The sequence below is a fragment of the Mesorhizobium tianshanense genome, from assembly GCF_007830515.1.
Lineage (GTDB): Bacteria > Pseudomonadota > Alphaproteobacteria > Rhizobiales > Rhizobiaceae > Mesorhizobium > Mesorhizobium tianshanense.
The window spans coordinates 1-56709 of record NZ_VLKT01000044.1 but is presented as its reverse complement, the minus strand read 5'-3'; the positions used below and the strand labels follow the sequence as shown (position 1 = coordinate 56709).

53 protein-coding genes and 5 pseudogenes (1 of these 58 only partly in view) are annotated in these 56709 nt (G+C 60.1%); 41 read left to right on the top strand and 17 right to left on the bottom strand.

Going from position 1 to position 56709, the window contains the following annotated elements; genetic code table 11:
- Positions 1–41, bottom strand: the 5' portion of a protein-coding gene (locus tag IQ26_RS28440; RefSeq protein WP_145721676.1) for a hypothetical protein. The gene continues 349 nt to the left of window position 1, outside the view; 41 of the gene's 390 nt are visible here — the first part of the coding sequence; its start codon is at positions 39–41; the stop codon falls past the left edge of the window.
- Positions 42–593: 552 nt separating this feature from the next.
- Here IQ26_RS28440 and queC point away from each other — a divergent pair.
- The 11 genes and pseudogenes from queC (at position 594) to ccoP (ending at position 9694) form a co-directional block, all read left to right on the top strand.
- Positions 594–1292, top strand: a complete 699-nt coding sequence (gene queC, locus IQ26_RS28435; RefSeq protein ID WP_145721675.1) for a 7-cyano-7-deazaguanine synthase QueC — start codon at positions 594–596, stop codon at positions 1290–1292.
- A complete protein-coding gene (gene queD, locus IQ26_RS28430; RefSeq protein ID WP_145721674.1) occupies positions 1292–1648 on the top strand; it encodes a 6-carboxytetrahydropterin synthase QueD in 357 nt (118 codons plus the stop codon). Before queC ends, queD begins: the two co-directional genes overlap by 1 nt.
- Entirely contained in the window at positions 1645–2379 is a 735-nt protein-coding gene (gene queE / locus IQ26_RS28425; RefSeq protein ID WP_145721673.1) for a 7-carboxy-7-deazaguanine synthase QueE, read from the top strand. Before queD ends, queE begins: the two co-directional genes overlap by 4 nt.
- 440 nt (positions 2380–2819) lie before the next feature.
- Positions 2820–3935: a glycosyltransferase family 9 protein gene (locus IQ26_RS28420; RefSeq protein ID WP_145721672.1), complete on the top strand. Its 1116-nt coding sequence runs from the start codon at positions 2820–2822 to the stop codon at positions 3933–3935.
- Positions 3936–4396: 461 nt separating this feature from the next.
- Positions 4397–4618, top strand: a pseudogene (locus IQ26_RS28415) (cation:dicarboxylate symporter family transporter); the annotation flags it as partial.
- Positions 4619–4930: 312 nt separating this feature from the next.
- Positions 4931–5677, top strand: coding sequence for a Crp/Fnr family transcriptional regulator (locus tag IQ26_RS28410; protein WP_145721671.1), 747 nt, complete (start codon positions 4931–4933; stop codon positions 5675–5677).
- A gap of 325 nt (positions 5678–6002) precedes the next feature.
- Positions 6003–6326 (top strand): hypothetical protein, encoded by a 324-nt coding sequence (locus IQ26_RS40625; protein ID WP_240547277.1) that lies wholly within the window; start codon positions 6003–6005, stop codon positions 6324–6326.
- Positions 6323–7954 carry a cytochrome-c oxidase, cbb3-type subunit I gene (gene ccoN / locus IQ26_RS28400; RefSeq protein WP_145721670.1) on the top strand — a complete coding sequence of 544 codons (1632 nt, stop codon included), beginning with the start codon at positions 6323–6325 and terminating at the stop codon, positions 7952–7954. The genes IQ26_RS40625 and ccoN overlap by 4 nt, the downstream gene beginning before the upstream one ends.
- The gene (ccoO, locus tag IQ26_RS28395; protein ID WP_145721669.1) at positions 7945–8676 is read left to right on the top strand and encodes a cytochrome-c oxidase, cbb3-type subunit II; all 732 of its coding nucleotides are present in this window, start codon (positions 7945–7947) and stop codon (positions 8674–8676) included. The genes ccoN and ccoO overlap by 10 nt, the downstream gene beginning before the upstream one ends.
- Before the next feature lie 11 nt (positions 8677–8687).
- Positions 8688–8828 (top strand): cbb3-type cytochrome c oxidase subunit 3, encoded by a 141-nt coding sequence (locus IQ26_RS28390; protein WP_145721668.1) that lies wholly within the window; start codon positions 8688–8690, stop codon positions 8826–8828.
- A gap of 2 nt (positions 8829–8830) precedes the next feature.
- Positions 8831–9694 (top strand): cytochrome-c oxidase, cbb3-type subunit III, encoded by an 864-nt coding sequence (gene ccoP, locus IQ26_RS28385; protein WP_145721667.1) that lies wholly within the window; start codon positions 8831–8833, stop codon positions 9692–9694.
- Between the two features lie 131 nt (positions 9695–9825).
- On the opposite strand, the pseudogene IQ26_RS40620 reads toward ccoP, so the two are convergent.
- Positions 9826–10004 (bottom strand): annotated as a pseudogene (locus tag IQ26_RS40620) (cytochrome c oxidase accessory protein CcoG); the annotation flags it as partial.
- A 21-nt stretch (positions 10005–10025) separates the two neighbouring features.
- Here IQ26_RS40620 and ccoS point away from each other — a divergent pair.
- The 4 genes from ccoS (at position 10026) to ubiM (ending at position 14463) form a co-directional block, all read left to right on the top strand.
- Complete coding sequence (ccoS, locus tag IQ26_RS28375) at positions 10026–10181, top strand: cbb3-type cytochrome oxidase assembly protein CcoS (protein WP_145721666.1); 156 nt, start codon at positions 10026–10028, stop codon at positions 10179–10181.
- A gap of 279 nt (positions 10182–10460) precedes the next feature.
- The gene (locus IQ26_RS28370) at positions 10461–10898 is read left to right on the top strand and encodes a substrate-binding domain-containing protein (RefSeq protein ID WP_276316446.1); all 438 of its coding nucleotides are present in this window, start codon (positions 10461–10463) and stop codon (positions 10896–10898) included.
- 40 nt (positions 10899–10938) lie between these two features.
- A complete protein-coding gene (locus tag IQ26_RS28365) occupies positions 10939–12837 on the top strand; it encodes a glycoside hydrolase family 127 protein (RefSeq protein ID WP_145721665.1) in 1899 nt (632 codons plus the stop codon).
- Between the two features lie 444 nt (positions 12838–13281).
- Positions 13282–14463, top strand: coding sequence for a 5-demethoxyubiquinol-8 5-hydroxylase UbiM (ubiM, locus tag IQ26_RS28360; RefSeq protein ID WP_145721664.1), 1182 nt, complete (start codon positions 13282–13284; stop codon positions 14461–14463).
- Between the two features lie 122 nt (positions 14464–14585).
- Here ubiM and IQ26_RS28355 read toward each other — a convergent pair.
- Positions 14586–15048 (bottom strand): annotated as a pseudogene (locus IQ26_RS28355) (transposase); the annotation flags it as partial.
- A gap of 205 nt (positions 15049–15253) precedes the next feature.
- Here IQ26_RS28355 and IQ26_RS28350 point away from each other — a divergent pair.
- The 3 genes from IQ26_RS28350 to IQ26_RS28340 all read left to right on the top strand — a co-directional run bounded on the left by IQ26_RS28350 (position 15254) and on the right by IQ26_RS28340 (position 20391).
- Entirely contained in the window at positions 15254–17128 is a 1875-nt protein-coding gene (locus IQ26_RS28350) for an acyltransferase family protein (protein ID WP_162458097.1), read from the top strand.
- A gap of 383 nt (positions 17129–17511) precedes the next feature.
- Entirely contained in the window at positions 17512–19425 is a 1914-nt protein-coding gene (locus IQ26_RS28345; RefSeq protein ID WP_167522711.1) for a putative bifunctional diguanylate cyclase/phosphodiesterase, read from the top strand.
- A gap of 498 nt (positions 19426–19923) precedes the next feature.
- Positions 19924–20391 (top strand): hypothetical protein, encoded by a 468-nt coding sequence (locus IQ26_RS28340; protein ID WP_145721662.1) that lies wholly within the window; start codon positions 19924–19926, stop codon positions 20389–20391.
- A gap of 167 nt (positions 20392–20558) precedes the next feature.
- Here IQ26_RS28340 and IQ26_RS28335 read toward each other — a convergent pair whose 3' ends face one another.
- Positions 20559–21020 (bottom strand): sulfotransferase family 2 domain-containing protein, encoded by a 462-nt coding sequence (locus IQ26_RS28335; RefSeq protein ID WP_240547275.1) that lies wholly within the window; start codon positions 21018–21020, stop codon positions 20559–20561.
- Positions 21021–21097: 77 nt separating this feature from the next.
- Positions 21098–21379 carry a DNA -binding domain-containing protein gene (locus IQ26_RS28330; protein WP_145721660.1) on the bottom strand — a complete coding sequence of 94 codons (282 nt, stop codon included), beginning with the start codon at positions 21377–21379 and terminating at the stop codon, positions 21098–21100.
- Between the two features lie 115 nt (positions 21380–21494).
- On the opposite strand from IQ26_RS28330, the gene IQ26_RS28325 reads away from it, so the two are divergent.
- The 10 genes from IQ26_RS28325 to rlxS all read left to right on the top strand — a co-directional run bounded on the left by IQ26_RS28325 (position 21495) and on the right by rlxS (position 30185).
- Entirely contained in the window at positions 21495–21728 is a 234-nt protein-coding gene (locus tag IQ26_RS28325) for a helix-turn-helix domain-containing protein (RefSeq protein ID WP_145721659.1), read from the top strand.
- 371 nt (positions 21729–22099) lie between these two features.
- Positions 22100–23062 (top strand): ArdC family protein, encoded by a 963-nt coding sequence (locus IQ26_RS28320; RefSeq protein ID WP_145721658.1) that lies wholly within the window; start codon positions 22100–22102, stop codon positions 23060–23062.
- Positions 23059–23232, top strand: a complete 174-nt coding sequence (locus tag IQ26_RS39265; RefSeq protein WP_156090961.1) for a hypothetical protein — start codon at positions 23059–23061, stop codon at positions 23230–23232. Before IQ26_RS28320 ends, IQ26_RS39265 begins: the two co-directional genes overlap by 4 nt.
- A 15-nt stretch (positions 23233–23247) precedes the next feature.
- Entirely contained in the window at positions 23248–23670 is a 423-nt protein-coding gene (locus IQ26_RS28315; RefSeq protein WP_145721657.1) for a DUF2958 domain-containing protein, read from the top strand.
- A 78-nt stretch (positions 23671–23748) separates the two neighbouring features.
- A complete protein-coding gene (locus IQ26_RS28310) occupies positions 23749–25479 on the top strand; it encodes a ParB/RepB/Spo0J family partition protein (RefSeq protein WP_145721656.1) in 1731 nt (576 codons plus the stop codon).
- Positions 25480–26015: 536 nt separating this feature from the next.
- Positions 26016–26339 carry a DUF736 domain-containing protein gene (locus tag IQ26_RS28305; protein WP_145721655.1) on the top strand — a complete coding sequence of 108 codons (324 nt, stop codon included), beginning with the start codon at positions 26016–26018 and terminating at the stop codon, positions 26337–26339.
- Between the two features lie 169 nt (positions 26340–26508).
- Positions 26509–26775, top strand: coding sequence for a helix-turn-helix transcriptional regulator (locus IQ26_RS28300; protein ID WP_208760229.1), 267 nt, complete (start codon positions 26509–26511; stop codon positions 26773–26775).
- Entirely contained in the window at positions 26772–27320 is a 549-nt protein-coding gene (lepB, locus tag IQ26_RS28295; protein ID WP_145721654.1) for a signal peptidase I, read from the top strand. Before IQ26_RS28300 ends, lepB begins: the two co-directional genes overlap by 4 nt.
- On the top strand, positions 27308–27991 hold the full coding sequence (locus IQ26_RS28290) for a lytic transglycosylase domain-containing protein (RefSeq protein ID WP_145721653.1): 684 nt from the start codon (positions 27308–27310) through the stop codon (positions 27989–27991). Before lepB ends, IQ26_RS28290 begins: the two co-directional genes overlap by 13 nt.
- A 223-nt stretch (positions 27992–28214) precedes the next feature.
- On the top strand, positions 28215–30185 hold the full coding sequence (rlxS, locus tag IQ26_RS28285) for a relaxase/mobilization nuclease RlxS (RefSeq protein WP_145721652.1): 1971 nt from the start codon (positions 28215–28217) through the stop codon (positions 30183–30185).
- A 534-nt stretch (positions 30186–30719) separates the two neighbouring features.
- On the opposite strand, the gene IQ26_RS28275 is transcribed toward rlxS, so the two are convergent.
- Positions 30720–30947: a hypothetical protein gene (locus tag IQ26_RS28275; RefSeq protein ID WP_145721651.1), complete on the bottom strand. Its 228-nt coding sequence runs from the start codon at positions 30945–30947 to the stop codon at positions 30720–30722.
- 571 nt (positions 30948–31518) lie between these two features.
- A complete protein-coding gene (locus IQ26_RS41130) occupies positions 31519–31644 on the bottom strand; it encodes a hypothetical protein (RefSeq protein ID WP_276316445.1) in 126 nt (41 codons plus the stop codon).
- A 526-nt stretch (positions 31645–32170) separates the two neighbouring features.
- Between IQ26_RS41130 and IQ26_RS39260 the strand changes: the two genes are divergently transcribed.
- Both IQ26_RS39260 and IQ26_RS28270 read left to right on the top strand, forming a co-directional pair.
- The gene (locus IQ26_RS39260) at positions 32171–32323 is read left to right on the top strand and encodes a hypothetical protein (protein WP_156090960.1); all 153 of its coding nucleotides are present in this window, start codon (positions 32171–32173) and stop codon (positions 32321–32323) included.
- A gap of 266 nt (positions 32324–32589) precedes the next feature.
- The gene (locus tag IQ26_RS28270; protein ID WP_145721650.1) at positions 32590–32781 is read left to right on the top strand and encodes a hypothetical protein; all 192 of its coding nucleotides are present in this window, start codon (positions 32590–32592) and stop codon (positions 32779–32781) included.
- Positions 32782–33322: 541 nt separating this feature from the next.
- Here the strand turns inward: IQ26_RS28270 and IQ26_RS28265 are convergent.
- Positions 33323–34249, bottom strand: a complete 927-nt coding sequence (locus IQ26_RS28265) for a hypothetical protein (protein ID WP_240547274.1) — start codon at positions 34247–34249, stop codon at positions 33323–33325.
- Between the two features lie 294 nt (positions 34250–34543).
- Here IQ26_RS28265 and IQ26_RS28260 point away from each other — a divergent pair, with 294 nt between their 5' ends.
- From IQ26_RS28260 to IQ26_RS28240, 5 genes are all read left to right on the top strand, one after another.
- Positions 34544–35002 carry a helix-turn-helix domain-containing protein gene (locus IQ26_RS28260; protein ID WP_240547273.1) on the top strand — a complete coding sequence of 153 codons (459 nt, stop codon included), beginning with the start codon at positions 34544–34546 and terminating at the stop codon, positions 35000–35002.
- A gap of 271 nt (positions 35003–35273) precedes the next feature.
- The gene (locus tag IQ26_RS28255) at positions 35274–36119 is read left to right on the top strand and encodes a hypothetical protein (protein ID WP_145721649.1); all 846 of its coding nucleotides are present in this window, start codon (positions 35274–35276) and stop codon (positions 36117–36119) included.
- A 176-nt stretch (positions 36120–36295) separates the two neighbouring features.
- Complete coding sequence (locus IQ26_RS28250) at positions 36296–37246, top strand: hypothetical protein (protein WP_145721648.1); 951 nt, start codon at positions 36296–36298, stop codon at positions 37244–37246.
- A gap of 51 nt (positions 37247–37297) precedes the next feature.
- A complete protein-coding gene (locus IQ26_RS28245) occupies positions 37298–38827 on the top strand; it encodes a HEPN domain-containing protein (RefSeq protein WP_145721647.1) in 1530 nt (509 codons plus the stop codon).
- A gap of 46 nt (positions 38828–38873) precedes the next feature.
- Positions 38874–39608 carry a hypothetical protein gene (locus IQ26_RS28240; protein ID WP_145721646.1) on the top strand — a complete coding sequence of 245 codons (735 nt, stop codon included), beginning with the start codon at positions 38874–38876 and terminating at the stop codon, positions 39606–39608.
- Between the two features lie 510 nt (positions 39609–40118).
- Here IQ26_RS28240 and IQ26_RS28235 read toward each other — a convergent pair.
- Together IQ26_RS28235 and IQ26_RS39255 are read right to left on the bottom strand one after the other, a co-directional pair.
- On the bottom strand, positions 40119–40997 hold the full coding sequence (locus IQ26_RS28235; RefSeq protein ID WP_145721645.1) for a hypothetical protein: 879 nt from the start codon (positions 40995–40997) through the stop codon (positions 40119–40121).
- A complete protein-coding gene (locus IQ26_RS39255; protein WP_156090959.1) occupies positions 40990–41151 on the bottom strand; it encodes a hypothetical protein in 162 nt (53 codons plus the stop codon). Before IQ26_RS39255 ends, IQ26_RS28235 begins: the two co-directional genes overlap by 8 nt.
- A 247-nt stretch (positions 41152–41398) precedes the next feature.
- Here IQ26_RS39255 and IQ26_RS28230 point away from each other — a divergent pair, with 247 nt between their 5' ends.
- Together IQ26_RS28230 and IQ26_RS40005 are read left to right on the top strand one after the other, a co-directional pair.
- Positions 41399–43759, top strand: coding sequence for a PHP domain-containing protein (locus tag IQ26_RS28230; RefSeq protein ID WP_208760228.1), 2361 nt, complete (start codon positions 41399–41401; stop codon positions 43757–43759).
- Positions 43759–44091, top strand: a complete 333-nt coding sequence (locus IQ26_RS40005; protein ID WP_208760227.1) for a hypothetical protein — start codon at positions 43759–43761, stop codon at positions 44089–44091. Before IQ26_RS28230 ends, IQ26_RS40005 begins: the two co-directional genes overlap by 1 nt.
- Before the next feature lie 235 nt (positions 44092–44326).
- On the opposite strand, the gene IQ26_RS28225 is transcribed toward IQ26_RS40005, so the two are convergent.
- From IQ26_RS28225 to IQ26_RS28195, 7 genes and pseudogenes are all read right to left on the bottom strand, one after another.
- Positions 44327–45010 carry a DUF2971 domain-containing protein gene (locus tag IQ26_RS28225; protein WP_162458096.1) on the bottom strand — a complete coding sequence of 228 codons (684 nt, stop codon included), beginning with the start codon at positions 45008–45010 and terminating at the stop codon, positions 44327–44329.
- 1 nt (position 45011) lies between these two features.
- Positions 45012–45416: a GIY-YIG nuclease family protein gene (locus IQ26_RS28220; protein ID WP_208760226.1), complete on the bottom strand. Its 405-nt coding sequence runs from the start codon at positions 45414–45416 to the stop codon at positions 45012–45014.
- Between the two features lie 284 nt (positions 45417–45700).
- Positions 45701–46431 (bottom strand): annotated as a pseudogene (gene istB, locus IQ26_RS28215) (IS21-like element helper ATPase IstB); the annotation flags it as partial.
- 32 nt (positions 46432–46463) lie between these two features.
- Entirely contained in the window at positions 46464–47666 is a 1203-nt protein-coding gene (locus tag IQ26_RS28210; RefSeq protein ID WP_145721641.1) for an IS256 family transposase, read from the bottom strand.
- 311 nt (positions 47667–47977) lie between these two features.
- A complete protein-coding gene (locus tag IQ26_RS28205) occupies positions 47978–49315 on the bottom strand; it encodes an ISNCY family transposase (protein WP_145721640.1) in 1338 nt (445 codons plus the stop codon).
- A 558-nt stretch (positions 49316–49873) separates the two neighbouring features.
- On the bottom strand, positions 49874–50140 hold the full coding sequence (locus IQ26_RS28200; protein WP_145721639.1) for a conjugal transfer protein TraD: 267 nt from the start codon (positions 50138–50140) through the stop codon (positions 49874–49876).
- Position 50141: 1 nt separating this feature from the next.
- Complete coding sequence (locus IQ26_RS28195; protein ID WP_208760230.1) at positions 50142–50468, bottom strand: conjugal transfer protein TraD; 327 nt, start codon at positions 50466–50468, stop codon at positions 50142–50144.
- Positions 50469–50640: 172 nt separating this feature from the next.
- Here IQ26_RS28195 and traA point away from each other — a divergent pair.
- From traA to IQ26_RS28175, 4 genes and pseudogenes are all read left to right on the top strand, one after another.
- Positions 50641–53627 (top strand): annotated as a pseudogene (gene traA, locus IQ26_RS28190) (Ti-type conjugative transfer relaxase TraA).
- Between the two features lie 131 nt (positions 53628–53758).
- Entirely contained in the window at positions 53759–53974 is a 216-nt protein-coding gene (locus IQ26_RS28185; protein WP_145721637.1) for a helix-turn-helix transcriptional regulator, read from the top strand.
- Positions 53975–54346: 372 nt separating this feature from the next.
- Positions 54347–55513 carry a DUF2235 domain-containing protein gene (locus IQ26_RS28180; protein ID WP_145721636.1) on the top strand — a complete coding sequence of 389 codons (1167 nt, stop codon included), beginning with the start codon at positions 54347–54349 and terminating at the stop codon, positions 55511–55513.
- A gap of 425 nt (positions 55514–55938) precedes the next feature.
- Complete coding sequence (locus tag IQ26_RS28175; RefSeq protein WP_240547272.1) at positions 55939–56436, top strand: reverse transcriptase domain-containing protein; 498 nt, start codon at positions 55939–55941, stop codon at positions 56434–56436.
- The last annotated feature ends 273 nt before the right edge of the window (positions 56437–56709 follow it).

Genomic DNA, 56709 nt, shown 5'->3' with positions numbered 1-56709 from the left:
GCCATCTGGAAAATCATCAAATCCAGTTCATCCACTGCCATAAGGTAACTGCGCGCAACACGGGGGTGATTGCAATCGACGCACACGGCTTGTTCACAGATGTCGGGTCACGACCAATCCTGAAGCGGAATGCGCGGGATCTACGGGACCTGAAGAGCCGGCCAGCCAAGTTGCCGCGACAATTGATGTCGTGATCATCCAGACGTCTGCATTTCGGCATGGCTGCGAAAAACACCCCACCTGGCAAATCCGTTCTTGGCGACAAGCCCATCCTCGGACCGTCTTGTACATGAAACCCTCGCGGTGGCTCCTTGGGACCGCCGGGCGCTTGATCGAAGCGTCGAGAACCTTGTTCCCGAAGATCCGGACCTCTTCAGAGCATATTCTGGTACGCTCGCCTTTGAACATCCACTGAAGCGTTTCGCTAGTCCGTGTTCCTTGCAGGCTCACCGCCTGAGGGCGCCTTGCACACGGCGGCACGTCAGCGCATGAAACTCGTCCCCCGTTCACTTCACAAAATGGATTTCCTGAAGTACTGGGAGCGCAGAGAAATCTCCGGTCGCAGCCTACCCGGTTAAAACAAGGACCCAATGATGAAGACTCTCGTCGTCTGCTCCGGCGGATTGGACTCCGTTACTCTTGCTCACAAGGTGGCAGCGGAGTACGAGCTCGCCGGCCTCCTATCTCTCGATTACGACCAACGGCACCGGAAGGAATTGGGCTTCGCCGCCCTTTGCGCTGAGCGTCTGAACGTCCCGCATCGCATCATCGACATCCGCGAAATCGGTCACGGCCTTTCCGGCTCCGCGCTGACAGACAGTGTGGATGTGCCGGACGGGCACTACGCCGAAGACACGATGAAGGTGACGGTGGTGCCGAACCGGAACGCCATCATATTGGCCACCGCCTTCGGCTTCGCCGCAGCGCACCAGGCCGAAGCGGTCGCGACGGCCGTGCATGGTGGGGATCATTTCATCTATCCGGACTGCCGGCCAGCCTTCATCGACGCTTTCCAGATGATGCAAGACCGCGCGCTGGACGGCTACGCGAAGATTCGCCTTTATGCGCCCTACGTGAATCTCACGAAGGCGGACATTGTTAGGGATGGAGCAACATACGGCACGCCATTTGCGGAGACCTGGTCCTGCTACAAGGGCGGCGAGTGTCACTGTGGACGGTGCGGGACCTGCGTCGAGCGGCGCGAGGCGTTTCATCTCTCTGGGCACCCGGACCCCACCGATTACGAGGACTCCGACTTCTGGCTCCACGCGCTGCGGAGGAGAAGCGCGTAATGTTCCGCATCACCAAGGAATTCCATTTCTCGGCCTCGCATCAGCTCACGTCCTTGCCGCCCGACCACCAGTGTGCGCGCCTGCACGGGCATAACTACATCGTCGAAGTGGAGCTTTCGGCGAAGGAACTGAACGAGCACGGCTTCGTGCGCGACTATCGTGATTTGGCGCCGCTCAAACGCTATATCGACGAGAGCTTCGACCATCGACATCTCAACGACGTGCTGGGACATGAGCAAGTCACGGCGGAATACCTGGCCAGACATTTTTATGAATGGTGCAAGGCACGCCTGCCTGAAACCTCGGCCGTGCGGGTGAGCGAAACACCGAAAACCTGGGCGGAGTACCGGCCATGACCGATACGCATCCCGCAATTCGCGTGAGCGAGATTTTCGGGCCGACGATCCAGGGCGAGGGCGTGCTCATCGGTTTGCCGACTGTCTTCATCAGAACCGGCGGGTGTGACTATCGCTGTTCCTGGTGCGACAGCCTCCATGCGGTGGACAATCAATTCCGCCATGAATGGGAGATGATGTCCATCGGCGCGGTGTGGCAAAACGTGGTTGCGCTTTCCGGTGGGCGCCCGGTGATGGTGTCGCTGTCAGGCGGCAATCCGGCCATTCAGCCGTTTCGTGCGCTCATCGAGCGAGGCCATGGTGAAGGTTACCGTTTTGCGCTGGAGACCCAAGGTTCGGTGGTCAGGGACTGGTTTGGCGACCTTGACGTGCTGGTCCTCAGCCCAAAGCCGCCGTCAAGCGAAATGAGGACCGATTGGGCCGCTCTCGAGGCGTGCGTCGATGCGGCGCAGGAGAAGCCGCAAATCGTGCTCAAGCTCGTTGTTTTCGACGAGAGTGACTACGTCTACGCGAAAGACGCCGCCGCGCGATTTCCGCGCCTTCCGGTCTATCTGCAACCCGGCAATCACACGCCGCCACGTCCTGGCAACGAAGACGCGTCTGTCGACCTGGACGGAATAATGAAACGCATGGAGTGGCTGGTTGAAAAGGTGACCCGTGACAGGTGGTTCGAAGCCCGCGTGCTGCCGCAGCTGCACGTTCTGCTCTGGGGCAACAAGAGGGCCGTCTAGCCTGCGCCTGCTTTGTACTCGAACTGCGCCTGCGGATCTTCGGTTGGCCCACATTTGACGGCGCTGCCGGGGTACTTGCGGACTTCTGGTACCGGCACCGAGAGCGTGGCCAGCCGTGTTGATCCCAGGCTGATCGCAGTCGGCATCCAACTATCCATGGCGTGGATGCACTTCCATCCAAACAAACGATTTTATCAATCTTCAGGAATCTTGCATTGACGACGGCACCGGACACGCACCGATCACCCGCTGAAGCACTCCAAACTACACAGGCATCACTGGGCTATCAGTGTTATCCGTATGATCTTCGGAATGGCAATGGGATATTTTAAAAAGCACGACGGCAATCAAATTATATACCGCAGCTGGGAAGAGCCGGAACAGTCAAGCGCAAAGATGAGAATTTTGGCCCTCAGCTTGATCATGTCGGCGACTTTTGGATGTCTCTAGGGCCCCTGAGGGACCTGCGTCAGCGTTTTGCGCATGCCCACATTACGCTGGTGGTGGGAAGCTGGAACATCGATACTGCAAAACAGTTCGACCTCGCCGACGATTACGTTGCTTTTGACTTTTTTCCTCGCAACCCAAAGGTCAAAACGCGCAAAGAAGCGGCCGACATAAGGCCGCTGCTGACCGGCGAGTTTGATCTTGCCATTGATATGCGTGTTCCGGATGAAACAAGGCCGATCTTGCTTGAAGTCCCCGCCAGGCACCGTGCGGCGATAGTTGATCCGTACCGCATGCATCAGATCGATATTGCGATAGCGCCATTCAATCTGAAATTGCGTAGAGCCATTTTCTACAAGCTGGCCCAAAACATAGGGATTGCCAACAAAATCCCGCGCAGATGGCTTGATTGGTTCATTGACCGTAAGCAGGTGCGTCTCCAGCATGTGTCAGAAATCCTCCTCTTTCTGGTCGCAAAGGCAGCGGCCTATTTCGACGGCGAAAGCGAAGCGGGTCACCGACAGAGTTCGACAACAGGCAAGGCCCCAATCGTCGTGGCTCCGTTCTCGAATTCCAGCCTGCGAGATTGGCCGATTGAAAATTTTGGCAAACTTGTCGCTGCTCTTTCGACCCGTGGTGAGGTAGTCCTCGTCTGCCGTGGCGAAAGCCTGGAAGCGCTTGAGGAGGTTGCGAAGATAGCTCGCGATCGTGGAGCCGCCGACATTCGGATGGCTGTCGAGTTGTCAGAATTGGAATTCAATCATCTCATGAATTCGGCCGCGCTCGTCGTGTCGAACAATTCAGGCACTGGGCATGTCGCTGCCCAGCTTGGCCGCCCTACTATCGGCATTTTCACCGCGTCACATCTACCGGAAATTTGGGGGTTTCGAGGTCCCCTGGTCAGCATGCTTATGAGTGTTATTGAATGTCGCGGATGTGGTCTGGACAAAGTGCGGCGCTGTCCGGTCAAAGTCCGCTGTAAGTTCGACATCACGCCGGATCTCGTGATTGCCGAGGTAAACGCCTTGATGAATCATTGTAAGGTACGGGACAAACTTATTGTGGCTCGCGGTCACCACAATCACGATTGCCCAGTTCTTGGTCGCTGACTCAATCGCTAAGATCATCTAAAAGCCAAAATTCACAATCGAATCCACTTCTGTTCGAAGGACCGTAGGGGCGATGTCACATTAGCCGCCGATCAGTCTTGGCGGGATTGAGCGATGCAATGAATACCTCGCCCGGCAGCCACAAGCGCCATCGCTTCCTCCGACATCATCGCGCACACGGATCGCAGCCACCTCGACGGCCTTCCAGCCGCTGGCAGGCTGCGTGTAACGCCCAGAGCGACCTCCAATCCCCGACAGTCGGCCCTTCTTCCGATGAAGGGCACGCCCCAGCGGCGTGTGCAGAAATCCGCACAAGCACGGCGTGAACTCCGGCGCGTTTCGCGCCGCCGCTATTTGGCACGGGGCTTGCGGCGGCGTTGGTGCAGCGTTCAACCGCAGCGCCGCGATGGGAGAAGCCCGGGAAGGGAGGAACCCACCTCAATCCGCTCACGGAGACAAGTATGTTGAACCGGCCAATCCGCAGCGCGAGTCCCGCGCCTCGCAAGGCCTTCTACGCCAAGCCCTACGTGCAGGTGCTTGCCGCCATCGCCCTTGGCATCGCACTCGGCCATTTCTATCCGGAACTCGGCGAGAGCCTGAAGCCGCTGGGTGATGCCTTCATCAAGCTCGTCAAGATGATCATCGCGCCTGTCATCTTCCTGACAATTGCTTCCGGCGTTGCGAACGGCGGTCGCGGCTGGCCAGCTCGCGCGAACGCAGCTCAGGGATGGGGGGCAGGGCGCGAAGCGGTAATAGAGGAACCGCCAGCTGGTATCAGCATCGATGAGGCCCCGCAACTTCCTGTACTTCGGGAACTGCTGGGCAAGCGATCAAACGCAATGACCCACTTTTGCGCCAAAAGGCACCGTTGCTGCCCTGCCGTTCACTGCTAATTGGAGCCCGACCCATGTCTAAGCCAACTGCCGGCCTTGTCGCGCGATCGGACCGACGACGACATCTATCTGGCGCATAGTCTGGATCGGTAGAGCGATCGAATGACAGTACGGCAGGATATTCACAGTCCCGGCATTCCCGTTCTTTGCCTACCTTGCGAGGCACGGCACCGCGGCGTCTGCGGTGCGCTCGATCCAGACCATTTGGTGCGGCTCGCCAAGACCTCGTCGCGGCACAAGATCGAGCCGGGGGTCGAATTGATTGGCGACGCCGAGGCCGTCGACAGCTATTCAAACGTGCTTTCAGGCGTGGTGAAGCTGACGAAGAGCCTTTCGGACGGCCGCCAGCAGATCGTCGGCCTCCAGTTCGCACCGTATTTTCTGGGACGGCCGTTCAAGGTGGAAAGCGCGATCAATGCGGAGGCCGCAACCGCCGTTTCCCTGTGCACGTTTCCGAAGGCGACTATCGACCGGATGATGAGGGAATCACCGGAACTTGAGCATCGCCTGCTCAAGCAGACGCTGAACGAACTCGACGAGGCACGCGAATGGATGGTGACTCTGGGGCGCAAGACCTCACTGGAGAAGGTGGCGAGCTTTCTCCTCATGATCGCCCGGAATATCGATTCCAGTGTTGACCCGGCGACCAGGTCGGCGTGCTTCGATCTGCCGCTGACGCGTGCCGACATCTCTGATTTCCTTGGACTTACAAACGAGACCGTGAGCCGCCAGCTGACCAGACTGAGAGTGGACGGCGTAATCCGGATCGAGAACAATCGCCATGTCACGGTGGACAGCATTAGCCGGCTGGAGCAGCGCTGCGGCGGCCGAGGCGCAACCGCCCTTTAAATGAGACTAAGCGGCGGGGCCTGCGTCGCTTGCTCCGATCCGCGGCAGGACATGTTCGCGTTCAAAAGCGATATGCCGGCGAAGGCTCTCGAAGAAGCCGCGCAGAATGAAACCGACGGCTTCCGCATTCTCCACCGTCTCGCCATGGCCGATCGCTAGCAGAATTCGGTCACTTCGCCGGCAAAGCATTCGTCTTCGACGTGCTCGGCGCGCAACCGGTTAGAGGCGAGGCTGGCGTCGCGGCCGACGACAGCGGCCTCGTAGGCGGGCAAGACGATCGTTTCTTCATATTGATGAACGTTTGCGCAACAACGGGAGGATTGCGTTGGCCGTGCGGAGCACTTCAGGTGATCGACGCGTCGGCGATATTTTCCAGAGCATCGCAGAGCTGCAGTTTTTCCCTGTGCGCGCGCTTCATCACATCGCCCGGAATCGCCTCCACGCCGGCCCGGGGACGCCGGACTTGTCCATGAGCGGGGCGGCCAGTGCTGCGTTTCCTCGTTCAATCGCCACCTTCGCACCGAACTCGATGCTGCCCGAAGCAAAATCGTGCGGCTCTGACATGGATCAGGGCGAGCAGGCGGCGGCTGCGCAATTAAGCACTGCGGATTTGGCGTCCGCCGGAATTGGAGATCGGGACTTGCGATGAAATTCGGCACAGAGATCGTCCTTCTAAGCCTGTTTGCTTTTGCGGCCCTGGGGGCTGCCGGCTTCGGCGTAGATGAACCTTTTCGCCAGCATATGTGGGTTTTGTTCTTCGCCGTGGCTGGCTTCACTGCGATCCTGTTGCGCAACACGGAATTCAAGCCAGCAGTTCCGATCGATCCATCCGCCTACATGGATGGGCCAATCCGCTACGGGGCCATCGCCACCATGTTCTGGGGTGTTGTCGGCATGCTTGTGGGTGTGGCCATCGCGCTGCAGCTCGCCTACCCGGATCTCAACATCGAGCCTTGGTTCAACCTCGGCCGCCTGCGGCCACTGCATACGTCCGGCGTCGTTTTTGCCTTCGGCGGCAATGCGCTCATCTGCACGTCCATGTACGTCGTGCAGCGCACCAGCCGCGCCCGGCTGTTCGGCGGCAATCTCGCCTGGTTCGTGTTTTGGGGTTATCAGCTTTTCATCGTCATGGCCGCGACCGGCTACCTGCTCGGCATCACCGAGAGCCGCGAATACGCCGAGCCCGAATGGTATGTGGATATGTGGCTGACCATCGTCTGGGTCGCCTACCTTGCGCTGTTCCTCGGCACCATCCTGAAACGGAAGGAACCGCATATCTACGTCGCCAACTGGTTCTATCTGTCCTTCATCGTCACCATCGCGATGCTGCATGTCGTCAACAACCTGTCGATGCCCGTCTCTCTCCTGGGCTCGAAGAGCTACTCCGCTTTCTCCGGCGTACAGGACGCCTTGACGCAATGGTGGTACGGTCACAATGCGGTCGGCTTCTTCCTCACAGCCGGCTTCCTCGGCATGATGTATTACTTCGTGCCCAAGCAGGTGAATCGGCCGGTCTATTCCTACCGCCTCTCGATCATCCATTTCTGGGCGCTGATCTTCCTCTACATCTGGGCAGGCCCGCATCACCTCCATTACACCGCCCTGCCCGACTGGGCGCAGACGCTCGGCATGGCGTTTTCGATCATGCTCTGGATGCCGTCATGGGGTGGCATGATCAACGGCCTGATGACGCTGTCCGGCGCCTGGGACAAGCTGCGCACCGATCCGATCATCCGCATGATGGTGATGGCCGTCGCCTTCTACGGCATGTCGACCTTCGAAGGTCCGATGATGTCGATCAAGGCGGTCAATTCTCTGTCGCACTACACGGACTGGACCATCGGGCATGTCCATTCCGGCGCGCTCGGCTGGGTAGGCATGATCTCGTTCGGCGCGATCTATTACATGGTGCCGAAGCTCTGGAACCGCGAACGTCTCTACTCGCTGCGGCTGGTCACCTGGCACTTCTGGCTGGCGACCCTCGGGATCGTCGTCTACGCCGCGGCAATGTGGGTCTCCGGCATCATGCAGGGCCTGATGTGGCGCGAATACGATGAACAGGGCTTCCTGGTCTACTCGTTCGCCGAGACCGTCGCCGCCATGCACCCCTATTACATCATGCGTGCCTTCGGCGGAGCCATGTACCTCTCCGGCGCCCTGATCATGGCCTGGAACGTCACCATGACCATCCTCGGCTACCAGCGCGAGGAGGAGCCGATGCCGGGCTCCGTCCCCGCCCTTCAGCCTGCGCGATCAGGAGCCAGAGAATGGGCTTGATGGACAAACACGCGATCATTGAGAAGAATGCCACGCTTCTTCTCGTTGGTTCCCTCCTGGTGGTGACGGTCGGCGGTATCGTCGAAATCGCGCCGCTCTTCTATCTCGACAACACGATCGAGAAGGTCGAAGGCATCCGGCCCTATTCGCCGCTCGAACTCGCCGGACGCAACATCTATGTGCGTGAGGGCTGCTATCTCTGCCACAGCCAGATGATCAGGCCGTTCCGCGACGAGGTCGAGCGCTATGGCCACTACAGCCTGGCGGCCGAGTCGATGTACGATCATCCGTTCCAGTGGGGATCGAAGCGCACGGGGCCGGACCTCGCCAGGGTCGGTGATCGCTATTCGAACGAATGGCACGTCCAGCATCTCAGCGCGCCTCGCTCGGTGGTGCCGGAATCGATCATGCCGAGCTATGCCTTCCTGAAGGCTACGGCGATCGACGTGAAGGACTTCTCGACGCACCTTATCGCAAACAGGCGCGTAGGGGTTCCCTATTCCGATGACATGATCGCCAACGCCAATGCCGACCTGATGGCACAGGCCGATCCCAATGCCGACACGTCAGGTCTGGAAGGCCGCTATCCGAAGATCAAGCTCGGCGACTTCGACGGCAATCCGCAACAGGTCACCGAGATGGATGCGCTGGTCGCCTACCTGCAGATGCTCGGAACGCTGGTCGATTTCAAGACCTACGACGAAGCCGCCGGCTACCGCTGAGGAGAATGGTTATGGACTACAATCTGACGCGGAAATTCGCTGACAGTTGGGGCCTGCTCGCCATGGCACTTTTCTCGGTCGCCTTCGTATTCCGCCCCGGTAGCCGCAGGCAAGTCGACGAAGCCTCTCAAATTCCTCTCAAGGACGATTGATCATGACCGGCGAGCATATCGACGAAGTGTCGGGCGTCCCTACCACCGGCCACGAATGGGATGGCATCCGGGAGCTCAACAACCCGCTTCCGCGCTGGTGGGTCATCACCTTCTACATCACCATTGCATGGGCGATCGGCTACTCCATCGCCTATCCGGCATGGCCGATGCTGTCTTCCGCGACCAAGGGTGTGATCGGCTATTCGAGCCGCAATAACGTCAAGAAAGAACTGGCCGCCGCCGAAGCCGCCAAGGCCAAATATGCCGCGGCGGTGGAATCGAAAACCGTCTCCGAGATTGCTGCTGACGATGCATTGCGCGGGTTTGCGGTAGCTGCCGGCGGCGCGGCATTCAGGGTCAATTGCGTGCAGTGCCACGGCTCGGGCGCGCAAGGGTCCAAGGGCTTTCCCAACCTCAACGACGACGACTGGCTTTGGGGCGGCAAGCCCGAGCAGATCCGGCAGACGATCACGCACGGCATCCGTTACGCATCCGACCCGGATACGCGCCTGTCGGAAATGCCGGCTTTTGGTGACATTATCACGGCCGATGAGATCGCCCAGGTCAGCGCCTACGTTGCCAGCCTGTCCGGCCTGGTCCTGGACGCAAGTCTGATCGAGCCCGGCGCCAATGTTTTCGCCGAGAATTGTGCCGCCTGTCATGGTGAGAATGCAAAGGGCAACAGGGAGTTCGGCGCACCCGACCTGACCGATGCGATCTGGCTCTACGGGTCCGGCGAAGCAGCCATAGCCGCGCAGGTCCGGGCGCCCAAACACGGCGTCATGCCGGCCTGGGTTGAACGTCTCGGCGAGACCAAGGTCAAAGAACTCGCAGTCTATGTCCATTCGCTTGGCGGCGGAGAATAGGAACGGAAGCCTATTCTCGCCCCCCCCCCCCCGCCAAGCGACGAGGCCCGGCGCGCGCCGGGCCTCGACACCATTCCGGCGTCCGGCGAATGACTTGCATTAACGCGGTGCAGTTCGCCATGCGGCAAAGCGGCAAACGGCCCTCGATCCCATCGCAGCCAGGGCGTCAGGTAATATATCCCTCGCTTGATTGCCATCACCCGCCACTTGAAGCGACGAAACCTGCCTGAAGCGCGCTTCGGGAAATCTTCTTGCGAGCGGCATAATTGCTCGCGGTGACGAGGGCTCCCTCGGCAACGCGTTCGGGCACTCGCGCATCGGTGCAGCCGTCATGACGACGCTCGTCTACCTCATACCAGCAGCTCTGTTCCTTGGCGCGCTGGGGCCGTCCGGCTTTCTATGGGCCTTGAGGAGTGGTCAATACGAGGATCTTCACGGGGCCGCTGAGCGCATCCTCATCGACCGGGACGACAAGCCGGAACGCTGACCCAAATCGCTGTGCCGACGACTGTGCGGATGCCGGTCGTCAGCCGAGACGGCTTGCTCGGGAACAACCTGCTGAGGCTCCATAGCTTGACGTAGATTTTTGAAAAGCCCCTGTCGCTCGAAGGACTGCGTCGCCCGGATTTGTCGTGTCTGGCTGATCCAGATCAGGGTTATCTCCTCATCGGCGTGGTTTCGTCGACTAGCCTTTCAAGGGAGAACGCATGTCTAACGGACAGTTTAGTCGTCACCATCAGCGTCTTGGCGGTTTTTGGTTTTTTTCATGGTAGTGGTCGGCTCCTTCAATGGATCGCGCCGCCGAACACCTCGGCGACCGGTCTGGATCAAAACCGACACGAAGAATGGCAAAAGCCAAAAGTCAGCCGGGGCGTTGGGGCGCGACGCGGCGGCCAGATTGTTCTCGGGACCGCAAACGCCGACCGCGATCTTCTGCGGCAACGATCAGATCGCCGGCGGCGCGTTCGACACGCTGCGCGAGATTGGCCTGGTAGGACCTGCCGTTGTCGCCATCGTCGGATTTGACAACTGGGACGTGATGGTGCTTGCGGCGCGGCCGCAGCTGACCAGCATCGATGTGAACCTGAACGGGCTCCGACGCGAGGCTGGTGACAGCGTGCCGGAGATGATCGCCGAATGGAGGCTGAGCGGCGTCAGGCGTCGGCCGTGTTCACTGGTCGTGCGGGCATCGTCGAAGCCGTGAGCACGCCAATGCACTTCATTGCAGGAACGGATGCGTTCGCATGAACGAGTTCAAGCCGGTTCAGTTCGTCGATGTCGCGCTGGAGGGGCAATTCTGGCGCGAGCGGCTGGAGACAGTGCTGACACGGACCATCCCCAGCCAGCACGTCCAGCTTGGCAAGCACGGTATCTTGCAGTCCCTGACACTGGCGAACCCGCCGCCGCTGAGCTCCCCGCGCAACCAGCGCAATTTCGTGCAGGTGTTCTGGGATTCCGACGCCGGCAAGTGGATCGAGGCGGCATCCTATGCGCTGTCACACAGGCCCGACGCCGACATCGAGGCCAGGATCGAAAAGATCGTCGACGATCTCGAGAACGCGCAGGCTCCCGACGGTTATCTGAACTGCTGGTACCTGCAGCGCGAGCCGGACAAGCGCTGGACCAACCTGCGCGACAATCACGAACTCTACAATCTGGGACATCTGCTCGAGGGCGGCATCGCCTACTTCCTCGCGACGGGCCGGCGCCGGCTCCTTGACATCCTTGAGCGCTATGTGGACCACGTGCGCAAGACGTTCGGTCCGAACCCCGGCCAGAAGCACGGCTATTGCGGCCATCAGGAGATCGAGCTTGCCCTCGTTAAGCTCTATCGCTTGACCGGAGAGAAAAAGCATCTCGAACTCGCGGCCTATTTCATCAACGAGCGCGGGCGCCAGCCTCACTACTTCGATCAGGAAGCGGCCGCACGCGGGGAGAGCCCTAGGGATTGCTGGGCGAAGAGGTATGAGTACAACCAATCGCAAAGGCCGGTGCGCGAGCAGACCAAGGTGGTCGGCCATGCCGTTCGGGCGATGTACATGTTTTCCGCCATGGCCGACCTCGCGGCGGAACTGAACGACGACAGCCTCAAGAAAGCATGCGAGGTGCTCTGGGCCGATGTCATGACCTCAAAGATCTACATCACCTCCGGCTTGGGTCCGGCTGCCGCGAATGAAGGCTTTACTGAAGACCACGACCTGCCGAACGATACGGCATATGCGGAGACCTGCGCCTCGGTAGCGCTGATCTTCTGGGCGCATCGCATGCTGCATCTCGATCTCGACGGCCGCTACGCCGACGTTATGGAACAGGCGTTGTTCAACGGCGCGCTGACCGGCCTGTCGCGCGACGGCGAGCACTATTTTTACTCCAATCCGCTGGACAGCGATGGGCGACACAGCCGATGGGCCTGGCACATATGCCCATGCTGCACGATGAATTCGTCGCGTCTCATCGCTTCGGTCGGAGGCTATTTCGTCTCGGCCAGCGAAGACGCAATCGCCTTCCATCTCTACGGCGGCATTTCGACGAACATCCGGCTCGCTACGGGAAATGTGTTCCTGCGGGAAACCAGCGCCTACCCATGGTTCGGCTCGATCAGGATCGAGGTCAGCCCTACCGTCCCTGCCGAGTTCGCCGTGAAGCTTCGCATTCCCGGATGGGTGCACGAAGCCGCAGCCTCGGTCGAGGGACATCCGATCGACGTGGAGGCATGCACCAGCAACGGCTATCTTTCGATCTCTCGTCTATGGAATGCCGGAGACACGATCACCCTCGAACTGCCGATGCCTCCCGAGCGCATCTATGCTCATCCCAAGGTCAGGCAAGACATCGGCCGGGTCGCGCTCAAGCGCGGGCCGTTGGTCTATTGCGTCGAACACGTAGACAATCCCGGGGGTCGAGTGCAGCAGCTCAAATTGCCGCGAGACGCCTGGATCGAAACGGAGGAACGGGGTGACCTCTTCGATGGCGTGGTCACGCTGACCGCCCCCGCCAAGCGCGTCGAAGACCAAGGCTGGGGAGACAGCCTGTACAGGAATGCGCCGCCCGTCGTTTCCGACTGCAGGCTAACCGCCCTGCCATACTATCTCTGGAACAATCGGGCGAAAGGCTCGATGCAAGTGTGGCTGCTGGAAGGCTGAATTCGGCGCTGTCGTCGCATGGAGAGGTCTCTTCTCAACTCAGGAATGCCGACAAGATGCAGTCAAGAAAAGTCTCGGATAGCATTTTCACTCGTCTCGGGGACGGTCCAGCGATCCGTGCCCTGGTTTACGAGTTCCACGACCTGATTGAAACCGGCCCTGCATACAATGGGGCATGGCGCTTCACCGGTCAGGAACCGCCGACGTGAGAATCTCGCTTGCTGGCTGGCTATCTGCCCGGCTGGGCGCACCCAAGGGCTGGTTCTATCAGCCGCGTCCGTGTTTGATGGGACTGCGTCCTTCGTTGGCGATCAATGCGGATCTCCCTGCCCGGCGGCTTAAGGCGATGCGGCGGACACTGGCACGCAGCGCAATCGAGCCACGGGTTGCGGCTCAACTTCACCAGCATCTCACGCAGATAGCCGACGCGATGGCGGCACGCTGATGGCCGGCTCCGACGACAGTTTCGACATCGTTATCGTCGGAGGCGGGCCGGTCGGACTTTCCTTCGCCGCGTCGCTTGCCCAGAGCGAGCTCAAGGTGGCAGTTGTTGAACAGCAGTCCTTGGAAAGACTTGCGAATCCGGCTTTCGACGGTCGCGAGATCGCGCTGACCTACGCCTCGATCAGAATCCTTCGCGAGCTCGGCGCCTGGGATGCCATCCCCGCTTCGGACAAATCACCACTTCAAGGCGCGCGCGTGCTCAACGGATCGAGCCCTTTCGCCCTGTGCTTCGATTCCCCCAGCGGATCTCGGGAGCCGCTCGGAGTTCTGGTCCCAAATTGTCGGATCCGCGATGCCCTGTTCAAGATCGTCCGCTTGCAGGATCATGCCCAGCTGCTGTGCGGCCACTCGGTCGTCGATGCAACAAACAGCCACAAAGGAGCAGTCATAACGCTCTCCGATGGCAGGCGGTTGACCGCTCGGCTTCTCGTTGCAGCGGATTCGCGGTTGTCCGCCACGCGCGACCTGTTGGGCATCGGTGCCGGCATCAATCGGCTTGCCAACTCGATGCTGATTTGCCGGGTAAGGCACGAGCGCGTCCATCACCAGATCGCAGTCGAATGGTTCGATCACTATCAGACGATAGCGATGTTGCCGCTCACGGAAGGCGTGTCGTCGCTGCTTCTCACTTTGCCCTCAAACGAGGCCGATAGACTGCTTGCTTTCGACGACGATTTGTTCCTGACGGAATTGACAAACCGGTGTCGAGAATGCCTCGGAAAAATGAGTTTGGCAAGCACCCGCCATAGCTATCCGCTCGTCACGACGTGGGCGCACAAATTCTGGGCTCCGAGCGCCGCACTCATCGGCGACGCTGCCATTGGCATGCACCCGGTGACTGCGCATGGCTTCAACATCGGCCTGAGCGGCCAGAAGCAACTCGCCCACAAAATTCTGGCAGCATGTCGCGAACGTCGCGACATTGCCGATCCCGACATGCTCCAGAAATACGAAAGCTGGCTTCGCCTGTCGGCGGCACCGCTCTATCATGCTACGAACATACTTGTCGGACTGTACTCAGGCGAGCACCCGGCGGCACGGCTTGCAAGACATGCGGGGCTTCGCTTTGCCCAATATCTTCCCTTTGTCCGCCATGGCATTTCGGCCATGCTTCGGCGGTGAGACCTCAGTCACGATACCGTCGACAAATCTGAGGTCGCGATCTCGCCCCGGGCTCCTCTTCTATCTCGCCGTCTAAGCGCGCGTCTTCATCTCTTGATACGCTGCACCCCTCGAAATTAGAGCGTATCGTGGATGTCGAGCGCCACCGTCTCGGGAGGGCGGCATCGGGTCGACAGCCACAGGTCGACCAGCACATCGCCGAGCCGGATGGCCGTCTTGAGCTCGGGCAGGTTCTCCAGCCGCGAGCATGTCGGCTGCGAACACAGGTCGAGCCCGCTGTCGGATAATCGTCCGCAGGCGAGCCTGAAGGCCGGTCGGTGCGCAGCCGGTCGAGATCGTTGGCATCCTCGTAGCCGCAGGCGATCGCAAAGATACGGGCGCGCAGGATGTCGGCCATGGCGTACCTCACCCGGTGCGGGTGGCTCGCTGCCGCAAGCCGGTCGGCTGGTCGCAAACGCCGCTCGGCGGCGGTCAGAAGCATGATGCCGCCATCCGATGTGATGCGTCCGCCATCAAACCGCGGCTGTGACCTTCTTGCGCCCGACGGCTGGAAAACACAATGACGGTCAACGCATCATCGGCCATGGCGAGTGTGGCTCGCGAGATCTGGTGGAAGGGTTGGTCAAAGCGGCAAAACCATTGTAAAATCAATGAGTTAATCTACTCAAGCCAGCCCCTTCAACACATTGTATGCATAGCGGGCAAGTTCAGGAAACCTCTAGAAAAGGCTGCTCAAAGGCGCCAGCCGAACGCCTTGATGTTACAGCCGAGGTCGTGCTTAGAGGAGCGAATGAATCGATTCGACTACCGGCCGGATATTGACGGCCTTCGCGCCTTAGCGGTTTCTGCTGTCGTCCTATTCCACGCAGGGTTCTCAACCCTTTCCGGTGGCTATGTCGGCGTCGACGTCTTCTTCGTGATCAGTGGCTATTTGATTACAAGGATAGTTGTTGAACGCGTGCGCGCGGGAACATTCAGCTTTTCCGACTTTTACGCCCGGCGCGCACGCCGGCTATTTCCAGCGCTATTTTCCACGATCTTTGTCACGTTCGTTTGTGCCGCATTCATCCAAGGGCCAGAGGACTTTCGCAGTTTTTCCGGCTCCGCCGCGATGGCGATCCTGTCGCTGTCGAACGTCTATTTCTGGATGCAAAGCGGCTATTTCGATGCAGCCGCAACGACCAAGCCACTCTTGCACACCTGGTCGCTTGCGGTCGAAGAACAATTCTATTTGATCTGGCCAGCCATCATCGCCGCCTTGGTGCGGAAGGGCCGACTGGCCCTCATGGCTGTGGCCGTGTTTGGTCTCATCAGTTTCACGGCGTGCCTTTTGGCTATGCGCTTTGACCTGACGGGCGCATTCTTCCTGACACCGTTTCGCATATTTGAGTTTGCCTGCGGAGCCGCCCTTGTGTGGGCCAAGACGCCAGGGCGTCTGTCTTCCGACATTGCTTACACGACCGGTGGCTTGGCAGTCCTTTACGCCATTCTTCAGTTCGATGCCGGTACGTCGTTCCCAGGATGGCATGCGGCGCTCCCCACTCTAGGGACCGCGATGATGATCTACGGCGGGCGCAACGCCGTCGCTGCCTTGCCGCTTAAAACGGCACCGGCGCTATTGCTTGGCCGAGCCAGCTATTCGATCTATCTCGTGCACTGGCCCATCGTCGTCTTTTGGCTCCATGCAACCGGGCGCGACCTCGACACGTTCCAGGGCGCTGCCGCCATCGCTTTATCGATACTGCTTGGCTACTTGCTGCATAGTTTCATCGAACGTCCGCTAAGATACTCCCATGCCTTGCAGGGCTGGCGGCTGGTGACGATCTGCGCTTCGGCCACCGCGCTGATTGTTGCACCGTCATGGCAAAGCTGGGCTACAAAAGGCTGGACTTGGCGATTGCCAGAAGCGCTTCGCGGTGTGAACAGCTACGATCTAGATGCTCTCATGAAATACGTATGGTCGAATCACATCCGCCTACGCAGCAATACCTTTAAGCCTGGCAGAAAACATATCCTTATCGTGGGGGACAGCCAGTCCGCTGATTTTACCAACATCCTCGTGGAAGGAAACCACGAGCGGAACGTCGACATAGTCACCTATGCGTTCAACTATGGCTGCAACATTCCGTATGCCGATGATCAGCAGTATTGGGACCAAGATAATATCTACACCACCTCAGACCCTTCCCTTGAGGAGCAATGCAAAGAGAGAAGCAACGCGCTCCTTTCCAGCTCCGAACTCAAAAAGGCGGATGTGGTTATCGTCGCGTTCCTATGGGAACGATACGGTGCGAAGCGCTTGCGTGCTGCCGCCGACAAAATTGAGTCAATGAGCCCAGCTCGCGTATTTGTCCTAGGTAGAAAGAACCTCCTCAAGAGCAGCATCGATTTCGTTAACATGAACGGGAAGTTGGACGGGCTCGGGAGCTTGGCTGCGCGTTTTAAGGCTTCCGACACTCTCTTTATAAACAGCATGCTGGCTCAGCAATTTGGCAATCGCTATCTGGACATCTTTTCATCAGTTTGCCCCGACCAGGATAAGTGCGTGGTGCTAGATGAAAAGCAACACCCCATTTTCTATGATCCGGCTCACCTGACCCAGAGCGGTGCACGATACTTCGCCAAGCACGCCGCTCGAAAGCTCATCGATCTCGCCAACTTGTGAGCAAGATTGGCATGGGCCGTGTTGTCTTGTACACATTCTCGGCCACATTAGTCTCGCCAGCAGCAGGAGCACCGCCGGTGGATTGCCAAACGCAATGCTGCCTAACCGAGGCCCGCTACAGCGGATGACCATAGCCAGAGGAGATTGGAGCCGCTCGTGGTGAGTGTGGCTCGCGAGAGTTGGTAGAAGGTTGGCCTAAGCGACCGAATCCTACGCCAATCTTCTCCCGACACGCTGTGATGACGGGCTAGCGGGCCTCGGCAGTGATTTCTTGGCTGAACGATTCCAGAAAGCTGTACCCAGCTGAATAGTTAACCCGTCCTTCAGTGGGCCTGCATAGGCTTGCGCTGCGACGAAATCCTCGGAAGCAAGCTAGCCCGTCCATGGACCTGAAGAAAGAAGACACGCTGGAGGCCAGAATCCGTCAGGATCAGCTTGCTGACCTGAGGGCCGGTCTCTTCGTGTCAATGCCGATAAGCGCTATCCTATCGGGCCTAATATTGACGGTGCAGGCCCTTTCTGGCGGCGGCTTTGGCGCCGCGATCTGGTTCCTGGTCATCAATGCGACAAATGTCGGCCGCCTTGCACTCGCCCGTTATCAGCTAAAACTTAGAGAGACGGGGCACCAGGACGATCTGACAGGGGTTTCGCAGCGGCTTCGCTGGTTTGGCATCCTTGCTCTTCTGGCAGGGATTGCCTGGTCCTTTCTTGCCGTCCTCACTGATGGATACACGACACCTCACGCACCGCTGCATCTGATTATTCTGGCAGGCATTTCAGCTGGTGCGGTTACATACGGCAGTTCATACGCCGCCGCAGCGATCAACTTCATCGCACCCCCGCTCCTCGTCGCAGCCGGGTGCCTGCTCGTGAAAGGCAACTTTGAAGACTACATTCTTGCTTTCACCGTTCTGCTCTTTCTGGGCGGCCTGGTTCGAGCCTCGCTTGTTGGACAAGCGCGCTTTCGCGACGCGAGCCGCCTGAGGCATGAGGCCGAGCGGTTCGCGGGGGAAATGGAGGCCAGTTCCAGGCAGGACCACCTGACCGGCCTTCTCAACAGGCGCGGCCTCGAACACGCTATCGGTCGGTTCGAGACTGCAGACGGCCCCTTCGTTGTAATGCTGATTGATCTGGACGGGTTCAAATCCGTCAACGATACCTACGGTCACAGGACCGGCGATGAGCTGCTTGTCAGGATCGCGCGCCGGATAGAGGAGGAAGCACCGGAAGGCTCAACGCTCGCCCGCATCGGCGGCGATGAATTCGTGCTGTTTTTTCCCTCACTCAGGAGTTCGCTTTCTGCCAGTAATCTCGCATCCAATATAATAGCCAAAGTTGCCCGCCCCTATCCTGAGGTCGCGTCCGTGCGGGTCGGGGCATCGATAGGAATATACTTGGCTGAGAGCCCGGGGCTGACGGAAATGTTGTTGCGGGCGGATGTCGCCCTCTACACAGCCAAGCGTCGTGGCAGGAACGAATTTTGCCTTTTCGATGCCGAACTCGACAGGGAACTGCAACGCCGCCAATCCATCGAACGCGACCTTCATTCGGCGATAAAGACGAGAAGCCTGGGGCCTTGGTTCCAGCCCATCGTGAAACTCGACACTGAGGCCGTGATCGGTTTTGAAGCCTTGCTAAGGTGGTCCCATCCGATTCATGGTGCCATCTCTCCACCCGAAATCATCACAGCCGCACGCCAAACCGGGATGCTTCAGCTGCTGACCCAAACGGTGTTCTCCGACTGTTGCGCTCTTATCGACGGCTTGGTGAAGGCTGACCGTCGTGATCTTCGTGTGGCGATGAATGTTTCACCGCGCGAACTGGAAGCCGGCGATATCGACGACATGGTTCTGGATGGTCTGGCGGCAAAAGACCTCCCTGCAACGATGTTCGAAATCGAGATTACCGAAGAATCCCCAGTGGATCCGGACAGAGTGGATGAAAAGCTCGGACGCCTTTCACATGCCGGCATTTCCATCGCGCTCGATGACTTCGGCACCGGCTTTTCCACCTTGGCATCGCTCAAGGACAGTCGGATACGCAAGGTGAAAATAGACCAGGGCTTCGTTCGCGGCCTGGCCAGGTCCCGAGAGGACCGGCTGCTTGTCAAAACGGTCATCGATCTTGGCAGGACGCTCGGCATCGAGGTCATGGCCGAGGGCGTCGAAACAGAGGCGGATCGGCAAACCCTGCATAAGCTTGGCTGCAGAACCGCTCAAGGGTTCCTGTTCTCCAAGGCGGTGCCTCTGGGCCAGGCGCTCGATTTGGCGGCAAAAGAGCACGCGAAGGAGCCGTGACCGGCACCCGCCGTGCCGTCTCTCACGGCCGTTGCGCTCGTGAGTGTATCGAGACTTCCCTGTTTGAAAGCGTGATAGTCCGCGCTGTGCGTCAGTGTCACGAACCGAATAGTTTGCCGCAAAAGTCCATCAAGTCATTGATATAAAACGATAATTTTCGGAGGTTCGCCTCAAGCATTCTGGATAGCATGCAATAGTTTGCCTCAACCCGAACGCGTCAAAATGCCTTTCTGAAGCAATGCCAAAAGAAAACCCGGCGAAAAGCCGCGTTCATCTGGTCGGGAGTTCGCTATTCGATCAGAGCCTGGGTAGCGACGAACGATGGTAAAAGCTGGAACCGATAAGATCTCGATCCATCGCCAGTGGAATGCCAACTAGCTGCTTTTTCAGGCGGTTGAAATGAATAATTAAGAAACGCATCTACCATCCACGGATTAGAAAGTGCTAAACTAATGGTCGGCCACGCGGTCAATGACCGGTAGCCTGAGGCACCCCAGAATGCCGACCGATATCGAGAAAATGTCCACGGAGATCGCGAGTAGCACGTCATTCGACGGCTATTCGCTGTGGCGCATGCAGAAGGACGTAAACAATCAGATTTTTGCCCTCGAAAGGAACCAGTTCCCAGTACCGATCGAACTGGCGAGGCTGAGAGCCATCATAGCCAAGGCGCGAGAATTTAGGCAAAGCCGCGGCCGTTCGCGCGAGGCGAATACGAGTACTCGTCCGCCGGAAATCGTCACGGCGCAAGCGGCCAAAAGCTTCGACGTGTTCGACTTCGTGGACCACTACCGGGCGCTGGGTGGGCTGCGGTTGGCCGTAGACATTGGGTTAGCGATCAAAGTTAGACAATGGAACAAGGACACGCCGGAAGCCGAGGATTTCTGGACGCGAGGCTGGACGGCACTCGACCCGGGACGGCAATCTGATATTGCCCGGGCCCTGCTTGTTCGGGGGCGCTACTGACTTCGAACTCATCAACTCTTGGCGGCGCGGTCGGCGATTGCGAGGCAGCGGCACGATATCGTCGACTTTGCCAGAGCTTGGCCAACTTATCGCTGAGACACAGTAGCGCACCACCGAAGCGATTTCACATTTACTTTGATGGCTCTCGTAGCGTAAGTGGCATAAAGTCAAATTTGGGTATATCCAAAGAGATCGAAATCGGATTTGAACAATTGATTTATTCTACGAATACTTGACGAAGACATCTGTGCTGCGTACCTATATCGATCGCCTTCGGGAAATTTCCTAGAGACGTTTTCGTTGATCTGCTCCGGAAAATCAATGTCCACGAAGCGGCAGAATGCAGCGAAATCAGTTTCGAATTCTTCTACTTTCCCAACGAAGTCGACTGCCTGGATAGCATTATAGTGGATCCAGTAGTTCGATGGGTGAATAGGCAGGCTCGTATTTCGCCCCACATCGAAAACTTCGTAATCTTGCAATAGTTGAATCCAGAGGTCGAAGTCATAGCGCGCCTCAACGCCTGCCGACAAGGAAAGAAGCCCTGGAAGAAACTCCGCGACGAGGTTGTCCAGCCATGCACTTTCTTGCAGCGAAGTATCCCAAAAACAGCCGGGTCGACGGCCCACCTTTGAAGCAGGCCGTCTGTTTGTTTGAATGAGGCAGCTTTTGGGTATTTGTCACCAAACTATGGGGTTGGCGACAGTTAGCCGGCGAACAGTTCCTTGTAACCGGTCGTCACCATCCAGTTCGCCCGGTCGATATGGCTGCGAAGCGCCTTGCGGGCGCGGACCGGTTCAAGGGCCGGGTCGATGCCGAGAATAAGATCGGCCATCTCCTCTTCGCCGGCATCGTCGGCGCAGGCGTCCAGGATCCGCAGGTAGATCGTGAAATGCTCCCTGTCGTAGCTCGTGAGGCTCTCTGCCCAGGGGACTTCGTCGCGCAGAGTTGAGTTTCGAGTCTCATCTGTTCCCGTTGATCGATTCATGTCTGCTGCGAACCTCGCCTGTTGAGCGCTGGATGCAACGCAGAATATCCCAAAATGGGATAATCCGAACCGGGATTAGTCGCTGAGCCGGTCTTTACCCGACCGGTTCGCCTACATGCCCAAATCTCTTCGATCGCCCCGCCACCAGCGGTTTCTGGCCCAGCTGGTTTCGCTGCGCAAGGCCAAAGGCCTGACCCAGGCGCAGGTGGCTGACAAGCTTGGTCGTCCGCAATCCTTCGTGGCCAAGTACGAGGGCGGAGAGCGGCGTCTCGATGTCATCGAGTTTCTCGACGTAACTGCGGTGCTTGACGCTGATGCGTGCGAGATTCTGTCCAGCCTGAGGTCCTAGCGGGCGCCCGCGCGCCTGACGGCTCGCGCCGGGTGCTCGTGAACCGAGCCCGCTTTTCTTCGCCAAGCTCAGGCGGTCTCGGCCATTCGGCTTCGCCCCCTGCCGCGGGCAGCCTGTCGGCTGCTGACGGTCGCCGGCCAGGCGGCCGGCGCGGTCTGTCTTTTGGCCTTTCCCGGCGGCGCGCGGTGGGCGGCTCTCCCTTCTAGGCCCGCCGCGGCATCCCGCAACCCTTCGCTCAGGCTTCGGGTCCTCCTCTTCGTTCCGGTCCTTCGGATGCGGTCCGCCTTCGACGGCGGGCCTTTCCGGTCGCGACTCGCCGCCCACCCCGCTTCCGGGGAAAGGCGCGCGATTGGCGAGAGGAGGATAAAACGATGCGTGCAAATAGTAAGCGTTCCGCCAGCGGAAAGGCTGGCGCAGGCAAGGGCGGGCGCTCGGGCGCCAGCCTTTATCAGGAGATCACCGACCGCATCATTGCCGAACTGGAGCGCGGCACCGTGCCATGGGTCAAGCCATGGGGGAGCGCAAAGGCCGGCCTTGGCCTGCCGAGGAACGCGGCCACCCAGCGCGCCTATTCCGGCATCAATATCCTGATCCTGTGGGGCGCGGTCATCGAGCGCAGCTACCCCTGCCAGAACTGGCTGACCTTCAGGCAGGCGCTTGGCCTTGGCGGTAATGTCAGGAAGGGCGAGCGCGGCACGACCATCGTGCATGCCGACCGCTTTGTTCCCAAAGACGAAAAAGAACGCGCAAAGACCGATGGCGACGAACCACAGGCCGTGCCGTTTTTGAAGCGCTTCACCGTCTTCAATGTCGCGCAGTGCGATAACCTGCCCGAACATCTCCATGCCGCCGCCGAGCCGCTGCCCGAGCGCGAGATCGTCCCGCAGGCCGAGGCTCTTATCCGCAGAAGCGGCGCGGATTTCAGGATCGGCGGCGACCGCGCTTTCTACATGCCGGGCAGCGATACCATTCAGGTGCCGCCGCAGCCGGCGTTCCTTCACCAGATCGACTACTACCGCACCTGCTTTCACGAACTTGGTCACTGGACCGGCCACCCGACGCGGCTTGCGCGCGACCTCTCCGGTTCCTTTGGTTCCAAGACCTACGCGCGCGAGGAACTGGTCGCCGAAATCACTGCCGCCTTCGTCTGCAGCAGTCTCGGCATCGAGCCGACCGTGCGTCATGCCGATTATATCGGCTCATGGATGAAGGTGCTGCGCGAGGACAACCGCGCCATCTTCCGCGCCGCCAGCCACGCCTCCAAAGCCGCCGATTTCCTGCTTGGCCGTAACGCCGATGCCGAAGGCGCGGACCTCCGGGAGATCGCGGCATGAGCGCGCGATCCCGACATGCCCAGAGCGAAACGACAAGGCGAGGCGAGCAGACGCCTATTCACGGCGTCCGCCCGCTCACCATGCGCGCTCCGCTTGCCCTTCTGATCGGCGCGCCGATGCGCCCGCGCGCGGCGCAGAAGCCGCGCGCAACCAACCTCGACCTGTTCTGACGAGGAGCTATCACCATGATCCTGATCACCGATGAACTGCGCGCCCGGCTTCTCGCCAATGGCGCAGCCGACACCGAAACCGACCATGCCCCCGTGGTGAAACTGTTCGACCCAACCGGGCCGGCGACCTGGCTCCTGACCGAACTCGACGCCGACGGCGACACACTCTTCGGCCTTTGCGACCTCGGTTTCGGATATCCGGAACTCGGCAGCGTCAGCCTTGCCGAGCTTGAAAGCGTCAAGGGGCGGCTTGGTCTCGGCATCGAGCGCGACCTCTATTTCAAGGCGCGGTTTCCGCTCTCCGTCTATGCCGAGGCGGCGCGCATCGCCGGCCACATCACCGAGGCCGAGCGGCTTCTGCGACAGGCAGTAGGCGCCCTTTCAAACAACCCCGATCCCGAGCTTCCGCCCGACGCGGCGGAACCAGCGCGTCGATAGGCGCAAAACCGTCCCCGCCGCGCCGGCCCTCGGCCTCTGCGGCGGGGACAACCTCAACCAAAGCGAAGGAGCAAAACCATGCAGCTTGCCCACATTCCTCTCGACCGACTGAACATTTCCGCCGTCAACATGCGCCACCGCAAACGCGCGCCTGATATCTCCGACATCTTGCCGTCCGTCCGCGCGCGCGGCGTCCTTGTGCCGCTTCTGGTGCGGCCCAACGGATCGCCTGAAAGCTTCGAGATCGTTGCCGGACGGCGGCGCTATTTCGCGGCGAAGTCTGTCGCCGATGAGCGCGGCGAGGCCGAGCCTTTGCCCTGCGCCATCATGGAAGACGGCGACGACGCCGATGCGCTCGAGGCCTCGCTGATCGAAAACATCGCCCGGCTCGATCCCGACGAAGTCTCGCAATGGGAGACGTTTTCGCGGCTTATCAGCCAGGGTCGCACCGTTCCCGACATCGCCGCGACCTTTGGCATCACCGAGCTGATGGTCAAACGCATTCTGGCGCTAGGCGACCTCTTGCCCAAAATCCGCGAAGCCTATCGGCGCGAGGAGATCGACGCCGAGACCGCGCGCTATCTCACCATGGCCTCGAAAGCGCAGCAGAAGGACTGGCTGGCGCTGTTTGCCGATCCCGAACAATACGCGCCGCGCGGTTACCAGCTGAAACAGTGGCTGTTCGGCGGCCAGTCGATTTCCACCACGGTGGCGCTGTTTGCCATCGAGGATTATCCCGGCCTGACCGTCTCCGATCTGTTCGGCGAGGACAGCTATTTCGCCGATGCCGACCTGTTCTGGCAAAGGCAGAACGAGGCGATTGCCGCCAAACGCGACGCCTATCTGGAAGCCGGATGGTGTGAGGTGGTCGTGCTGGAACCGGGGCAGCATTTCCATTCATGGGACCACGAAAAGACGCCCAGGAAGAAGGGCGGCAAGGTCTTCATTGCGGTTACGCATCGCGGCGCGGTCGAGTGTCACGAGGGCTGGCTGTCGCGCAAGGAAGCCCGGCGCGCCCGCGAGAACAGCGAGGGCGGCGAGAATCCCGAAACGCCCGACAAGCCGTCGCGTCCGGAACTCACCGGCCCGATGCAGAACTATGTCGATCTGCATCGCCATGCCGCCGTGCGCGCCGCCATGCTCGACCGTCCGGGCGTCGCCCTGCGCCTCATGGTGGCGCACGCCATCGCCGGTTCGGGCTTGTGGCAGGTGCGGCCCGAGCCGCAACGCGCGGCCAACGAGACGGTGGCCGCAAGCGTTGCAGGCTGCAAGGCCGAAGCCTCATTCGCCGAAAAGCGGCGCGAGGTTCTGGCCCTGCTCGCCGTGCCGGACGAGGATGGCAGGGTCGCCGGCGGCAATGGCGACGCCTTCGCCACGGCGAGCGTCTTCGCCCGGCTTTTGGCTCTCTCCGAGGATGACGTCATGCGCGTTTTGGCCATCGTCATGGCCGAAACACTCGAAGCCGGCAACGCCGTCATCGAGGCGCTCGGCAACCATCTGAATGTCGACATGGGCGCATGGTGGCAACCGGATGACGCCTTCTTTGACTTGCTGCGCGACAAGGAAATCGCCAATTCGATGCTCGCCGATGTCGGCGGCAAGCATGTCGCCGACGGCAATGTCGCCGAGAAGGTCAAGACGCAAAAGAAGATCATCCGCGACTTCCTCTCGGGCGAAAACGGCCGCAGACAAGTCGAGGCCTGGCTGCCGCGCTGGATGAAATTCCCGGTTGAAAGCTACACGGATCGAGGCGGCTTCCGCACCGCCGATCAGTGGGCCAGAGTGCAGGCGTTGTTCGCCTCCGAATGAGTCAATCACGCCGAGCGGCGGCTCTTTCGAGTGCCGCCGCTTGACGCCCCTCGCGGGCGGCGCCGGCTGCATTTGACCGTCTTTCGGGCGCGCACCGCGCGAGAAATCCCGACGCCAAATCGACGCCATTCGGCAGCCCTGTATCACGCCGGTTTGCTGCTGAGGGCGCCAGAAGCATGGGCACATCTGCCGATGTGGGACCGGCATCCGCGCTTCGCAAACCCGACACCCGCACGCCGCCTCCTTGTCGTGTCACCGGACAGCGCGACCTGTCTCCACGCGTCTCCAAGGACCATTTCCCTGCGGCTGGCTTGTTGACCTATGGGCGGGTCCGATCGCCCGAAACCCTCGCCGCCAGCTTTTTTCCCCGCCGCCTGCGGCGGCTTCCTCGCGCCGCTTCGCTTCAAAAAAGCTGCCCGCTCGGGTCCTCCGCTGCCGCTGCGGCCCTGTTCGGGTTCGGGCGGTCCGGACGCGCCCATCACGGTCCGCCATCGCAGGGGAATGGTCCCCGGCGACAGCAAAAAAGGAGACTTCAAATGACCGCGATCGGTTACGTCACCAGCCAAGAAAACGGCGGCTACAAGGGCCAGCTCAAGACGCTCAGCGTCCGCGCCGACATCGACATCGTGCCCAATCAGGCCAAGAGCGCCGACAACCATCCCGACTTCCGGGTGCTGACGCAAGGCGTCGAAGTGGGTGCGGGCTGGATGCGCACCGGCGAGACCTCCGGCAAGGACTATGTGAGCCTGTCGATCGCCGCCCCCGAGTTTGGTCCGCGCAAGCTCTACGCCAATCTCGGCCGCGCCGCCGGCCAGGACGATGACGACACCTACGCCATCATCTGGAACCCCGTCGACTGAACGGCCGAACTCGAGCCTCGCGCCGCAAGCGGCGCGGGGCTCTGTCATTGCGAAGCAGGTCCGCCCAAAGGGGCGGCGAAAACTCGTCCCCCGACTCTTCGCCCGTCCCCGAGACGACCTTGCTCGCCGATCCTCGCCTTCGCTTCTCCTGAGCGAAACGAGGATCATCATGGACGAAAACGAACGCGCGGCCCGCGCCAAGAAGGGCAGTCCGTTTCTCAGCACCGCGCAAGCCGCCTTCTATATCGGGCTCTCCCAGCGCACGCTGGAAAAGATGCGGCTGACCGGCAACGGCCCGAAATTCCGCAAGCATGGCCGCTATGTCCGCTATCACATCGACGAGCTCGACGACTGGTCGAAGGGACACCCGCAGGACTTGCGCTCCGAGGATGGCGAGGCCAGCTGCGGCTCCGCCGGCGAGGGAGGCCGCCCATGAGCCGGCGCCCTTCCATCCGTCTGATCGGCAGCCGTCTGTGGCGCGTCCGAGCACGCAAAGTGATCACCACTGCCGCGATTGGCTTGGCCTTGGTCGGCTTTGCCACCTTCGTTAGACCATCGCCTTGGCTGGTCTGGAACGCCTCGGCAAGCGCGCACGTCGGCCTTTATCGCATCGCGGCTGGATCACCGGCTCGCGGCGATCTGGTGCTCGCCCACCCGCCAAAATCGGTTTCCGATCTCGCCGCCGAACGCGGCTATCTGCCCCGCAATACTCCGCTGGTCAAGCGCCTTGCCGCGCTGCCCGGCGAGCATGTCTGCGCCTTCAACGACGCGATCATCATTGGCGGCGAGATCGTCGCACATCGTCTCGCAACCGACGGCCAAGGCCGTTCGCTGCCATGGTGGAACGAATGTCGACAGCTCGCTGATCACGAGGTCTTCCTGCTCGGCGGCGACAAAAATCGCTCCTTCGACAGCCGCTATTTCGGGCCGGTGCCGGCCGCAAATATCATCGGGAGGCTCGCGCCGCTATGGACCGAGTGACCCTCCTGATGCTCGGCATGATCGCCATTGCGCCATGCGCCTGTTCCGCCTCGACCGGCGCTGAGCCGGTCGACATCTCCCATAGTCCGCAGCTTCAACGATGGCAGGAGTTCACAGCGGAAGCAAGCAGACGCTTCCGCATTCCCCAGGCCTGGATTCACGCCGTCATGGATGCCGAAAGCAGCGGCAAGACCACGCTCGACGGCCGCCCCATTACCTCACGCGCCGGCGCCATGGGCCTCATGCAGGTGATGCCCGGCACCTATGAGGAGCTGCGCGTCGAGCACGGTCTGGGCACCGATCCGCACGATCCGCGCGACAATATCCTGGCCGGAACCGCCTATCTGCGCGCCATGTATGTCCGTTTCGGATTCCCTGGCCTGTTTGCCGCCTATAACGCCGGACCGGAGCGTTACGAAGACCATTTGAAGCGCGGAAAGCCGCTGCCAAAAGAGACCGTTGCCTATCTCAGACAGCTCAAGGCGACGGGGGTGTCGGCCGCCGACATGAACGAGTTCAAAGGCGAATCTGTCGCTCCAAAAAAGCAAAACGCTCCTTCCGGACGCTCGCTGTTCTTCCTCCATGATGGTGTTCGCGCCGGCGAAAGCAACGGCGATCTCTTCGTGCCGCTCGGGAAGGGTGGTGCGCGGCCGAACAAGCCGGATCGTTAGCGATGTGCGGGGCGGGGGTGTCCGGGAGGGGAGGGCGTAGCGGGCGGAAGTGGCGAGCGGTGTGGCGAGCGGTAAGGCGAGCGGTAAGGCAAGATAAAGGTACCGCCTCCAGGAGGCGGTCAAGTGTCTGTCTGCACATCGTTTTTCCAGGAGGCTGCCCTCGGCACCTGGAGGCTGCGGTACGCAAACACCTGATCTCGCTACAACTATCCGGGAGGCTGGCGTGAAGGATGACGAGTTCAGGCCGAGGCTCGGCAAAATTGGGTCGCGCGGCTCGAAAGCCGGCAAACGCTACGCGGCCCAGATTCGGGGGGCGATCAACAGAGCCGGCGGCAAGCCCCTGCGCGGCGGGCGCTTCAGCGGAAGCCGGACAGGGCGTGGCGGCGCGGCGGCTGTGCTGCTCAAATCGCGCGACAGGTATGCTGCCTTTCGTCAGCGCCGGGTGATGGTGAAGGCGCGCATCATCAGGCTGGCCGGCAAGGGCATGGACGGAGCCCGTGCGCATCTGCGCTACGTCCAGCGCGACGGTGTTACCCGGGAGGGTGAACCCGGCAGGCTCTACGGCTCAGACAGTGACCGCGTCGACGGCAAGGCCTTCCTCGATCGTGCCGGCGGCGACCGGCATCAGTTCCGCTTCATCGTCGCACCCGAAGACGGCATCGAGTATGACGACCTCAAGCCGCTCACGCGGCGCCTCATGGCGCAGATGGAGGAGGACCTCGGCACCCGGCTCGATTGGGTCGCCGTTGATCATTTCAACACCGGCCATCCCCACACCCACATCATCGTCCGCGGCAAGGATGACCGCGGCGAGAATCTCGTCATCGCGCGCGAGTACATTTCCTCTGGCGTGCGAGAGCGGGCGGCCGAACTGGTAAGCCTCGACCTCGGACCCCGAACTGACCGCGAGATCGAGCAGCGCCTGCGCCAGGAAATGGAGCAGGAGCGCTTCACCAGCATCGACCGGCAGCTGCTCAGCATGCGCGAGCACGACGGACTAGTGTCGCCGGACGGCCGCGACGCCTTTCGCCAGACGCTGCACCAGGGCCGCCTGCGCAAGCTGGAGCGGTTGGGCCTCGCCGAGGAGATCAATCCCGGCCGTTGGCGTCTGAACGCTGATCTTGAGCTCACACTGCGCCGCATCGGCGAACGGGGCGACATCATCAAGATCATGCACCGCGAACTCACAGGCAAGGGACTCGCCCGCAGTGCGGCCGATTATGCTGTCCACGATCGACGTGAAGAGTCCGCCCAACCTGTTATTGGCCGCGTTGTCGCGCGCGGACTAGCCGCCGAGATCAACGACCGGCATTACCTCATCGTCGATGGCGTGGATGGCAGAACCCATTACATCGAAATCGGCAAAGGCGAGGCCACCGAACCGACGTCCGACGGCTGCATCATGCGTGTCACGCCGAGGAACACTGAACCCCGGCAAGTCGACCGCACCGTCGCCGAGATCGCCGCCGCCCATGATGGCCGCTACAACATCGATATCCATCTGAGGCATGATCCTTCCGCCACCGAACCCTTTGCCGAAACGCACGTCCGGCGCCTTGAAGCGATCCGCCGCACGACTGGCGGCGTGGAGCGCGAGCCGGATGGTACCTGGGTTATCGCGCCGGATCATCTCGAGCGGGTCGCTGAGTACGTGCGTCAGCGGGCCAAGGTCGAGCCTGTCACGGTCGAGAAGCTCTCCTCATTGACGCTGGAGCAACAGATCGGTTTCGACGGCGCCACATGGATCGACCGAGAGTTGGTGTCTGATAGACCTGAAACTTTGCACAGCTCGGGCTTCTGCCGTGAGGTGCGGGAGGCGCAAGCCCGCCGGCGGCAGTGGTTGATCGCGCAAGGCCTCGCGAGTCAAGAGCAGGACCAGATCGTCTACCGCGCCAACATGCTTTCGATCCTGCGCCAGCGCGAGCTGAACCGTGTCGCCGGCCAAATTTCGCAGGAACTTGGTCTGTCATATGCTGAAGCCAAGACTGGAGAGCGAATAGAAGGCACGCTCCGCCGCTCCGTCGAGCTCGCCAGCGGAAAATACGCCGTCATCGAGAAATCGCGCGAGTTCACAATGGTGCCATGGCGGCCTGTGCTTGACCGACAAATCGGCAAGGAGGTGTCCGGGATCATACGCGGGGAGGGGATTTCCTGGACCGTCGGACGGCAAAGGAGCGGGCCCAGCGTGTCGTGACAACGGCAATGGTGCCGTTTGCTCTAGAAGAGGCATTCTGCCCAATGCTCGCGATCGGTACTTTCGGCAGGAATGCTCTCCTCCGCGGGCTGAACGAAACTGTGAACTATGAACTGCCGATCCCCCTCGAAACTACGCCACAGCCAACTATCAAGATTCGAAAGCGCGACCGCGAGCGGGCTGAGCGCATCCGATTGGCCGCCGGGCCGAAGCCATCCCTCAGAGAACGTGCTGTCGCACTCGCCCGCGAAAAGGGTGAAGTGCGAACGTGCGACCTAACTGACATTGGAGTTCCCGCTGTTATCTGGCCCGAATGTGCGACGAGGGCCTGCTCATTAGGGTCGGCTACGGCATCTATCGCGCCACCGATCAGGAGGTGGCATGATCCGATCTTGGCCAATTCCCGGAGAATGGCAATGTCTGCAGCGGTTCGATCGCGCGAATGGAAGCTTTGGCGAGAAATCGGCGACACGGCCATGAGATCCATGTCTGTTCAATGATGGATGGGATAGATTCTTAAGTAAAATCAGGTAGTTACTGGATGTTGTGTGCAAAAAACGCACGCGAAAGTTCTGCTTCTCTTCTTTTTTCGTTCCCACGACGAAGCCGCCAACAGCCCTTTTCGGACGTTCTTTTGCCGACGATATTGACCGCCCCTATGCTGATGTTCGCCGAGATATCCGTGAACCTTATTGCCCGCTGCCGCGTCCTGCCTTGATCGTTGCGGGGATGCTCGATGCTCGATTTCAGCACGGACAGCATCGTACCCCGGTTATCCGGAAAGACCACCACGTAGCCAAGGGCGTGGGCAGGCAGAGTTCACGCTATGACTGTCGATTCCATTGTGAAACTGCGATACAAATTTACTGCCGAAATTTCCAATAGAGATATCGGAAACGCGCAGGTTGGGGATTATCATAGCCGAGTGAAATACTATAATCCCGCTCCGCCGACATTCGTTTGTCGGTGTAATTTATTTCATATCCAAGGTGTTGAACTAGACGAGCGTAGTCATCCACGCGATACATAAACCTCGCCACCGTGTGAACCGAATACCTCAGGTATGGCTCAGGTGAGCCATATAGAAGCTGCACACGCTCCCTCAGGAAGCGATATGCCATGAAATCCGTAAAATAGAACTCATAGTAGACCTTGCCGATTAGCGAGTAGAATCTCGCTTCGCTGCTATGCTTCTTGAGCCACAGATTAACAGCGCTAAACGCTGAGGGCAATTTTTGGGTGACGGCATAGAAATCCGGGCTCCAGTACCCTTTAGTTAGGCAGACGCAATAGACCTTACGACCTTGGAAGACATCAAAAGCCCGCAGCCGTATCATGTGACTGCACTCACAATGATGACGGCCAGAACGATGACGACAAACGCAACTACGCCCAACCGGCCTTCGGCGCTGCCATCGAGCAACTTTGCGATACGAATTGAAATCTTGGGTTCGGACATCGACACACCTCTCCATTAAGTTGGTGAAATCGACGCCCCACGGGTATGTGTATGGAAGGCGGCCATCTTGGCAAGAAAATTCGCCTGCAAAAATATTCTCGTAACCAACTGTAATGTCAATACAATCACTCTGTGTATCCGTTTCCAGTTCAATTATGGCTGAAAGGTGGCGAATCCACCCTTTTTGGCGTAGTAGCTCTGGCCTGGGTGACGTTGCCCGCCCCAGATGCGCTCGGTTTAAACTGGACTCCATCAAGAAGAGACGGAGATGACGAAGAGCCGTGCCGAAGGCGGAGTTGTGCCGCAAGCCGGCATCTCGCGTGACCTTCTTCAATCGGCGTAGCTGCTATGGCGGCATGGAGGTCGGATGCCCAATCAACTGAAAGTGCCTTGAGGACGAGAACCGGCGGCTGGGGGTCGACCAGCGCTCAAGGGCAGCTAAATAATTCCCACGCCCGAAACCGGACGGTCGGATTCCGGCCCCGATCGTGCCCTGCATTTTGGATAGTGGCTACTGACGCTACAGATGAGTCCGGACCCCGATTACCACTACGGTTATCGCCTAGGCGTCCACCTCATCATTGACCTGCCGAACCGGAAAATCGCGGGCAATGATGTAGACCGCGACGGCCAGGTCGATCCGAAGCTGACCGAACTGCTGACGAAGATGGTGAATTGATTTTTCGGGCTTGCGAATCGGCGTGGCGGTTCCTAGATTTGGCTTTCGGGTTCTGCCCGCACCGTGTTTCCCACTTCCCCTATCGAGGCAATGCGGCGAGACTACCCTATTCACTCTAGACCCATTTCTGGCGCTATGATTGGACCGGTTGATTGACCGGCATTATGGCCGACAGGGGAGCGACCAGGAACTTCGAACGACCGTTAAAAAGCGGTCGGGGAAAGTTCCTGCTCGATCAGGCTTCTCCGACCAGAAAGAGGAGTCTGATGAACGAAAATCCGAAACTTATGCTCGCATGTGTCGCGCTAACGCTGTTCTGCGGCGTGGCTGCCATCGCTATCGCGATGTTCTGCCCCACCGGGGACCCTAGCCCTTTGCTGGCATCCCTCCAGAATGTTTTGGTGACGACCTTTGGGCTTGGCGTCACCGCGTTTCTGTTCAAGGCATTGGGCGGCTAATCCTGCCGATCGTGCTCTCGTTGACGCCGAATGCGGCAGCCACTTCGAGCGGCTGTCGCCAGCGGCGAGGCGGGCGAGGGCAGCTAATCTCTGAGGCGCATCAAGTTTTGGCTCGGAGAGCGAAATGGCACGTCGTGAAATCACCGCCCTTAGTGGAGCATCAGCGCGGTCAGATAGAGTTCGATCGCATGGATTGCCCACAGTCTTAACGACGCGCGTGTCAAAGGTTTGCGGGGTCGGCTTTGTTGGAGGAGCAAGTTTGCCGCCTTGCGATATTCTTCCGCCAGAAACGCGTCGCCGACTTACTATAACGACGGCTCGTTGAGGTGCGTTAAAATTTGACCAGACCGCACTGGATCGATCCTGTCTGCCTCTGCGAGTGCCCAACGTTGCCATGCTTCCAACGCCGAGGCATCGATATCAGCCGAACCATCATCGATCGCGCGACGGACGCGCTCAACAAGCGCGCGAATGTCTTCAGCCTGACGCAGCAGCTCCCCGCTGGTCCGCAGGTTCTGCAGGCGCTTTTGGTTGAGTTGGACTAGCCATTCCTGGCGCTGCTTCTCCTTTCAATCCGCTCCCGCTCTGCACGCTCCTCGGCTTCCCGCAGACCAAGGCGAAACTTTTTCTCGCCCGCCACGATGATGGCAGCCGCGATCTCCGCGATCCTCGATTCAAGCTTGGCGTCACCGTCATCCTGCCAAGAAACTGTATTCTTGCGGTCGAAACCCGGATCGATCCGCAGGGCAAGCGGGGTTGATGCTGGCAGGTCTGGCGCCGGCCGCAGGTACCCATGCTGACGCACGGTGCGGTGGCTGCCGGCTATTCCAATGTCCAAACCAAGATAGGTGTCGCCGATGGCTGCTCGCGCGTGAATTTCGCCATCGTGCTCGTAAGCGTCACCGTCATGGCCGCGCTTGCTCAGCGCCGAAAACAACGCATTGAAGATTTTCAGCCGCCGCTTGCCTAGTGGATTGTCGAACTTGGGCTCGTCAAAGGTCCACTCGCGTCCTGCATTTTTGTCGCGGCGACGCTGCTCCTGCTTGAGCATTTGAACGAGCCCTTTGTGAGGCCTGTCCAACTTCTGCGGGACGGAAACTTTGCCAATCGCCTGCAATTCCTGTGCGTGGAGCTCGTCGAGGTCTTCTGGAACCAACGCGGATGCAAATGGCCCATTGGATGGAAGAGGGGTTGCAATTGGCAGGACCTTTTTGAAGCGAGCGTCGACACTTGCCCGGCCCAATTCACCGGGGCGCCGCGGTGGCGCCTTGGGTAGTGCTGGCACCCTCTTTCCGGCACGGATTTTGTTCCAATAGCCTTGCGGCGGCGACGCAACCCCGCATCGCTTCAGGAGCTTCTTCAGCCCGACGTCGGACAGTTCGAGCTTCGCCGCCAAGTCCCGCATCGGCGCAGACCAGGCGAACGCAATCAGATCGTCAGGCAACACAAGAATGTCTTTCTGCCACACGTCGGCTTGCCTCCATTTGTTCAGCCATGCTGCTTTTGGCACGTCTTCGCAGTGGATATGACAGGCCGGCCAGTGCCATCTAAGGTCAAATCTGACAACTCCAACGTGCCCTCGATCGTGCCAGGAATGCGCTTTCGTGATCAAGGCGGCTGCAGATCGGCTGCAGTTTGAGCAGCGCTCTCGGTGAGTATCAGAGGGACGCTCTAGAAGCGATCTACTTCCTTGCGTAGTTCCTCGCGCAACAGGGGGCAGTCGGACATTGCCGCGTGGCAGAGCGAGGTTTGGTGCTATCGAGTGAGGGCCACGAAATACGACCGAAGACCGATTGCCGCCAGCTCACATAGTGCAGTTCATCATGTCGGCAGGCAGATCGCGATCGTTCGCGTCCAGTCGGACGTATCGCAAGCTCAGCTTGCGCGAGCCATAGGTATCAGCGTCCAGCAAATCCAGAAATACGAGAACGCCAGGAACCGCGTAAGCGCATCCACACTCTACGAGATCGCAACGTCGCTTGGCGTCCCTGTCAGCCGCTTTTTCGAAGGCCTTCCCGGAAATGACGAGGCCAGCCGCAGCGCTTCGCCTCTGCCGGTCGATGAGCGCATCGACTTTATCGCCAGCGCGGAAGGCCGGCGACTGATCGAGGTGCTGATGCAGCTTCCTCCACGCGTCCGCAATCGCGTCGCAGCCGTAATCGCTGCATTGGGGGAGGAGTTGGTGGGGCTCGATGCGAATAGGGACACCATGGCGATCTAGGATCCCACGCCTGACGACCGCAGGACCGGTTGATAGACACTTGCGGCGCTGGCGCATGGTCGCCGGCAACCTCTTTTGACATCGGCGGCGTCACTGCGCTTAGTTTTGCCCAAGCAAGTTGCCAACGGCACCTCCACTTGGCGAGCTAGAATTACTGAACGGCGATTATTTGCTGCCTGTATATTATTCCTGTGGAAAGTCTTATCGCGGCATTTCATCTCAGAAGCCGCCATGCTCCGCTTGAAAAAACGGGAACGCGGGGGGGTGTGCCATGAGGGTTTTTGTTCGGGGATCGTTAGGGTTCTGCTTCGCCTTTTCGGGTTGCGCCAGCGTTCCGAATTTGCCAACCGATGTCGGTCTGCTTCGGATCTCTGACATTGTCGACAACATCCGGTGTGACCTAAAAGACGGCCGCGACGGCAGGCCCAAAGCCAATCCCCCGGTCAAGCCGGCCACATTCCTGACCGATAAAGGCAAATGGGCCGCGGCGGTCGAACTGTCGCTGAACGTGGTGGCGACAGGCGGCGGCGACGGCAGCGCCGGAAATGAAGTGCCGTATATTCCCCAGACAGGCACGTTTGCGCTGGCGACGAACGCGACCGGCACCGCTGACCGGATGGTCGGCTACAAGTTTACCATCGGCCTCAGTCAGAAAGACGATATCGCGTGCGACACGGACACCGTGAACGGCAGGCGCGCCCATGGGTCACGGCTTGTCGGGAACCTGAAGATCGCGGACTGGCTTGCCCAGGTCCAGGATTCCTACGCGGATACCAAAACCCCGCCCGATTCCGTGTCCTATACCATGGGATTTACGCTCGACCAGGGCGCCTCGGCGAGCGTCAAGATTGTGACCATACCTTTCAACACCGGGCAAGCCAGCCTTGGCATGGGCTGGAAGACCACCTGGAAAGATGTCAACAAAATCAGCATTGTGTTCGCGCCCAAGGCAGAGGAAACGCCGAAAGCCGCGCCGGCGCCCCAACGCGCGAACCCGCTGCCGAAAGGCCAACCGATAAAGAAAGTTCCGCCGCCGCCGCCGGTCGATCCGGGCGCCAAGGACAAACTGCTCAATGACCTGAACCTGCTCATCCTTCAGCAAAGCCTGAACAAGTAACAGGGACGCCTCGCGCGGCAGCTTCGGCCTTGCTGGGAACGGTGTGGGGGCGGCGCGGCCGATAGCCCGCCGGGCCTGCACCGCCGAAATCTGCGGCGCGCAGCGGCTCACCCGTGTGTTACGGATGGGCCCACCTTGCTTGGCGCGCCATAAAATTGGGGACCGAAGAGAAAATTATGACAACAAAAGCCGAGCATCTGTTGGTTCACCATATCCGCGAGACACTCAGGGAAGCATGGGCCGCGTCGAGGGAGATGATCCATCAGATCGAGAACCAGGCCTACAAATCAATGAAAGAACTGGAACAGACGGATGCTGCCTACGATTTGGCCGGGGTTATGTTCGTCTACTATGTCGAGAAAGCGTTCCGGGAGATCGGAATGCTGGCCGAGCGTCTGCAGTTGCCCCAGACCAAGGCGGACCTGGTCGAACGCCGCAAGGGCCTTAAAAAGATGACCGGCTCGGGCCTCATCGAGATGCTCGAAGATTTCTACTCGCCGGTTCTCGGTGAGCTGAACGCCACGTTCGAGGCCATGGCGGTCATGGTAGACGGGAGCGCCACGACCGGCATGTCGATGTTGGAATCGATTCTCAAAAACACGGCAGGGATCATTGACGATCAGGGCTTGGATCCCACGAAGGAAGGGGAAATCGACGACGCAATCGCGAAGATCGTGAGATACGTATTCCCGGACTTTGTGAACAAGCCGCAGATTGATAAGGCCGTCATCAATTACAAGCCTGATTTCGGGGTGAAATCCCTCGGTGCCCTGGTGGAATACAAGTTTGCCGTCGACGTGAAGGGCGTGAAGGTCGCTTTGGAGGGGATCTCTGCCGACATGATCAATTACGCGGGCGATCCCAATTGGGGAAAATTTTACGCCGTGATCTACACGACGCGACCAATTCTCCATGCGGAGCGGATCGAGGCTCACTTCACGTCCTCAACCAGAGACGCGGATCGGTGGTCGATTATCTTCGTCAACGGCCCGGGTGGGCCGAGGACCAAGCTCAAGGACAAGGAAAAGGCCAAGGTGCTTCAGACTGCGAAGAAGCGCGATGTAACGAAGTTACCGAGTGCGGCTTTGCGCAAGGCTCCCGCCACCCGACAAAAGGGTGGCGACTAGTCATCGCCCGAGGCGTCAGCCTCAGCCTTCAGCGAGCTAAAGTGGGGGAGCATGAGCAGCAATCGCAAAGCCAAAAAGCCATCTTTCGACAACGATCAGAAAAAGGAACTGAAACAACACGCGATTGGCCTCATGCGCGGGCTCCTGCAAGGGGCAATTCGGGTTGGCGATCCGAAGCCATTTGACTTTGGCGAGCTGGGCGGAACTTTTTTTGAAGGGTTCACGGCTCGCTTTACTCCCCTGTTTGTTGAGGCCAGGCGAGAGTTCGTGGTCTTGGCGGCAAGAATGCTAAAGGCGAAAAGCGCCCACGAGCCCACGCTGCTGAACCTGTGCCTGACTGCCGCGCAGAACTGCATCAAGCAGTTGGACCCTCAAGCCAGTCCGCAAAAAGCAGACGAAACGATCGATCACTGCGCCGATAAACTGGTGGCAGACGCCCTTGCCGAGGGTGGCAAAGAATATATCGAGATCGCGCCCAACTTCCTGATCGCGCCGAATGGTTACGACGGCCCCATCAAGATTGGCCGAGTCACTTCAATGCGTACCGATGACGCAGTGGCGTCGACGACCGCGCTGGCTGGAAACAAGAAGGTGACGTTGGTCAAATGTGGCTATCCGAACATCGAATTCGTCAACGGGGCGTTGTTGATTGGAATGCCGGCGATGGTGTTCGTTGTCGAAGTGCCAGCAGCTCGCCAGAATGTCGCGGAAGAAGCCAAATGGCTTATTGATGTGGCGATAAGCTTCATTCGGCTGATGGGGACAGGGTGGTCGTCCCGCTTCCCAGGTATTGGAGATATCGAACCTCATCCGACGCTGCCGACCGATCCGCGAAGGTCTCATGTAACCATAAACGGCACCACCGTGTCCGCCGGAGGAGCTCAGGGAGTTCGAGCCTATGACGTTGACCTAGCTATCGCCGCCCAGCTTTCCGACCAGTCGATGCAAGAGCTCGCGGACCTCCTATTCGACGCAACAGAGAAAGCACTTGCGGGCAGGGTAGCCCAGGGTTTGGGGTGGATTACGCGCGGTCGGCAGTCGTTGGACCGTGCCGAGCGTCTGCTTGCCTTCTTCACCGCCTTGGAAGCTCTTCTCACGAATAACGACACATCTGCTCCAGTCACGCAAACCATCAGTCGGTTTGTATCAATCATTTGCACCAACGACATCGAAACGCGCGTCGAAGTCTTTAATCAAGTCAAGAGCTTATACGGTGTGAGGTCGAAGGTCGTTCATGGCGGAAAGCGGGAAGTGCTCTGGAAGGATGTCAACGTACTTCAGGGCTATGTCGAAGTCGTCTTCCAAGTAGTTCTTAAACAATGCGATCTGACCATGGCGCATTCCAGATTTAACGATAGCCTTGCCGTGGCCTCGCATGGCTTGCCGTGGGAATTCGCACTCCCTGAAAACGTTGCGACGGGCGAACCCGGCGACGACGCTGACGTCCAGGAGGCAGACAGCGCCAAGTCTGGCGAGCCCGAAGAAGAAGGCAAATCCGGCGAGGAGAATGCCGCGGCGAAAGCCAAAGCGCCTAACGAATCAAACGAGACTCCGGGAGACCCGGACCTGCAGCCACCCTAGACTGCCTAGTGCTATACTCGTTGGCGAGCAATTCTGCGGACCGGTCATGGGAAAACGATTTGTCGCACGTTGTGCGTTGTGCGGTGAGGTGCGGCTCAGTACGCGCGAGCACGTCATTCCGCGCGGGTTCTATCCGCCGTCGAAAGCGTCTAGCCGGATACAGCGGATTGTGATCCCCGCCTGCGGCCCCTGCAACAATGGAACGGCCGACGATGATGTTCATTTGCGCAACGTCATCAGCATTGCCGGCACCGCAAACGCAGCAGTGACAGAGCTTTGGGATGGTCCTATCCGCCGCAGCCTGCGCCTGGGTGACGGACCCAGGCGTGCCGCCGAGATGATGCGGATTATGACGCCGCCGACCGAGCGCCCGGGGATGTTCAGGATCTATCCGGGGAAGGATGCGCGGATCCTGAGGTCTGTCCGCAAGATCGTCCGGGGGCTGAGCTTCCACCATGGACTCCGCTGGCCTTTGGACGATGATCAGGTCTTTTGCGACACCTTGCGTGCACCCGTGCCGACTGTGGTTTTGAACCATATGACCGAGGCGCATGCAGAGCCCGATATCATGAACTACCGCTATGCCACCGTTACGGATAGTCCAGGCATCGAAAGCGGCTGGTTGCTGCGCTTCTATGAGCGGACCGTGTTCATTGGGATGGTTTTTGAAAGTGCCCAGGAGAAGCGGCGCCAAGAGACAATCGGCGAACTTGGCCGATTTGAGACCCGACTAGAGACCGTGATCAACGGGGAGACCGGCATTCCTTCGGTTCGCGACTGAGCGCTCGCGACACTGACATGCGGCGCACTTCGCCGGGGGCGATCGGTCCCGCATGCCGCCTGCAGCGGCGCTATGCTGATGCTGCTACGTCCGCCCTGTTGAACCGGTCTCAGGGCCACAAACGTCCCCCAGCACCGAACTGATGGTCCCGCTGGCGGGCATTTCGGTGCCTCCACCTTGTACGCCCATTTTCCTTTAGTCAGGAGAGTCAAGCGAGCAAGTGAGGCTGGAAAAAAGGTTGTCGCGATGGCACGCTGTTTCGATGAGTGTCGAAGCCACCTTGCATCCCCGTCAAGCCACCAAAAAGGAGCTCGGCGTCACACCCGACTAGGCGTGGGCATTCGACTTCGAATCCAGGAAGTGCTTGGCGTCGGGATTGGCCTTTGGCCTTATTTCCCTGCCAACGGCCGGGAAACAAAACCTGTTGACGCTTCTGGAAAATTGCCCCAGGCGGCAAGGCTCGCGAAGCGGCTCTGGAGTAAACAGGGCGGCAGAACTGGCATCGGGATTCTAGTATCCCACTTCAGACCAGAAATTGGCATTCCGCTGATCCTTAAGCTCGTCCAGGGGTACTTCAATCCTTTTGAAGTCCATCCGATACATCGGCAGCTGCCAGCTCCGATAGAGGTAGCCTAGCTGGTCTTCATTCGCCTGTTCAGTGATCAAGCCTGTAGTTTGTAAGGCCAAGGCCATCTCATGTGACAGCCTGTCTGCTTCTGTTGCGGACACCTCGTCCTTGAAATCGAGGCGGCTCCATACGTCGGAAACGACGTCGAGCCCTGCTCGCGTAAAGGCTCCGAAATCCCGGAGTGCGCAGCAGACTTCCCAAGGTCGTGGATTGCCACCTGCGAAGCCGAACACTGGCTCGTGGTTCGACGGCTCGCTCCAGATAGGGTCGCCTTCCTCATAGGTTATGATGTCGGCATAGAGCAGAGATTCACGCCCCGCGAGGGTGGAATTCGGGAGTATGTATTCGCCGATCGAGCCTTCCAGATAATGGGAACGCCGCTGATCATCGAGGTATTCCTGCAGTTGCCTGACATGCATCGGCAGCCAGCTCTGGGCGTCAAGGTACAGCAAGCGGGCCAGGTGATCGTAGAACCATTGCATCATCGGTCCGAAGCGCGACGGCCTGATTTTAGGAGGGCAGCGCACGATGTCCATGAGCACCAGTATCTTGGCGACCTCCTCAAGCGAGTGTCCGAGCAGGATGCTCGACGAGCGAGGATGTCCCTCGAGCGATCTCGCGGCCGCCAGCAGGTCTCCGGCGCTCTTCATTAGGATCGGTAAGCCTTCTGCGATGAGGTCGAGTTGGGCGCTGGCTGGCAGGTTTGCCAGCGTGCGACCTCGCTTCATGCCGATGTCACTGGATTTCTGGGCTTCAGGCATTCGTAGAACCTTGATCAGCTTCAACGATCAGGCGCGCTCTCTGGTAGCCGCGGTCACGTCCTATGGCGGTGAAGAGCTCCACCGAGTCGAACTTCTCGGGATTTCGCTTCTTTCTCTTCATCGCAACCTTACCTGCCAGTTCCGCGGCGAACATAGATTCTCGACCTACGTTTGTCGCCTGCATCGCCCTCCGGAACTTCCTCGAAGCCGGGAGAGGATCATGGCGATGATAGCCCAGCAATCGTCGATCCAAGTCGTCAGGTCGCACCGGCTTTTCACATGAACAGCTAAGGCCAATATTGCCCTGACATATTTCGCTATAGGCGCTAATCTGGTGATGGCCTGTCCGGCAAACCGGAAAGAGTGTTGGGGAGTCAGGCCGTGAGGGGGCGACGACACCGATGGACCTGGAGACCTTGACGAGCCTGAGTAGCGGCGCGCGGTTCTTCCGCGCGGACCTGCATGTGCATTCCTACGGCGGCTCCCATGACGTGCGCGACGCGACGGCGACACCCGAGAACATCGTCCGGGAGGCGGCGAGCGAAGGGTTGTCGATCATCGCTATCGCCGACCACAATGAAATCAGCAACGTCCGGGCCGCCGTCGCTGCCGGCGCGGCTGCGGGCATCCTGGTCATTCCTGCTGTCGAGCTGTCGGCTCCCGAGGGCCATCTGCTGTGCTATCTGCCTTCTCCTGAAATGATGGACCGCTTTTATAATCGGCTGTCGATCGCCGGTCGCGGCACGGTCGATTGCCGCTGTCAGACTGGAACCACCGATTGCCTGAACCTGCTGCGCGAGCATGGTGGGTTCGCCATCCTGGCGCACGTGGATGGCCCCGGTTCCTTTGAAGAGAATGTGCCGCGCTTCACACCCGCGAAGCTTGACATCCTTTGCCACGAAGCCCTGCTGGGGTTCGAGGTCATTCGCGCCGACGGCGACATCCTGTACACCGCTAACGACTCCAACATCGACCGGCGGAACGCCGCCCGCACGCGCATCGAGCGTCTGAAGCTAGGGTCGCGGCAGTTCCTGGCCCGTGTTCTGAACAGCGATGCCCACGCGCTGAATGCCGTTGGCCGCAATGCCAGGAACCAGAACCGGATCACCCGGTACAAGATGGAGCGTCCATCCTTCGATGGCCTGCGCCTCGCGCTCGATGAGGCGGACACCCGCGTCCGGATCGAGGACGAGGTTCCCCGCAGCGTGCCCATCGTGGAGGGCGTATCCTTTGAAGGCGGCTTTCTGGATGGTCAGACCATTCACTTCAACGCCAACCTGACCTGCATTGTCGGCGGTCGCGGCAGCGGCAAGTCCACAGCCTTCGAGGCTGTGCGCCTGTTGGGCGACTACGGCCCGCCGGAGGTGGGTTCGGTCATCGACAGTGACGTATGGCCGGATCTGGTGGCGCTGTTCTATCGGGACGAGACGCACCAGACGCACATACTGAGCCGCGCCAAGGACGGCGCGCTCGAGAATGTTGATGATCCCATTCTGGGCTCGGTTAGCTTCCCGATGGAGTCTTATCGCCAGGGCGAAACGAACACGATCAGCAAGAAGGCTCAGGATGACCCGCTGGCCCTGCTGACCTTCCTTGACCGCCTTGTCTCGATCGATGCGGCGATCGAGACCGAGGACGCAGTGCGCACCGAGTTGAACGAACTCACCCCGGAGCTGGTGAAGGCGCGCAAGAACGTGGCGGAGATACCCGGCTGCGAGCGCGACCTAACGCTGAAGCACGGGCAAGTGGAGCGGTTGAAGAAGGATCGCGGCGAAGAGATCATTAAGCTACAGCAGCGCCTCGAGACGGAACGTCGTACGAGGAATTCCATCGTGGCGGCTTTGACCGAGCTAAAGGGCGCGACTAGCCAGGAAGCGATCACCGCCATCACCACCGGTATCCGGGAAGTCGCCCACGGCAGCTTTGAGATCGGTGCGCCTGAAGTTGCCGCCATCATTGCCGACACGACCGCCTACGAAGGGAAGGTGGCGACTATGCAGGCGGGACTCGTCGCCTCGACTAACTCCTACAGCACCGCGGTTCAGGCGCAGATCGCGTCCTGGAAGAGCAAGGAAATGAAGACCGCAGAAGACATCGACAGAAAGAAAAAAGAGCTTCTGGCCGCCGGCATCCGGCTGGACATGCCGTTCATTCAGAAGCTAATCGCGGACGAAGCGAACCTCACCGAGCGCCTGCGCAAGCTCAACACGTGGAAGCCTCATCTTGCCACCCTTGAGAAGAAGCGCTCCGACCTGCTGAAACAACGGTGGGTCGGGCGATCAAAAGTCGCCGGCATCCGCTTCGCATTCGCCACCAAAGCTTCCGAAGCCCTCAGGGGCACGCTGTCTGACATCTTTGTCACGCTGAAGTTTGACGAAATCTCTCTCTGCCCCGAGGGTGAGCGGCTGATCGTTGAGACGATGGGATGGCGGACGCTGCAACAGCTTAAGGCCGCCGCGCTGATCAACGACCTGACCCTACCCAAGCTATTGGACTGCGTAAGGCGCCGCGACTCCAAGCCGATCACCGCACTACGCACGCCGCAGGGCGGCGCCGTCTTTCAGCAAGGTGAAATCGACGTCCTGCTGGAGCGACTTTCTGATTTCGACCTGCTCGCGCAGCTCGAAACTGCGGCGGTGCATGACGCGCCCCGGCTTAGCGTGACGAAACGCGTGACCGACCACGACGGCTCGGTCAAGTTTATCCCGCGCGAGTTCAAACGGCTCTCTCTTGGGCAGCAGCAATCCGTGCTGCTGCCCTGATGCTGTCCAGCGAGAGCAGGGCGCCGCTCATCGTGGACCAGCCGGAAGATAACCTGGACAGCGAGTTCATCTACAAGACGCTCGTCCCGGTTCTGCGACGCGTCAAGGAGCGGCGCCAAGTTATCGTCGTTACCCACAACGCCAACATTGCCGTGCTAGGCGATGCCGAGCAGATCGTCGTCCTAAAGGCGACCAACGACCAGGCTACGATTACGTCGCGCGGCTCGATTGACGAGCCGGCTACGCGGGAGGCCGCCTGCGCCATCCTTGAGGGGACGCGGGAGGCGTTTGAGCGGCGTGCCCGCATCTATGGAAAGCGGATGGACGCGTAGCTTTTCCGCTGTTTGGTCGCCGTTAGCATCTGAACCAGCGACGTCGGCTTCCGGAGGAAGGCAAACGCCGATAGAATGACCGTGCATGGGCGCGTTTCAGACAGACACAATGGGGTCGAATGCAGAATGACTCTTTCCGGCCACCGCGGTGATATCAGACGTTGAGGTACGTCCCGGGCGGGCAGCCTGCCTTCTTTTCACTCTCACCAGCCGAACTGCCACCTCCTTGCCGCCGTTAGGGAGTCTGCGGACGAACAGGCGGCCACAAATTGAGCTGGCGTTGACGGGTGACCTCGAACTTGGCGAAGTCGCCCCGTGCCAGCATCACCTCGACGCCCATCCCCTTCACCATCTCCCGCATCTGCTCGTAGGAACGTTCGCGGAACTTCGGACCTGCAATGATTTCCTTCAATCGCAGGTTAGGCCCGAATGGCTGGAAGTAGTGCGTCTGGCCTTGGATGACCTCGGAGTTCACCAGTGGCAGTAGCCAGCGCCACTCGTCTTCATACGCCCAACCGTCAGACTTTATCCGCGCCAACTCTTTAAGGTGCTCAGGCCCGATTTCGGCATACGACGACAGTCCGAGGTCCGCCAGGCGCGGCCTCGTTTTGCGGTAACGGAGCTTGAAGAAGTCCCCTTCCGAAACGTCAAACCCAAGCACCATCCCGCGAAAGTTTTCGCCATAGTGCCCCCACATCTGCGGCTTCGACCACGTTTCGCTCATGCAGATGATGCCCTGCTCCAGGTCTAGCCGGCGGCGGTACGAGGACAGGTGGATGCGGTCGCGCTTGTCGTCGAGCGCGATGCCGATGAATTCGAAGGCGTCATTGAGGTCTTCGATACGGGAGACGCGTAGGCACCGCTTCTTGATGGCAGCGACCGCGTACTGGGCCTTCAGGAAGTGGTATAGCCGCCGCATGTCAGTGGGTCCTAAAGTCGTTGTAGGGCGTGTCCAGCACGGTTGCGACGTAGATTTCAAGCAGCGCCTGCCGCGTCTGGTCCGTTTCCTCAACATAGCGGTAGTTCATGTTGCGGATGCGCGTCTTGGCTGCTGCAAACTCCCGGATGAAGTCTTCCATGAGGGCGATCTCCTTGCGACCGCCCTCCTTCGTATAGCGGGCGGGGGGGAGGTCCAGCAGCTGGAATGCAATCCGGAAGGCGAAACTCGCCTGGTTGTGGCGCGACCCGTTTCGGGTGTGGAGGAAGTAGCGCTCGCGCAGACGGTTTGAACGGCCTACATACAGGGGCTCGTCACCCTCGCTAAACAGGTAGACGCCGCCGACGGGAATATTTGTCGGTGGCGGCGTACCGGCGTGCGGCGTCATCGCAATTAGCTTCTCGTAAGACGCGTGAAGGCCCTCAACCTTCTCCAGAAATCGTGGATGCATCGACCGCCCCTCCGTCGATCCCGAGCTTACTTCGGGTGTCTGTAAGATGCTGTCTTGGATGCCATATAGCGCCTCGAATGTCAGCGTCCCGTCATGGACGCATCCCCCGAAATCGCCGCCGGTGTGGCTCGTCCACAGAGCGGCATGGTCCCCGGCCACTGGTCTTACCCGCTCTAGGGTCAGATATTGTCCCTCGGAAAGGCGGCTTCACAGAGTATTTGTCAATCGGCGCGCAAAGTTGACCCCAGATCGCGTCCAATATTGACCCCCTCGTAGTGCGCGACGGTGAGCGCCCGACCGGGTGGAGCTGGTCTGGGTTGCGCAGCCCGGTCGGGCGCGTCGGTGAGACTTTCCGGCTTTAGCTTTGAGTGCGGTTCTTGAAGCGCCAGGATTCGTTGCCGGTCTCGATGATCTCGCAGTGATGGGTGAGCCGGTCGAGCAGAGCGGTGGTCATCTTGGCGTCGCCGAAGACGGCGGGCCATTCCCCGAAGGCGAGGTTGGTGGTCACGATGATGGAGGTCCGCTCGTAGAGCCGGCTGATCAGGTGGAAGAGGAGCTGGCCGCCGGCCTGGGCGAAGGGGAGGTAACCGAGTTCGTCGAGCACGACGAAGTCGAGGCGGGTCAGGTAGTCGGCGATGCGTCCCTGCTTGCCGGAGCGGTGCTCGGTCTCCAGCCGGTTGACCAGATCGACGACGTTGAAGAAGCGGCCACGAGTTCCGTTGCGGACGAGTGCGCGGGCGATCGCGATGGCCAGATGCGACTTGCCCGTGCCGGTGCCGCCGATGAGCACGGCGTTGCGCTGGTCGGCAACGAAGGCGCCGGTGGCGAGGTCGCGCACGAGCGTCTCGTTGACAGGAGTGCCGGGGAAGTCGAAGTCGTCGATGTCCTTGGCCAGCGGCAGCTTGGCGACGGTGAGCTGGTACTTGATGGAGCGCGCCTGCTTCTCGGGGACTGTCAGGAATTCTGTGCGCGAGGCCGGTTTCGTCATTGGCTGACGAACCTTTCGCCGAAGACGACGGCGAACTGGGTTTTGGCCTCGAACCACTCGCGCGGCGGTCGTTTCCAATCCTCGGCGGCGTGGTTCAGGACCAGATATAGCAGCTTCATGGCCGCATCGTCACTCGGGAAGTGTCCCCGGGTACGGACAGCGCGGCGCAGCTTGGAATTCAGCGCCTCGATCGCGTTCGTGGTGTAAATGATCCGGCGCACGCTTTCGGGGAAGGCGAAGAACGGCACCACGTGTTGCCAGTTGCGCCGCCAGCTCTGGGTGATCGCCGGATACCGCTGGCCCCAGTAGCCGGCCTCGAAGTCCTCCAGGGCCTTCATGCCGGCTTCGGCGTCCTTTGCCCGGTAGATCGCGCGCAGCGCCGGCACGACCGGCTTGCGATCCTTCCACGACACGAACTCCAGGGAATGGCGGATCAGATGCACAATGCACGTTTGGACCACGGTCTGGGGGAAGACGGCGTTGATCGCCTCGGGGAAGCCCTTCAGGCCGTCGACGACGGCGATCAGGACGTCGGCGACGCCACGGCTCTTCAGCTCGTTCATGACACGCAGCCAGAACTTGGCGCCCTCGGTCTGCTCGATCCAGATGCCGAGAATCTCCTTCGTGCCGTCCGGCAGGATGCCGAGCGCGATGTAGACGGCCTTGTTGCGCACGAAGCCCTCGTCCCTGATCTTGACCCGGATGGCATCGAAGAAGACCAGCGGATAGACCGCATCCAGCGGCCGGTTCTGCCACTCGGCCACTTCCTCCAGGACGGCGTCGGTGACGGCCGAGATCAGGTCCGGCGATACGTCGATGCCGTAGAGCTCCTCCAGATGCCCGCGGATCTCGCGCACCGTCATGCCGCGCGCATACATGGAGATGATCTTGTCGTCGAAATCGGGAAAGCGGCGCTGGTATTTGGCGATCAGCTTTGGATCGAAGGTTCCGGCACGGTCGCGCGGGATCGTCAGCGTCATCTTCGAGGTGCCCGTCAGCACTGACTTTCGCGAATGGCCGTTATGGCGATTGGCATTCCCCTCGCTGTTCTCGTCCTCAAGGTGCTCGTCGAGTTCAGCGTTCAGAATCCGTTCCGAAAGCGCCTTCTTCAGGTCGTCGAGCAATCCGTCCTTGGCAAACACCTCATTCGGATCGCGGCCGGCAAGCAGTTGGTCCAGAAGTTCCTTCTCGATAGCCATGTGATGATTCTCTCCTTTCCATCATCATGGCCTCGCGCACAGAATTCCTGACAGTCCCGCTTCTCGGCAACCGTCCTCTGGATCAGATAACTGTCCACACGACCTAGTCTAGTGTCCGTCCATAAACAGTAATTTTTTCGAAGTATTCATTGTAGCCGCCATGTAAATTCGAGGTATTTCTGACTGTTTTGGTGGCTCTATCTGCACGAAGCGTTAGAAGAGAAGTAGAGGTCTCTCGCCCTCCGCTAGTTGGCCCATGGTTGAACCGCCCGGCTGGGCGCCGGGTAGGCTTTTGCGAAGTCGGCGGTGGGTCAGTTCGACTTGAGGCGGGCGAAGAGGGCGAGATTGTAGGCCACCACCGAGGACCAGACATAGGTCTTGAAGTGGTCGAGCCCGCGCCAGGTGCAGCGGTCCAGGCCAAAAGCGCGCTTCAAACATGAGACGCCGGCCTCGATGCCGGCACGGAAGTTGCGCAGCTTGCGATACACCCAGCGGCTCTTGACCATGTCCTCGATCTTGATGCCGCATTTTTTGTGGAAGGCCATGTCCTTCACGCCCCAAGCCTTGGCCTGGATCAGATTGGCGCGGCTGGCATAGCCGCCATCGGCGGTCGCCTGACGTGGCGGCTCGCCATATCGGTCGATGTGGCGCTGAAGCATCGGCAGCAACCGCTCGCTGCCGGCCGGATTGCCGGCTTCGACGATGAGGTCGAGAACCATGCCGCTCCTGCCCGTCGTCAGGTTGATCTTATGGCCATAATGGACATCGCGGCCGCCCTTGACGATGATGTCGGCATGCGGTTCGAACAGGCTGACCAGCTTCTCGGCGGCCGGCACCGCCTCGCCGGCCAGCACCCGCCGCTCGGTCTGGGCGATGATCTGCTCGATCAGCGGTCGATAGTGGCGCAGTTGCTCCTGCCAGACGATAACGTCCAGGTCAGCCGCCGGGGTCAGCCGCTCCGCCGCCTGTCGGAGATAGCCCAGCGTCGTGCGGGTGATCCCGAGCAATTCGCGATAGAGTTGAACCCGTTTCGGGCGGCCGCGGGTGTATTGGATCGCCCGCGCCCGCTTCTTGGCCGCGCGGCAATGATCGTGCCAGGAAAGCGCGACGCTGCCCAATTTATCCACCTGCCGCAGCAGGCGAACCATCACCCGTACGGCGTCCCACAACAGGCTGCTGTCGCTCGGCTCGTGGATGAGGGCTGCGGTGACGGTGCTGTCCACACGTATCACCCTGCCGCTTTCCAGCTTCTCGTGGCGGGCGCTCGAAAGCAGCACCTCGTTGATGTCTTCCCAGGTCGAGGCCCGGATCGCGCTGATCGTCTTGTGCAGGACCGACTTCTTCGGGCTCCATCCCCATGGCAGCCGGGCAAACGCCCGGAACGAGGCGGAGTCCTCCAGGTGGAAAGCCAGTTCCTGGTAGCTGAGCTGGCGATGCTGCTTGAGCAGCGCGCAGCGCAGCACCGCCTCCGCCGGCAGGCCCTCGCGGCCGGTCTCCTTGACCCCGTGCCGGCGCAGATCGGCGGCCACCAGCCCGGTCAGGTGACGCCGCTCGTCCAGCCAATCTGACATGCCCTTCAGCTCACGGCCGATCTCGTGTCCGGCGAAAAGATCGAATACACTGGCTTGGACGGTGCGTTCTTGGCGCATTGTCGGCTCCGGGGGTGACAGAAAACGCTTTGGAATCAGTGGTATGATGCCAAAGTGTATCTGAAACCGCCGGAGCTTTCCTGCGGAAAAACTACGATTCATCAAGTAATTTCAACAACTTGCCGTTTATGGACGGACACTAGTCTAGTGGGGATACCAACAAACCTGTGGTTAAGAGCCGGTTTAGGTGCTCTCATTCGCCCGTTGAAATGAGCAGGCGGGGGCACAACAAAGTTCACAACGAAGATGGTTTTCACACACCCACCGGGTGGCATAGCTGACACGTAGATAAGCGCCGCTAATACGCCACAGCGCTTCACGCAGACCTCGCAGCTTTAGCAAAAATCTTCTGGCCATCGCCGAGACCAGGATAGCAGAGGGCAAGAGCGGGCTGGCGGAGGGATCACCCGACCTGCACAAGATGGCGGCTTGCCTGCCGTGAGGGCGGAGCCCTTAAACAGGCAAGCCAGGGTGCCGGATGAACCGTGTTTGCGCGGCAAGCCGCGCGATGGGGGGCAGCGCTGCGATATTTGAGGTCTCCGCGCCGCCCGCCATCGGTCATGCCCGGTCTTGCTGTTCCTGCGCGACGGTAGGCATCTCTTCTTTCCGTTGCGCCTCGAACGCCATCTTCCCCAGCTTTGTCCAGACGCCGCGCGCATGTGCGCCGTCTTCGCTGCGTAGCTTGTCGGCCATCCAGAGCAGCGCGCCGAGGATGGTGGCACGGTCATCGCCGGTCAGTTCCACGATGCCCGCCTTGACGACGAGACCACCCAGTTCGATCAGGTGCCGCGTGCGCTTGCGGCGCTCGACCTGCCATGTGCGCATGTCATGCCGCGCCCGTGCCGACTGATGGCGGTTGCGCGCCGCCCGAGTGCGTCGCAGCGCCGCGAGTGTTGCGCTCAGATGCCGGAGCAGATCGCCGTGAACGGCTCTCGAAAAACGTGGCTCCGCGTTTCGCCCATGCCTCCCGCTTTCCGGCTTCTTTGGTCTCCGCTAGCACGATCAGCGCACCCGCCAGTTCCTCGGCGCTGAGCGCATCGGCGCCGGTGGCGATCACCAGTTCGCCAAGCTGCTGCACCTTGCGGCTTTTAAGGTCTCGCGCCTTGTCCTCCAGCGCTTTGAGTTCCGCATCAAAGTCCCGTGGTTTGCGCATCGTCGTCTCCATGAGTTGTCGATGCAATGATGATAGGTGAGCACTTTTCCAAATGCTCCAGGGTTGCCGGGACGGCTCGGGACGGGCTGGTCGCTCCCGAGATTTTTTCGAGGGAGGGCGCGCTTATACGTCGTGCCGACGTGGGCTTTGTCGTGCAAATGATCCGGTCGCGATGGCGATCTATCATCTTCACGTCAAGGTCATTGGCCGCAAGTCCGGCTCCAGCGCGGTGGCGTCCGCTTACCGTTCGGCCTCGCGGCTGCGCGACGACCGCATTGACCGTGTCCAGGATTTTTCCGCCAAGCGCGGCGTCGTCCATTCCGAAGTCATGCTGCCGGAGAATGCGCCCGAAGCATGGCGTGACCGCGAACGGCTGTGGAACGATGTCGAGGCGTTCGAGGTCAGGAAGGATGCGCAGCTTGCCCGCGAGGTCGAATTCGCCCTGCCGCGCGAGATGAGCGTGCGCCAAGGCATCGAGCTTGCCCGCAACTTCGTGCAGTCGGAATTCGTGGAGCGGGGCATGATTGCCGATCTCAATGTGCATTGGGACATGGCAGAGGACGGCATGCCCAAACCCCATGCCCATGTCATGCTGACCATGCGCGCGGTAAACGAAAACGGCTTCGGCCCAAAGGTGCGGGACTGGAACCGGACGGAAATGGTCGAACGCTGGCGCGAACGTTGGGCCGAATTTGCCAATGAGCGCATGGCCGAACTCGACATAGACGCGTGCATCGACCATCGCAGCCTTGAAGCGCAGGGCATCGCGCTTGAGCCGCAAAGCCAGGTCGGCGCGCCTGCGCATCGGATCGAGGATCAGGGGACCGAAGCCGACCGCGCCGCGTTGCACCGCGAGATCGCGCGCGGCAATGGCGAACGCATCATCGCTAATCCCGACCTGGCGCTGGATGCGATCACGCATCAGCAATCGACGTTCACGCGCCGCGACATGGCAAAGTTCGCGCACCGGCACAGCGACGGGATCGATCAGTTCAACGAGGTGATGGATGCAATAGGAAACTCGCCCGATCTGGTCGAACTCGGCAAGGACGGGCGGAGCGAGGATCGCTTCACCACCCGCCAGATGATCGAGGCCGAACAGCGTCTGCACCACGCGGCGGAAATGATGGCCGAGAGGGAACGCCATGAGGTAAGCGATACCGACAGGCAGGCGGCATTGGCACGAGCAGAAGCGCGCGGACTTGTGCTGTCGGGCGAGCAGGCCGACGCGCTGGCGCACATCACCGACGGGCGCGATCTGGGGATCGTTGTCGGCTATGCCGAACCGGCAAGAGTGCAATGCTGGGCGTGGCGCGGGAGGCATGGGAAGCGGCGGGCTATCAGGTCAGGGGCGTAGCACTTTCCGGCATCGCGGCGGAAAATCTCGAAAGCGGATCGGGCATCGTCTCGCGCACCATCGCCAGCATGGAACATGGTTGGGGACAGGACCGGGATATGCTCAACACGCACGACATTCTGGTGGTCGACGAGGTGGGCATGGTCGGCACGCGCCAGTTGGAGCGGGTGCTGTCCCATGCCGCCGAGGCCGGTGCGAAGGTCGTGCTGGTCGGCGATCCGCAGCAGTTGCAAGCAATAGAGGCGGGCGCGGCCTTCCGCTCGATCCACGACCGTCATGGCGGGGCAGAAATCGGCGAGGTGCGCCGCCAGCGCGAAGGCTGGCAGCGGGACGCCACGCGCCATCTGGCGACCGGCAGGGCCGGCGCTGCGATCGATGCCTATGATTCGCATGGCATGGTGCATGGGGCCCGGACGCGCGAACAGGCACGCGGCGATCTGATCGACCGATGGGACCGCGACCGGCAGGAAGCGCCCGACGAAAGTCGCATCATCCTCACCCACACCAATGACGAGGTGCGCGCGCTTAACGAAGCCGCACGCGAACGGATGCGGGCGGCGGGCGACCTCGGCGATGATGTGCGGATCACGGTCGAGCGTGGCGAACGGAACTTCGCCAGCGGGGACCGCGTCATGTTCCTGCAAAACGAACGCGGCCTTGGCGTGAAGAACGGCACGCTCGGCGCCATCGAAGAGGTCAGCACGCAATCCATGTCGGTGCGCACCGACGACGGCCGCTCCGTGTGCTTCGACCTCAAGAAATACGACCGCATCGACCATGGCTATGCGGCGACCATCCACAAGGCCCAAGGCATGACCGTGGACCACACCCATGTGCTGGCGACGCCTGGCCTGGACGCCCATGGCAGCTATGTCGCCCTGTCGCGGCACCGTGACGGCATGGACCTGCATTATGGCCGCGACGATTTTGCCACGCAGGACCGGCTGGTCCGCACATTGTCGCGCGACCGGGCCAAAGACATGGCGTCGGATTACGAGCAACGCGATCCCGTGCAGGACTACGCCGAGCGGCGCGGCATCACTTTCCGCGAGCGTGTCGCCGAGATCGTCAATAGGGTCGTCCCGGAAAAGCTGCGCGACAGGATCGGCGGTCTATTCGACGGCCTGCACCTGTCCGCCGACGCTGCGCCTGGCCCGGAGGGAGGGAGGCCGGAACGGGAACGCGCTGGAAAGGAGGCGCAGCGCGAAGCCGTTATGCCCGTCAGAGACGCCTCCGAGGATGGGGAAGCGGGGCTGCGCCACGCCCGAACCGACGCCCTCAAACGTCATGCCCGCGCCGTGGACGCCGTATTCAGCATCGAAGACGCTGGCGGCAAGGCCGATCCGGTGCAGATGCGCGAACTGACCGATGCCCGCAAAGCCTTCGAGGAGGTGCGCCCGCATGGCTGGCGCGATGCGGAAGCCGCTTACGTTAAAGACCCAGACCTCGCCCGCGAGGCTGGCGCTGGCCGGGTCAACCGCGCTATCCGCGCCCTCCAGCTTGAAACCGAACTGCGCACCGATCCGGGCCGCCGCGCCGACCGTTTCGTGGAGCGCTGGCAAAAGCTCGACCAGACCTGCGATCGGCAGTATCAGGCTGGCGACATGGCCGGCTACAAGGCTACACGGTCGGCGATGGGCGACATGGCCAGAAGCCTCGGACGCGATCCGCAGCTTGAATCCATTCTTGCCGGCCGCAAGCAGGACCTCGGCATCTCGTTCGAATCAGGCCGCAGCCTTGGTCGCGAACTCGCCTTCCAACATGGGCTGGGGATCGGCAGGGGGCGAGGCATCGGACTCTAGACCCCGTCCGATTTACCGCCGTTTCCACGCCACGCTACGACGCGGTGGCAAACCCTCTTGCGCGTCCGCACCGGTCCGCCCTGTCTGGTCTCGACAGTTGTCAGAAATAGCCGGCAGGAGGCAGGCCAGCCATGCGCGAACCAGACCGTATCATTCGGCTCAAAACCATCCTTGTCCGGACCGGTCTGTCCCGGTCCACCATCTACCGCAAGATCGCCGAGGGCACCTTCCCGGCCCAGATCAGGATCAGCGTCAACGGCGCCGGCTGGCATGAATCCGACATCAACAGATGGATCGCCGACCCCGTCTCCTGGCGGCCAAAAAGCGAGTTCGACTTCGATGACTGATCGCGCGCGGCCTAGGCCGAAGCGCGGCTAGCAGCAGTGCGAAAATGGCCCAATCCACCAAGGACTGCCGCGATATGGCCGCTTTGCATCATGTCGGCCGTTCAGCAAGCCAAGGCGAACACTCAGAAGCGGACCTTGGATAGAGAGCCGCCCGTGTCGGCGGCAAGCGCCCTGTTGAGGGTTCGCTGCGGGACGCTCGTTTGGTTTGCCTCACTCTGTATATCTCGCCCTCCTTATCTTCGTAGCGCTGGCCGCTACGATCAGATATTTGAGCTTCGGCAGAGACCTGTACGTCGGCAGCTCGTTACAACGTCGATGCCGCATGCATTGTTCTGAGCAAAACCATAAAAAGCTCAGCCTGGGAGAAGAGCAATGGGATCGTTGAGCACGCCGACGCGGGAGCCGAAGAAGAGGCTTGCGCTCTTTCTTGACGGAACGTGGAATGCAGTTGGTACAAACACCAACGTTTGGCGTCTCCGGTCCCTTTGTGCGGACAAAGATGTCGAGGGTCGTCAGCAGCTTCGCTACTACGACACCGGCGTGAATGGCGTCGTCGGCGGCGGCTGGGGCAAGGGGCTAACTGAGAATGTGCAAGAGGCTTACAATTGGCTCGTAGAAAACTACGAGGACGGCGACCAGATCTTTATCTTCGGCTTCAGCCGCGGAGCCCATACAGCAAGGAGCCTCGCGGGCTTCATTGCTATATGCGGTCTCTTGAAGCCTGGCGGAGCGTTGGGGGTAGATCAGCTATACGAGCGGTATCGCAATGACGATGAACGCACGATCTATAAGCTGCCAGTCTTAGACTTCAGACGCATCACACTTGAGGAGCGGTGGATGCTGAAGTACTCCCGCCCCGTCGCGATTGAGATGGTTGGGGTCTGGGATACCGTAGGTGCGCTTGGAATTCCTGCTTTTAGTTTCGCTGGCGTTAGCAGTTCTACCCTTAAGTTTCATCATACAGGCCTCCGCAAACCAATCAGACACGGTTTTCACGCGCTAGCCATCGATGAACATCGAGGCAAGTTTGCGCCTACTCCCTGGACAGTTCGAACGAAGGTGGGGGAGGCGACGCCTGCGCCCATGCGGCCGATCGAGAGTGTCGAACAGCGCTGGTTTGTCGGCGCTCATGCAAACGTAGGTGGTGGTTGCTTTAACGACACGCTTGCCCAACTGCCCCTGCGTTGGATGATGCAGAAAGCATCAAATCTTGGCCTAGCTTTTCGGAACGAGCTTGAGCTGGATGGCGATGAACATCAGGGTGCAATCTCGGACTCCTACAAGGAATTCATGAGAGGCGCCTACTCTTGGGTGAGCGGCAGAAGTTACCGACCTATTGCCTCAGAACCCTTTGTGGGGACGACTGGAACCCACGCTAGGGTCAATGAAACAATCGACGTCTCCGTCTTCGAAAGGTGGCGCGACGATGCCGAATACCGCCCGCCAAATCTTATTGAGTGGGCAAATCGGAAAAAGATTGATCCGGCCGATGTGAGCCATTCCATCGTAGCGAACTCGCCGGCCATAGCCGCGCCATAAGCAAAAATGCCGCCCTTTGCGAACAGGTCTCGGCTGATTTAAGTTAATCGGCAGATACAATGTGGAGGGTAGCTTTGCGCCTCAATCTCAGACCTTCGGGTCTCCTTGCTTCTACCCCGAAAGCAGACACTACTGCTAGGCTACTACATGCCTGACGTCCCATAGGGGGCGCGAAGGCGCGATCATGCGAAGATTGCGGCGGAGGTGAAGGCAGTGTCTCGCGCCACCGAGAAAACGGCGGCTTGAGCGTATCGATCTTTCCAGTATACAAGGAGGCGTAGATCACCATGAGCACCGCTGGTAAGCAGGCTGGACGGGGTCACCCTTCGCATACGGGCTGTGTAACTGCGGCCTAAGAGCAAACGTCTCGACACATCTTGCCCGCCGAATGCATATGGTGAGCGGCGTGATTGGAAGGGGGCCCCGTGCCATCGGCTGCTCGAATTTTCGGCAAGCTCTATCCCATCGATATCCCTGCCGAGTTCAGCGATGAGGCGACGCTGCTTGCATACCTTGGCGTCAGCGCTCGCGAGCTGAAAAAGATATGGTGGTACCGCGGCAAGATGTATCGAGAGTTCTCGATCGCCAAAGGTAGCGGGAAGACACGTCTGATCTGCGCGCCGGACCATCGACTCAAGATCCTCCAGCGTAAGCTCGCGCCCCTGCTAGATCGAATTTATCGAGTTCGAAACCCAGTCCACGGCTTCGTGATCGATCGATCCGTCAAAACGAATGCCGAGGCTCATGGAGCGCGACGCTTCGTACTGAACCTGGATCTGCAAGACTTCTTTCCGACGATCACCGAGAACCGGATCATCGGCCTGCTGACGTCGGTCGGCCTTGATCGTCGGGTTGCTGAGATCGTCGCGAGGCTGGCTTGCTATAACGGTCATCTACCTCAGGGTGCACCGACCACTCCCTGAACGCAAAAGGTAACTTTGAGTTTGACCGGTCGATTTCGCTCGATCGTTCTCGTTCTGTGCTTGATTATCGTCTTAAAAGGTAATATGTATATGTCACATGCCGCGCTCGACGGATTTGCAGAAGACCGAACGGATCAATGCTGCCCATGGGTTTCTTGCGCGTGGGCTGAGCGTGGCGGAGGCAGCCATGGCGTTGTCGCGCCAATTCAGCATGTCCCGACGTCAGGCCTATCGGTATATCGAGGAGGCGCAGGCGATCGGCTGGCCGGTGCC

Bases quoted from the DNA above. Each gene is read 5' to 3' on its own strand.
- IQ26_RS28300 (WP_208760229.1), top strand. From the start codon at position 26,509: ATGGACGAAAACGAACGCGCGGCCCGCGCCAAGAAGGGCAGTCCGTTT.
- queE (WP_145721673.1), top strand. From the start codon at position 1,645: ATGACCGATACGCATCCCGCAATTCGCGTGAGCGAGATTTTCGGGCCG.
- IQ26_RS28365 (WP_145721665.1), top strand. From the start codon at position 10,939: ATGAACGAGTTCAAGCCGGTTCAGTTCGTCGATGTCGCGCTGGAGGGG.
- IQ26_RS28320 (WP_145721658.1), top strand. From the start codon at position 22,100: ATGCGTGCAAATAGTAAGCGTTCCGCCAGCGGAAAGGCTGGCGCAGGC.
- ccoO (WP_145721669.1), top strand. From the start codon at position 7,945: ATGGGCTTGATGGACAAACACGCGATCATTGAGAAGAATGCCACGCTT.
- IQ26_RS28325 (WP_145721659.1), top strand. From the start codon at position 21,495: ATGCCCAAATCTCTTCGATCGCCCCGCCACCAGCGGTTTCTGGCCCAG.
- IQ26_RS28310 (WP_145721656.1), top strand. From the start codon at position 23,749: ATGCAGCTTGCCCACATTCCTCTCGACCGACTGAACATTTCCGCCGTC.
- IQ26_RS28230 (WP_208760228.1), top strand. From the start codon at position 41,399: ATGGACCTGGAGACCTTGACGAGCCTGAGTAGCGGCGCGCGGTTCTTC.
- IQ26_RS28275 (WP_145721651.1), bottom strand. From the start codon at position 30,947: ATGCTGTCCGTGCTGAAATCGAGCATCGAGCATCCCCGCAACGATCAA.
- IQ26_RS40005 (WP_208760227.1), top strand. From the start codon at position 43,759: ATGCTGTCCAGCGAGAGCAGGGCGCCGCTCATCGTGGACCAGCCGGAA.
- IQ26_RS28255 (WP_145721649.1), top strand. From the start codon at position 35,274: ATGAGGGTTTTTGTTCGGGGATCGTTAGGGTTCTGCTTCGCCTTTTCG.
- ubiM (WP_145721664.1), top strand. From the start codon at position 13,282: ATGGCCGGCTCCGACGACAGTTTCGACATCGTTATCGTCGGAGGCGGG.
- lepB (WP_145721654.1), top strand. From the start codon at position 26,772: ATGAGCCGGCGCCCTTCCATCCGTCTGATCGGCAGCCGTCTGTGGCGC.
- IQ26_RS28195 (WP_208760230.1), bottom strand. From the start codon at position 50,468: ATGCGCAAACCACGGGACTTTGATGCGGAACTCAAAGCGCTGGAGGAC.
- IQ26_RS28210 (WP_145721641.1), bottom strand. From the start codon at position 47,666: ATGGCTATCGAGAAGGAACTTCTGGACCAACTGCTTGCCGGCCGCGAT.
- IQ26_RS28390 (WP_145721668.1), top strand. From the start codon at position 8,688: ATGGACTACAATCTGACGCGGAAATTCGCTGACAGTTGGGGCCTGCTC.
- IQ26_RS28420 (WP_145721672.1), top strand. From the start codon at position 2,820: ATGTCTCTAGGGCCCCTGAGGGACCTGCGTCAGCGTTTTGCGCATGCC.
- IQ26_RS28205 (WP_145721640.1), bottom strand. From the start codon at position 49,315: ATGCGCCAAGAACGCACCGTCCAAGCCAGTGTATTCGATCTTTTCGCC.
- queC (WP_145721675.1), top strand. From the start codon at position 594: ATGAAGACTCTCGTCGTCTGCTCCGGCGGATTGGACTCCGTTACTCTT.
- IQ26_RS39255 (WP_156090959.1), bottom strand. From the start codon at position 41,151: ATGTTCGCCGCGGAACTGGCAGGTAAGGTTGCGATGAAGAGAAAGAAG.
- IQ26_RS39260 (WP_156090960.1), top strand. From the start codon at position 32,171: ATGAGTCCGGACCCCGATTACCACTACGGTTATCGCCTAGGCGTCCAC.
- IQ26_RS28185 (WP_145721637.1), top strand. From the start codon at position 53,759: ATGCGCGAACCAGACCGTATCATTCGGCTCAAAACCATCCTTGTCCGG.
- IQ26_RS28240 (WP_145721646.1), top strand. From the start codon at position 38,874: ATGGGAAAACGATTTGTCGCACGTTGTGCGTTGTGCGGTGAGGTGCGG.
- IQ26_RS28245 (WP_145721647.1), top strand. From the start codon at position 37,298: ATGAGCAGCAATCGCAAAGCCAAAAAGCCATCTTTCGACAACGATCAG.
- IQ26_RS28340 (WP_145721662.1), top strand. From the start codon at position 19,924: ATGCCGACCGATATCGAGAAAATGTCCACGGAGATCGCGAGTAGCACG.
- IQ26_RS28315 (WP_145721657.1), top strand. From the start codon at position 23,248: ATGATCCTGATCACCGATGAACTGCGCGCCCGGCTTCTCGCCAATGGC.
- IQ26_RS28220 (WP_208760226.1), bottom strand. From the start codon at position 45,416: ATGACGCCGCACGCCGGTACGCCGCCACCGACAAATATTCCCGTCGGC.
- IQ26_RS28235 (WP_145721645.1), bottom strand. From the start codon at position 40,997: ATGCCTGAAGCCCAGAAATCCAGTGACATCGGCATGAAGCGAGGTCGC.
- ccoN (WP_145721670.1), top strand. From the start codon at position 6,323: ATGAAATTCGGCACAGAGATCGTCCTTCTAAGCCTGTTTGCTTTTGCG.
- IQ26_RS28350 (WP_162458097.1), top strand. From the start codon at position 15,254: ATGAATCGATTCGACTACCGGCCGGATATTGACGGCCTTCGCGCCTTA.
- IQ26_RS28225 (WP_162458096.1), bottom strand. From the start codon at position 45,010: ATGCGGCGGCTATACCACTTCCTGAAGGCCCAGTACGCGGTCGCTGCC.
- queD (WP_145721674.1), top strand. From the start codon at position 1,292: ATGTTCCGCATCACCAAGGAATTCCATTTCTCGGCCTCGCATCAGCTC.
- IQ26_RS28290 (WP_145721653.1), top strand. From the start codon at position 27,308: ATGGACCGAGTGACCCTCCTGATGCTCGGCATGATCGCCATTGCGCCA.
- IQ26_RS28270 (WP_145721650.1), top strand. From the start codon at position 32,590: ATGAACGAAAATCCGAAACTTATGCTCGCATGTGTCGCGCTAACGCTG.
- IQ26_RS28250 (WP_145721648.1), top strand. From the start codon at position 36,296: ATGACAACAAAAGCCGAGCATCTGTTGGTTCACCATATCCGCGAGACA.
- IQ26_RS28345 (WP_167522711.1), top strand. From the start codon at position 17,512: ATGGACCTGAAGAAAGAAGACACGCTGGAGGCCAGAATCCGTCAGGAT.
- ccoS (WP_145721666.1), top strand. From the start codon at position 10,026: ATGACGACGCTCGTCTACCTCATACCAGCAGCTCTGTTCCTTGGCGCG.
- IQ26_RS39265 (WP_156090961.1), top strand. From the start codon at position 23,059: ATGAGCGCGCGATCCCGACATGCCCAGAGCGAAACGACAAGGCGAGGC.
- IQ26_RS28330 (WP_145721660.1), bottom strand. From the start codon at position 21,379: ATGAATCGATCAACGGGAACAGATGAGACTCGAAACTCAACTCTGCGC.
- IQ26_RS28200 (WP_145721639.1), bottom strand. From the start codon at position 50,140: ATGCGCACATGGCAGGTCGAGCGCCGCAAGCGCACGCGGCACCTGATC.
- IQ26_RS41130 (WP_276316445.1), bottom strand. From the start codon at position 31,644: ATGTCCGAACCCAAGATTTCAATTCGTATCGCAAAGTTGCTCGATGGC.
- IQ26_RS28370 (WP_276316446.1), top strand. From the start codon at position 10,461: ATGGTAGTGGTCGGCTCCTTCAATGGATCGCGCCGCCGAACACCTCGG.
- ccoP (WP_145721667.1), top strand. From the start codon at position 8,831: ATGACCGGCGAGCATATCGACGAAGTGTCGGGCGTCCCTACCACCGGC.
- IQ26_RS28410 (WP_145721671.1), top strand. From the start codon at position 4,931: ATGACAGTACGGCAGGATATTCACAGTCCCGGCATTCCCGTTCTTTGC.
- IQ26_RS28305 (WP_145721655.1), top strand. From the start codon at position 26,016: ATGACCGCGATCGGTTACGTCACCAGCCAAGAAAACGGCGGCTACAAG.
- IQ26_RS28180 (WP_145721636.1), top strand. From the start codon at position 54,347: ATGGGATCGTTGAGCACGCCGACGCGGGAGCCGAAGAAGAGGCTTGCG.